At 59.0% G+C, this 51,964-nt stretch carries 51 protein-coding genes, 4 tRNA genes and 2 rRNA genes (1 of these 57 only partly in view); 28 read left to right on the forward strand and 29 right to left on the reverse strand.

Features of this window, described 5'->3' with window-relative positions:
• Positions 1–301: 301 nt before the first annotated feature.
• The gene (locus tag XMD517_RS06495) at positions 302–793 is read right to left on the reverse strand and encodes a GNAT family N-acetyltransferase (RefSeq protein WP_173487519.1); all 492 of its coding nucleotides are present in this window, start codon (positions 791–793) and stop codon (positions 302–304) included.
• Between the two features lie 83 nt (positions 794–876).
• Between XMD517_RS06495 and XMD517_RS06500 the strand changes: the two genes are divergently transcribed.
• Positions 877–1,482, forward strand: coding sequence for a flavin reductase family protein (locus tag XMD517_RS06500; RefSeq protein WP_173487520.1), 606 nt, complete (start codon positions 877–879; stop codon positions 1,480–1,482).
• 90 nt (positions 1,483–1,572) lie between these two features.
• On the opposite strand, the gene XMD517_RS06505 is transcribed toward XMD517_RS06500, so the two are convergent.
• Entirely contained in the window at positions 1,573–3,210 is a 1,638-nt protein-coding gene (locus XMD517_RS06505; RefSeq protein ID WP_173487521.1) for a SulP family inorganic anion transporter, read from the reverse strand.
• A gap of 313 nt (positions 3,211–3,523) precedes the next feature.
• Between XMD517_RS06505 and XMD517_RS06510 the strand changes: the two genes are divergently transcribed.
• From XMD517_RS06510 to XMD517_RS06520, 3 genes are read left to right on the forward strand one after another with little or no spacing between them, the layout of a single operon-like run.
• Positions 3,524–4,393 (forward strand): S-methyl-5'-thioadenosine phosphorylase, encoded by an 870-nt coding sequence (locus tag XMD517_RS06510; RefSeq protein WP_173487522.1) that lies wholly within the window; start codon positions 3,524–3,526, stop codon positions 4,391–4,393.
• A complete protein-coding gene (locus XMD517_RS06515; RefSeq protein WP_173487560.1) occupies positions 4,393–5,445 on the forward strand; it encodes a DUF418 domain-containing protein in 1,053 nt (350 codons plus the stop codon). The genes XMD517_RS06510 and XMD517_RS06515 overlap by 1 nt, the downstream gene beginning before the upstream one ends.
• On the forward strand, positions 5,442–5,972 hold the full coding sequence (locus XMD517_RS06520) for an adenine phosphoribosyltransferase (RefSeq protein WP_055189662.1): 531 nt from the start codon (positions 5,442–5,444) through the stop codon (positions 5,970–5,972). Before XMD517_RS06515 ends, XMD517_RS06520 begins: the two co-directional genes overlap by 4 nt.
• Before the next feature lie 467 nt (positions 5,973–6,439).
• Here XMD517_RS06520 and XMD517_RS06525 read toward each other — a convergent pair whose 3' ends face one another.
• From XMD517_RS06525 to coxB, 10 genes are all read right to left on the reverse strand, one after another.
• Positions 6,440–7,858 (reverse strand): FAD-binding oxidoreductase, encoded by a 1,419-nt coding sequence (locus XMD517_RS06525; protein WP_173487523.1) that lies wholly within the window; start codon positions 7,856–7,858, stop codon positions 6,440–6,442.
• Positions 7,859–7,968: 110 nt separating this feature from the next.
• Positions 7,969–8,571 (reverse strand): GNAT family N-acetyltransferase, encoded by a 603-nt coding sequence (locus XMD517_RS06530; protein ID WP_055189664.1) that lies wholly within the window; start codon positions 8,569–8,571, stop codon positions 7,969–7,971.
• The gene (locus XMD517_RS06535) at positions 8,568–9,836 is read right to left on the reverse strand and encodes a pitrilysin family protein (RefSeq protein WP_173487524.1); all 1,269 of its coding nucleotides are present in this window, start codon (positions 9,834–9,836) and stop codon (positions 8,568–8,570) included. Before XMD517_RS06535 ends, XMD517_RS06530 begins: the two co-directional genes overlap by 4 nt.
• Positions 9,837–9,841: 5 nt before the next feature.
• Positions 9,842–11,227: a threonine synthase gene (thrC, locus tag XMD517_RS06540; protein ID WP_173487525.1), complete on the reverse strand. Its 1,386-nt coding sequence runs from the start codon at positions 11,225–11,227 to the stop codon at positions 9,842–9,844.
• Positions 11,228–11,253: 26 nt separating this feature from the next.
• Entirely contained in the window at positions 11,254–11,928 is a 675-nt protein-coding gene (locus XMD517_RS06545; protein WP_173487526.1) for an SURF1 family protein, read from the reverse strand.
• A gap of 77 nt (positions 11,929–12,005) precedes the next feature.
• Positions 12,006–12,806, reverse strand: a complete 801-nt coding sequence (locus tag XMD517_RS06550) for a cytochrome c oxidase subunit 3 (protein ID WP_055189669.1) — start codon at positions 12,804–12,806, stop codon at positions 12,006–12,008.
• A gap of 68 nt (positions 12,807–12,874) precedes the next feature.
• Positions 12,875–13,447 carry a cytochrome c oxidase assembly protein gene (locus XMD517_RS06555; protein WP_173487527.1) on the reverse strand — a complete coding sequence of 191 codons (573 nt, stop codon included), beginning with the start codon at positions 13,445–13,447 and terminating at the stop codon, positions 12,875–12,877.
• A complete protein-coding gene (locus tag XMD517_RS06560) occupies positions 13,444–13,629 on the reverse strand; it encodes a cytochrome C oxidase assembly protein (RefSeq protein ID WP_173487528.1) in 186 nt (61 codons plus the stop codon). The genes XMD517_RS06555 and XMD517_RS06560 overlap by 4 nt, the downstream gene beginning before the upstream one ends.
• Positions 13,629–14,582, reverse strand: coding sequence for a heme o synthase (gene cyoE / locus XMD517_RS06565; protein WP_173487529.1), 954 nt, complete (start codon positions 14,580–14,582; stop codon positions 13,629–13,631). The genes XMD517_RS06560 and cyoE overlap by 1 nt, the downstream gene beginning before the upstream one ends.
• Before the next feature lie 140 nt (positions 14,583–14,722).
• Positions 14,723–15,619: a cytochrome c oxidase subunit II gene (gene coxB, locus XMD517_RS06570; RefSeq protein ID WP_173487530.1), complete on the reverse strand. Its 897-nt coding sequence runs from the start codon at positions 15,617–15,619 to the stop codon at positions 14,723–14,725.
• 255 nt (positions 15,620–15,874) lie between these two features.
• On the opposite strand from coxB, the gene tldD reads away from it, so the two are divergent.
• The 8 genes from tldD (at position 15,875) to XMD517_RS06610 (ending at position 24,148) form a co-directional block, all read left to right on the forward strand.
• On the forward strand, positions 15,875–17,299 hold the full coding sequence (gene tldD, locus XMD517_RS06575) for a metalloprotease TldD (protein ID WP_173487531.1): 1,425 nt from the start codon (positions 15,875–15,877) through the stop codon (positions 17,297–17,299).
• Positions 17,296–17,784: a GNAT family N-acetyltransferase gene (locus tag XMD517_RS15850; RefSeq protein WP_173487532.1), complete on the forward strand. Its 489-nt coding sequence runs from the start codon at positions 17,296–17,298 to the stop codon at positions 17,782–17,784. Before tldD ends, XMD517_RS15850 begins: the two co-directional genes overlap by 4 nt.
• A 133-nt stretch (positions 17,785–17,917) precedes the next feature.
• Positions 17,918–18,403 (forward strand): hypothetical protein, encoded by a 486-nt coding sequence (locus XMD517_RS06585; RefSeq protein ID WP_173487533.1) that lies wholly within the window; start codon positions 17,918–17,920, stop codon positions 18,401–18,403.
• A 133-nt stretch (positions 18,404–18,536) separates the two neighbouring features.
• Positions 18,537–19,694: a DNA-processing protein DprA gene (gene dprA, locus XMD517_RS06590; protein ID WP_368493380.1), complete on the forward strand. Its 1,158-nt coding sequence runs from the start codon at positions 18,537–18,539 to the stop codon at positions 19,692–19,694.
• 215 nt (positions 19,695–19,909) lie between these two features.
• Positions 19,910–23,350 (forward strand): pyruvate carboxylase, encoded by a 3,441-nt coding sequence (locus XMD517_RS06595; RefSeq protein WP_173487535.1) that lies wholly within the window; start codon positions 19,910–19,912, stop codon positions 23,348–23,350.
• A gap of 75 nt (positions 23,351–23,425) precedes the next feature.
• A complete protein-coding gene (locus XMD517_RS06600; RefSeq protein WP_173487536.1) occupies positions 23,426–23,815 on the forward strand; it encodes an MAPEG family protein in 390 nt (129 codons plus the stop codon).
• A gap of 107 nt (positions 23,816–23,922) precedes the next feature.
• Positions 23,923–23,997, forward strand: a tRNA-Gly gene (locus XMD517_RS06605).
• Positions 23,998–24,073: 76 nt separating this feature from the next.
• A tRNA-Gly gene (locus XMD517_RS06610) sits at positions 24,074–24,148 on the forward strand.
• 214 nt (positions 24,149–24,362) lie between these two features.
• Here XMD517_RS06610 and XMD517_RS06615 read toward each other — a convergent pair.
• Positions 24,363–24,725, reverse strand: coding sequence for a helix-turn-helix domain-containing protein (locus tag XMD517_RS06615; protein WP_173487537.1), 363 nt, complete (start codon positions 24,723–24,725; stop codon positions 24,363–24,365).
• A gap of 224 nt (positions 24,726–24,949) precedes the next feature.
• Here XMD517_RS06615 and XMD517_RS06620 point away from each other — a divergent pair, with 224 nt between their 5' ends.
• From XMD517_RS06620 to hisH, 4 genes are all read left to right on the forward strand, one after another.
• Positions 24,950–25,831, forward strand: coding sequence for a LysR family transcriptional regulator (locus tag XMD517_RS06620; RefSeq protein ID WP_173487538.1), 882 nt, complete (start codon positions 24,950–24,952; stop codon positions 25,829–25,831).
• A 106-nt stretch (positions 25,832–25,937) separates the two neighbouring features.
• The gene (gene hisB, locus XMD517_RS06625; protein WP_055190498.1) at positions 25,938–26,525 is read left to right on the forward strand and encodes an imidazoleglycerol-phosphate dehydratase HisB; all 588 of its coding nucleotides are present in this window, start codon (positions 25,938–25,940) and stop codon (positions 26,523–26,525) included.
• A 536-nt stretch (positions 26,526–27,061) separates the two neighbouring features.
• Positions 27,062–27,697 (forward strand): TetR/AcrR family transcriptional regulator, encoded by a 636-nt coding sequence (locus XMD517_RS06630; protein ID WP_173487539.1) that lies wholly within the window; start codon positions 27,062–27,064, stop codon positions 27,695–27,697.
• Between the two features lie 49 nt (positions 27,698–27,746).
• Positions 27,747–28,385 (forward strand): imidazole glycerol phosphate synthase subunit HisH, encoded by a 639-nt coding sequence (gene hisH, locus XMD517_RS06635; RefSeq protein ID WP_173487540.1) that lies wholly within the window; start codon positions 27,747–27,749, stop codon positions 28,383–28,385.
• Positions 28,386–28,485: 100 nt separating this feature from the next.
• Here the strand turns inward: hisH and XMD517_RS06640 are convergent, their stop codons facing one another.
• On the reverse strand, positions 28,486–28,872 hold the full coding sequence (locus XMD517_RS06640) for a DUF2147 domain-containing protein (protein WP_173487541.1): 387 nt from the start codon (positions 28,870–28,872) through the stop codon (positions 28,486–28,488).
• A gap of 179 nt (positions 28,873–29,051) precedes the next feature.
• Here XMD517_RS06640 and hisA point away from each other — a divergent pair, with 179 nt between their 5' ends.
• The 4 genes from hisA to XMD517_RS06660 are packed head-to-tail and all read left to right on the forward strand — an operon-like array spanning position 29,052 to position 31,396.
• A complete protein-coding gene (hisA, locus tag XMD517_RS06645; protein ID WP_173487542.1) occupies positions 29,052–29,777 on the forward strand; it encodes a 1-(5-phosphoribosyl)-5-[(5-phosphoribosylamino)methylideneamino]imidazole-4-carboxamide isomerase in 726 nt (241 codons plus the stop codon).
• A gap of 1 nt (position 29,778) precedes the next feature.
• Entirely contained in the window at positions 29,779–30,255 is a 477-nt protein-coding gene (locus XMD517_RS06650) for a DUF2867 domain-containing protein (protein ID WP_173487543.1), read from the forward strand.
• Positions 30,256–30,285: 30 nt separating this feature from the next.
• A complete protein-coding gene (hisF, locus tag XMD517_RS06655; RefSeq protein ID WP_173487544.1) occupies positions 30,286–31,083 on the forward strand; it encodes an imidazole glycerol phosphate synthase subunit HisF in 798 nt (265 codons plus the stop codon).
• 1 nt (position 31,084) lies between these two features.
• Positions 31,085–31,396, forward strand: a complete 312-nt coding sequence (locus tag XMD517_RS06660; protein ID WP_173487545.1) for a phosphoribosyl-ATP diphosphatase — start codon at positions 31,085–31,087, stop codon at positions 31,394–31,396.
• Between the two features lie 70 nt (positions 31,397–31,466).
• Here the strand turns inward: XMD517_RS06660 and XMD517_RS06665 are convergent, their stop codons facing one another.
• The 3 genes from XMD517_RS06665 to rlmB all read right to left on the reverse strand — a co-directional run bounded on the left by XMD517_RS06665 (position 31,467) and on the right by rlmB (position 33,626).
• Positions 31,467–31,928, reverse strand: a complete 462-nt coding sequence (locus tag XMD517_RS06665; RefSeq protein ID WP_173487546.1) for a CoA-binding protein — start codon at positions 31,926–31,928, stop codon at positions 31,467–31,469.
• Between the two features lie 295 nt (positions 31,929–32,223).
• The gene (locus tag XMD517_RS06670; RefSeq protein ID WP_173487547.1) at positions 32,224–32,709 is read right to left on the reverse strand and encodes a YHS domain-containing (seleno)protein; all 486 of its coding nucleotides are present in this window, start codon (positions 32,707–32,709) and stop codon (positions 32,224–32,226) included.
• A gap of 134 nt (positions 32,710–32,843) precedes the next feature.
• A complete protein-coding gene (rlmB, locus tag XMD517_RS06675) occupies positions 32,844–33,626 on the reverse strand; it encodes a 23S rRNA (guanosine(2251)-2'-O)-methyltransferase RlmB (protein ID WP_173487548.1) in 783 nt (260 codons plus the stop codon).
• A 157-nt stretch (positions 33,627–33,783) separates the two neighbouring features.
• Between rlmB and XMD517_RS06680 the strand changes: the two genes are divergently transcribed.
• Positions 33,784–33,867: transfer RNA gene (locus tag XMD517_RS06680), tRNA-Tyr, on the forward strand.
• Positions 33,868–33,920: 53 nt separating this feature from the next.
• Positions 33,921–35,156 (forward strand): DUF6538 domain-containing protein, encoded by a 1,236-nt coding sequence (locus XMD517_RS06685; RefSeq protein ID WP_173488215.1) that lies wholly within the window; start codon positions 33,921–33,923, stop codon positions 35,154–35,156.
• A gap of 105 nt (positions 35,157–35,261) precedes the next feature.
• Here the strand turns inward: XMD517_RS06685 and XMD517_RS06690 are convergent, their stop codons facing one another.
• Positions 35,262–35,678, reverse strand: coding sequence for a hypothetical protein (locus tag XMD517_RS06690; protein ID WP_173488216.1), 417 nt, complete (start codon positions 35,676–35,678; stop codon positions 35,262–35,264).
• 1,936 nt (positions 35,679–37,614) lie between these two features.
• Between XMD517_RS06690 and XMD517_RS15855 the strand changes: the two genes are divergently transcribed.
• The 4 genes from XMD517_RS15855 to XMD517_RS06710 all read left to right on the forward strand — a co-directional run bounded on the left by XMD517_RS15855 (position 37,615) and on the right by XMD517_RS06710 (position 40,296).
• Positions 37,615–37,986, forward strand: coding sequence for an HNH endonuclease signature motif containing protein (locus XMD517_RS15855; RefSeq protein WP_371734360.1), 372 nt, complete (start codon positions 37,615–37,617; stop codon positions 37,984–37,986).
• 337 nt (positions 37,987–38,323) lie between these two features.
• Complete coding sequence (locus XMD517_RS06700) at positions 38,324–39,250, forward strand: hypothetical protein (RefSeq protein ID WP_173488217.1); 927 nt, start codon at positions 38,324–38,326, stop codon at positions 39,248–39,250.
• Between the two features lie 11 nt (positions 39,251–39,261).
• Positions 39,262–40,038, forward strand: coding sequence for a hypothetical protein (locus XMD517_RS06705; RefSeq protein WP_173488218.1), 777 nt, complete (start codon positions 39,262–39,264; stop codon positions 40,036–40,038).
• A gap of 12 nt (positions 40,039–40,050) precedes the next feature.
• Positions 40,051–40,296 carry a hypothetical protein gene (locus tag XMD517_RS06710; protein ID WP_173488219.1) on the forward strand — a complete coding sequence of 82 codons (246 nt, stop codon included), beginning with the start codon at positions 40,051–40,053 and terminating at the stop codon, positions 40,294–40,296.
• 100 nt (positions 40,297–40,396) lie between these two features.
• Here XMD517_RS06710 and XMD517_RS06715 read toward each other — a convergent pair whose 3' ends face one another.
• Positions 40,397–41,128: a hypothetical protein gene (locus XMD517_RS06715; protein WP_173488220.1), complete on the reverse strand. Its 732-nt coding sequence runs from the start codon at positions 41,126–41,128 to the stop codon at positions 40,397–40,399.
• Between the two features lie 275 nt (positions 41,129–41,403).
• Between XMD517_RS06715 and XMD517_RS06720 the strand changes: the two genes are divergently transcribed.
• Positions 41,404–41,487: transfer RNA gene (locus tag XMD517_RS06720), tRNA-Tyr, on the forward strand.
• A gap of 194 nt (positions 41,488–41,681) precedes the next feature.
• The gene (locus tag XMD517_RS06725; protein WP_173487549.1) at positions 41,682–41,876 is read left to right on the forward strand and encodes a hypothetical protein; all 195 of its coding nucleotides are present in this window, start codon (positions 41,682–41,684) and stop codon (positions 41,874–41,876) included.
• An 88-nt stretch (positions 41,877–41,964) separates the two neighbouring features.
• Here XMD517_RS06725 and XMD517_RS06730 read toward each other — a convergent pair whose 3' ends face one another.
• The 10 genes from XMD517_RS06730 to XMD517_RS06775 form a co-directional block, all read right to left on the reverse strand.
• A complete protein-coding gene (locus XMD517_RS06730) occupies positions 41,965–42,474 on the reverse strand; it encodes a DUF2478 domain-containing protein (RefSeq protein ID WP_173487550.1) in 510 nt (169 codons plus the stop codon).
• A 249-nt stretch (positions 42,475–42,723) separates the two neighbouring features.
• A complete protein-coding gene (locus tag XMD517_RS06735) occupies positions 42,724–43,428 on the reverse strand; it encodes a NapC/NirT family cytochrome c (RefSeq protein WP_173487551.1) in 705 nt (234 codons plus the stop codon).
• Between the two features lie 32 nt (positions 43,429–43,460).
• Entirely contained in the window at positions 43,461–43,889 is a 429-nt protein-coding gene (locus XMD517_RS06740; RefSeq protein WP_173487552.1) for a nitrate reductase cytochrome c-type subunit, read from the reverse strand.
• 20 nt (positions 43,890–43,909) lie between these two features.
• The gene (napH, locus tag XMD517_RS06745; protein WP_173487553.1) at positions 43,910–44,833 is read right to left on the reverse strand and encodes a quinol dehydrogenase ferredoxin subunit NapH; all 924 of its coding nucleotides are present in this window, start codon (positions 44,831–44,833) and stop codon (positions 43,910–43,912) included.
• A complete protein-coding gene (gene napG / locus XMD517_RS06750) occupies positions 44,830–45,711 on the reverse strand; it encodes a ferredoxin-type protein NapG (RefSeq protein WP_173487554.1) in 882 nt (293 codons plus the stop codon). The genes napH and napG overlap by 4 nt, the downstream gene beginning before the upstream one ends.
• Before the next feature lie 29 nt (positions 45,712–45,740).
• Positions 45,741–48,236 (reverse strand): nitrate reductase catalytic subunit NapA, encoded by a 2,496-nt coding sequence (napA, locus tag XMD517_RS06755; RefSeq protein WP_173487555.1) that lies wholly within the window; start codon positions 48,234–48,236, stop codon positions 45,741–45,743.
• A 15-nt stretch (positions 48,237–48,251) separates the two neighbouring features.
• A complete protein-coding gene (locus XMD517_RS06760) occupies positions 48,252–48,521 on the reverse strand; it encodes a chaperone NapD (RefSeq protein WP_173487556.1) in 270 nt (89 codons plus the stop codon).
• On the reverse strand, positions 48,515–48,988 hold the full coding sequence (napF, locus tag XMD517_RS06765) for a ferredoxin-type protein NapF (RefSeq protein WP_235477354.1): 474 nt from the start codon (positions 48,986–48,988) through the stop codon (positions 48,515–48,517). Before napF ends, XMD517_RS06760 begins: the two co-directional genes overlap by 7 nt.
• 1,067 nt (positions 48,989–50,055) lie before the next feature.
• A 5S ribosomal RNA gene (gene rrf, locus XMD517_RS06770) occupies positions 50,056–50,170 on the reverse strand.
• A 133-nt stretch (positions 50,171–50,303) separates the two neighbouring features.
• Positions 50,304–51,964: ribosomal RNA gene (locus XMD517_RS06775) — 23S ribosomal RNA — on the reverse strand (it continues 1,170 nt past the right edge of the window).

Below are 51,964 nucleotides of genomic sequence, written 5' to 3' on the forward strand. Positions count from 1 at the left end.
CGGCACGGATTAACCACTTTTTCATGCACCGGTGGCAGGGTCACTCCAGAAAGGAGATGACGTGATGGTTGCCATGATGTTTGTGACGCTCTGCGGGGCGGGACTGCTGTTGTTATGGACGGCAAGACGTCAGCTCACACAGGGGAGAGGACTGGGGAGCAAACTGCGGGGCAAACGGGGTTTCAAATCGGGTCACACCGGGGGCGCTCGCTATGAGGTGCCCGTCAGCGCCTGCGCACGCGATCCGCGCCCTCAGCCATCTTACGTCCAAGCGCCGAAGGCGCAGAGCGGGCAAAAGACCTCATTCAGGGCCAAACTTCCGAACCGCTCCCTGAACCCCACGCCAGGCCCCGGGCTGCAATTCCAGCCCCAGAACCCGGTCGGGGTTGGTGGGCGGCGGCATCGTCACATGATCGAGCCGGGCAAAGCCAAACCGACGATAATAGGGCGCATCCCCAACCAGTAGAACCCGCGGCCAGCCTTCCTTGCGGGCCTGATCCAGACTGCCGCGCATCAACAACCCGCCCAGCCCTTCGCCCTGCCGGGTCGGGTGCACCGCAATCGGGCCCAGCAACAGGATCCGGTGCCCGTCGATCAGTGCCGGCCAGTAGCGGATCGCCCCGGCCAGAATGCCATCACCGTCGCGCGCAACCATCGACAGGCTGCGCACCGGAGCCACCCCGTGACGCAGACGGTAGGACGACAACGCCTCACGCCCCGGCGCAAAGCAGGTGTCATAGAGGGCTTCCACCTCCCACCAATCCTCATCCTGTTCTACGCTGAGCGTATACACTGCGGCCCCCTCTCCTCTGTCCCTTTCCTCTTTCCCTGCGATGCTGCTAACAAGATCGCAGCCTCGAGAAAAGAGAGAAGCGCATGTTTTACGAACCAAAAAACGGGCATGGCCTGCGCCATAACCCGTTCAATGCAGTAATCACCCCCCGCCCGATTGCCTGGATTGCCACCCGCGACGCGCAGGGCCGCGACAACCTTGCCCCCTATTCGTTTTTCAACGGGGTCGCCTATGATCCCCCGCAGGTGATGTTTGCGTCAACCGCGGGAAAGCCTGACCGCGATCTGGGCAAGGACAGCTTGGACAATATCAACAAAACCGGCGTGTTTTGCGTGCATCTTGTCCAGGAAGATATGACAAATGCGATGAATGTCAGCTCGGGCAGCTATGGCCGCGAGGTGGATGAATTTTCCCGCGCGGGGCTTGCGAAAACCGACTGCGAGGTGATCAGCTGCGCCCGGATTGCGGCCGCCCCTGCGGCGCTGGAATGCAAGCTGACCCAGATCACCCGCCTGCCCGGCGCCGAGAATTACGTCTGTTTCGGTGAGGTGGTCGGCGTGCACTTGAATGACGAGTGCATGGTCGATGGGATCTTTGACCCAACCGCAAAGGGGCTGCTCGCACGGATGGGATACCGCAATTACACATTGGTGCGGGATCAGTTTGAACTGAAGCGCCCGGATGATTGATCCAGCACCTGACCTGACAACCTGCCTGATCATGCAAAAGGGCGCCCAAAGGCGCCCTTTCCTGTTCCGCTCCGCGCTTTCGAAACGGCGTTAGTGCCCGCCGAGGATGCCGGTTTTGACCGAGTAATCCACGGCAATTTCGTAATCCGGGTCGTCATCGCTATCGACCATCAGGTGCCCCGCCTTGTTCAGCAATTTGTGACAGTCACGCGACAGGTGACGCAGCTGGATCGATTTTCCAGCGGCTTCATATTTCGCGGCAATCGCTTCGATCGCCTGCAGGGCGGACTGGTCCACGACGCGGCTTTCGGCAAATTCCAGCACCACGATCTCAGGGTCATTTTCCACGTCAAACAGCTCCAGGAACCCATCCACGGATCCGAAGAACAGCGGGCCTTCGATTTCATAGACCTTGCGATGGCCGTCTTCGTCCACACGGGTGCGGGCATGGATATGCGAGGCGTTCTGCCAGGCGAAGGCCAGCGCCGAAACGATCACCCCCACCACCACGGCCACCGCGAGGTCTTCGTAGACGGTCACGCCGGTCACCAGGATGATCACAAAGGCATCCAGACGCGGCACTTTGGTAAGGATCCGGACCGAGTTCCAGGCGAAGGTGCCGATCACCACCATGAACATCACACCCACGAGGGCTGCGAGCGGGATCATCTCGATCCAGCTGGAGGCGGCGACGATGAACAGCAGCAGGAACAGGGCTGCGGCGATGCCGGCAATGCGCGTGCGCCCGCCCGATTTCACGTTGATCATCGACTGGCCGATCATCGCACAGCCGCCCATGCCGCCGAAAAATCCGGTCACCACATTCGACGTGCCCTGCGCGATACATTCCTGCGACGCGCCCCCACGCTGGCCAGTCATCTCGCCCACAAGGTTCAGGGTCAGAAGGCTTTCAATCAGGCCGATGGCCGCGAGGATCACGGCGTAAGGCAGGATGATCCAGAGCGTTTCCAGCGTGAAAGGCGCAAGCATCGTGCCGTAAAGCCCCTCCCCCTCGCCAAACATCCAGTGAAAGCTGGGCAGCCCGCCTTTGATCGAGGCCATATCCCCGACAGTGGGCACGTTGATGCCAAAGGCAATCACCACCCCGGCGACAATACCAATCCCGGCCAGCGGCGCGGGGATGATGCTGGTGATTTTGGGCAGGCCCCAGATGATCAACATGGTCAGGCCAACAAGGCCCAGCATCATGTAAAGCTGGGTGCCGGCAAGCCACGCGTCGGGATTGCCCGGCTGTTTGAACTGCGTCAGCTGGGCCAGGAAAATCACGATGGCCAGCCCGTTCACAAAGCCCAGCATCACCGGATGCGGCACCAGCCGGATGAACTTGCCCCAATGCATCACACCGGCAAAGATCTGCAAAAGCCCCATCAGCACCACGGTGGCAAACAGGTATTCCACCCCATGATCCGCGACCAGAGCCACCATCACCACCGCGAGCGCGCCGGTCGCACCCGAGATCATCCCCGGACGGCCGCCGATCAGAGCGGTGATCAGCCCCACCATGAAAGCTGCATACAGACCCACAAGCGGGTGCACACCCGCCACAAAGGCAAAGGCCACCGCCTCGGGCACCAGCGCCAGCGCCACGGTCAGGCCCGACAGGATTTCGGTTTTCAGCCGCGACGGTGTCAGCGCGACGCTGGGCGACAGGCGCAGGTCGGGGCGTTCTATACGGGCGGCATAACGGGCCAGAAGAGCTCGGGGCATGGGGTCACCTGATTGGGGCGTTTCGAGGCAAACCTGACACACAGATTTCTCTTGAAACGTCGACATTATGATATTTCTTGCCGCGGTTCGATGTCTTGCCTGTGTCAGGTTGAAATCGAAACGCGTTAAGGGGTTGTTCGCGTTTGGGCGTTCCTAACGGGGATTGGCGCAAATTGAAACCCCGACGCGCGCCCCTGTCCCCCTGGATTTACGCAAAAAGTGGTGCGGGAGTTGCTGCATCTGCGCTGATTCTCTCTTGCACCGCGACACCCCTCGGCCCAGAGTCGCGCCAGACGGATATGAGGAGGGCAGAATGGACAGGATGATCGGCGTGATCGGCGGCTCAGGCGTCTATGAGATCGACGGGCTGCAAGACGCGACATGGCAGGCGGTGGACACCCCATGGGGGCCGCCTTCGGACGAGATTCTGACCGGGCAGCTTGACGGTGTTTCGATGGCCTTTCTGCCCCGCCATGGGCGCGGCCATGTGCATGCCCCCACCGAAGTGCCCTATCGCGCCAATATCGACGCGCTGAAGCGGTTGGGGGTCACGGATGTGGTTGCGATCTCGGCCTGCGGGTCGTTCCGCGAAGACATGCCGCCGGGGGATTTTGTCATTGTGGATCAGTTCATTGACCGGACCTTCGCGCGGGAAAAAAGCTTTTTCGGCACCGGCTGCGTGGCCCATGTTCCGCTGGCCCACCCGACCTGCGACCCGCTGGGGCAGGCCTGTTTCGAAGCGGCGCGGGCGGCGGGGATCTCCGTGCATCGGGGGGGCACCTATCTGGCGATGGAGGGGCCACAGTTTTCGACGCTTGCGGAAAGCCGGATGTATCGTGAGCAATGGCGCTGTGACGTCATTGGCATGACCAATATGCCCGAGGCGAAACTCGCCCGTGAGGCCGAGCTGTGCTACGCCTCGATTGCGATGGTCACCGATTTCGATTGCTGGCATCCCGACCATGAGAATGTGGATGTGGCGCAGGTGATTGCCACGGTGGGCGACAATGCGGCCAAGGCGCGGGACCTCGTGGCGCGCCTGCCGAAATTGCTGGGGGCCACCCATGCGCCCTGCCCGCAGGGCTGCGATCACGCGTTGGATTTCGCCATCATGACCGCACCGGACAAACGCGACCCCACGCTGCTGGCCAAACTGGATGCGGTGGCGGGTCGCGTGCTTTGATGCGCAATCAGGGCATTGATATCGCACGGTTTCTGGCCTTTGCCGGCATGGTTCTGGTCAATTTCCGCATCGCGGCCGAGCTGGCCACGGGTGGCGGCTGGGGCGGGGCGGATATCGCGCTTGGCTGGGCCGAGGACTGGCCCGCCACGATCACCATGTTGATCGAAGGGCGCGCCGCCGCGCTGTTCGTGATCCTTGCGGGGGTGAGCCTCGCTCTGGGATCGGCGCGCTGGCATCTGGTTTTGCGTCGAGCCCTGTTCCTGTTTGCGATCGGCATGGGCAATATGCTGATTTTCGATGCGGATATTCTGCATTTCTATGGGCTGTATTTCGCGGGGGCCGCCCTGTTTCTGGGCGCAACCAACCGCAGCCTTCTGTTCGGGGCCGCCCTGTTGGTGGGGCTTGGGACGCTGGCGCAGATCACGCTGGATTACAATGCCGGATGGGACTGGGACCGGCTGGCTTATGCGGATTTCTGGACCCTCACGGGCTTTCTGCGCCATTCCCTTTTCAACGGCTGGCATCCGCTGTTCCCGTGGCTGGCTTTCTTGCTGTTTGGCCTGTGGCTTGGCCGGCTGAAGCTTGATCACCTGCCGGTCCAGCTGTCCCTTCTGATCGGTGGCACCCTTGTGGCCTATCTGGGTGAGCGCCTGTCGCAACGCCTGATTGAACTGCCTGAATTGGGGGAGGTTCTGGGCACCGCCCCCCTGCCCCCCGGTCCGCTTTACATGCTGGTCGCGGGGGCTGCGGCCACCGCGCTGCTGGGTGCAACCCTGCTGATCACCCCGCTGATCCGACTGCTTCGTGTTGAGCTTCTGTTTGTGGCCCCCGGTCGCATGACGCTGACACTTTACGTCGCCCATATCGTGATCGGCATGGGCCTGTTGGAGGCGATGGGACTGCTGGACGGGCAGATGTCGTCCCCCGGAATATTTGCCTATTCCATTGGATTTGTGACGATAAGCGCATTGTTTGCGCTTTTCTGGTTGCGTAAGTTCCGCCGGGGACCGCTTGAGGCCCTGATGCGCATCACCACCGAGGGAAAGCTATGAAAACCGTCAAAGATTACATCCGCACCATTGTCGATTTCCCGCATGAAGGGATCCTGTTTCGCGATGTGACCACGCTGTTTGCCGATCCGCGCGGGATGCGCATGGCGATCGACCAGATGCTGCACCCCTATGCGGGGCAGCCGATTGACAAGGTGGTCGGGCTTGAGGCGCGCGGTTTCATCATTGGCGGCGCGATTGCGCATCAGCTGGGCACCGGGTTTGTGCCGATCCGCAAGAAGGGCAAACTGCCCGGTGAGACCCATTCCCAGGCCTATACGCTGGAATATGGCGAAGCGGTGGTCGAGATGCACACCGATGCAATCCAGCCCGGCGAGCGGGTCTTGCTGGTGGATGACCTTCTCGCCACCGGGGGCACGGCGGGGGCGGGGATCAAGCTGCTCGAACGTGTCGGTGCCGACATCGTGGGCTGCGCCTTCATCGTGGACCTGCCGGAACTGGGCGGGCGCAAGATTTTGCAGGATATGGGAATGGATGTGCATATCCTGTGCGAGTTTGAGGGGCTGTAATCCGAAAAACCCAAACATCGTGAACGGGTTGTTAAGGTTTGATCATTAGAGAAGGACCTGTCTGTTGGAGCAACAGACGCTGCTTGTGCACGACGATATTCATCGACCCCGTGCGATGCCCTGCCTTCACCCAAAGGCAGGGCATCACTGTTTTGACCGATTGGTTCGGGCGGACAGTGCCCGAAGTCAGGTTTCTGCCGCCTGTGTCTGACCGATGGAGGAGAAACAGGTGTCTGAGGGGTCCTCCGAGAGGCTTTGCACGGGTTGGGAAAAGGGGCGCTGCCCCTTGGCCTAAAGCGTTTCGACTTATCATTGTGTCTCAAGCTCATCTCGAAACGCTTTAACGGCCTCACCCCGGGATATTTGACACCAGAAAAAAAAGCCTATCCCGGTGGTGTTAGATCACAGCAATACCTGAAAACGCCCATCACCCTTGCAAGGCGCGCGGCACAGACCGCGCCCGGCCGTCAGCCAAGGGGAAACATCACGCCTGGGTTCATGATCCCTTTGGGGTCGAGCGCCTGTTTGATCGCATGCAAGGTGGCGAGCCGCGTCGGATCCGCGTAGCGGGCGAGCTCTTCCGGTTTAAGCCGGCCAACCCCATGTTCGGCGGAGAAGGATCCGCCCATTTGCTGGACAAGATCGTAGACTGCGGCGCGAATGTCGGCGGCCTGTGCGGCGTGGTCGTGCTTCTGCTGCCCCTTTGGCGGAAAGACATTGTAGTGCAGGTTGCCATCCCCCAGATGGCCAAATGCGTTGATGCGAAACGGGCCGAGCTGGGTGATGGCGGCGTCCGCGCGCCGCAGAAAGGCGGGGATTTCCGAAAGTGGCAGCGAGATGTCGTGAGAAGACACGGCCCCCACATGGCGGTTTGCCAGGGGGATTTCTTCACGCAGTTTCCACAGGGCCGCGCGCTGCGCTTCAGACTGAGAGATGACCCCGTCACTCACCAAGCCTTTTTCCTGTGCCAGCTCAAACAGGTGCAACAGCGCCGATCCGGCCTCCTGCCCGCCGCCCAGACCAAGATCTATCAGCACCGACCAGGCCGGTGCCTGTGCAAAGGGGGGCGGGCCGCCAAGGCCGGCCTCGGTCAGAAACGCAAACCCGGTGCCGGAGATCAGTTCAAATGCCGAAATCCCCTCACCGATCAGGTCCTGTGCAAGGGACAGGAGGGACAGCGCCTGCACCGGCCCCGGCACCACCAGAAGCGCCGTTGCCTGCGCGCGGGGGCGCGGCGCAAGGCGCAGGCTGGCGGCGGTAATCACCCCCAATGTGCCCTCGGCCCCACACAGCAGATTGGTCAGGTCATAGCCGGTATTGTCCTTGCGCAGCCGTTTCAGCCCATACCAGATCCGCCCGTCCGGCAACACCGCTTCCAGCCCGAGGCAGAGCGCGCGCGCAGTGCCATAGCGCAGCACGTTCACCCCGCCGGCATTGGTCGAGAGGCAGCCGCCGATCCGGCAGGACCCTTCCGAGGCAAGCGACAGCGGGAACAGCCGTCCTTCCCCTTCGGCCGCAGCTTGCACATCAGCAAGGATCGCACCCGCCTCGGCCACCAACACGTTTTCCTCGGGGTAAATGGCACGGATCCGGGTCATGCGTTCGAGCGACAAGATCACCGGGCGCGCGCAGTGCCCGGCAGGCATCACCTGCCCCCCAACCAGCCCGGTGCCACCGCCATAGGGCACCACCGGCACCGATGCGTCATGGCACGCCCGGATGATGAGCGAGACCTCTTCCACGCAACCGGGCGCAAGCACCAGCCCGCCGCCACCGTGAAACAGCCCGCGCGGCTCTTCCAGGTAATGGGGGGCCAGCGGGCGAAACACCGCCTCAGGGAGCTGCGCACGCAACCGCGCCTCAAACACCTTATCCGCGTCTCGCATCACACCCTCTTTCTTCTTGGTCCCAATACTCCCGCCGGAGGCACCGAGCGCAGCGAGGCCCCCAAAAGCGCGCCTGAGCGTGAGCGAAAGCGCCCCCAGCCCGGCGGGTCTTATCCCACCTGGGTGCGCCCGCGCCGATCCGACCTCAGATTGGCATAAAGGACGTGATTGCGCCAACGCCCGTTGATCTGCAGATAACTCTGCGCCACACCTTCATATTTGAAGCCGGTTTTTTCCAGCACCCCGCGCGAGGCGAGGTTTTCCGGCAGGCAGCCTGCCTCGAGCCGGCTGAGGTCAAGATCGTTGAACGCGTAATGCACCACCGCATTCAGCGCCTCACGCATATACCCTTCGCGCGCATAACATTCGCCCACCCAATAGCCCGCAGTGGCGGCCTGTGCCGGGCCTCGGCGGATATTGTCCAGGGTGATGGCACCCACCAGCACCTGATCAGCGCGCCGGATCAGGAACAACGGAAGCGCGGTGCCGCTGGCAATCGAGCGACCCGCCCAATAGACCCGGTTGGTAAAGCTTTTGCGTGACAGGTGATCCGCCGCCCAGCTTGGCTCCCACGGGGTCAGGAAATCCTGGCTTGAGGCACGCAAAGCCGCCCAGGCGCGGTAATCGCCATGGGTCGGCAGGCGCAGCGTCAGGCGCTCGGTTTCGATCCGAACTTTCTTTCGAGAGCGGGTCGAAAGCGCGCCAAACATCATGCGGCCTTCCTGCGTTCGCTCAACGCGGACAGAGGCAGCGCCTTGGCCGCCGGGCCGTAGACCGCCATGGCCATCGGGGCGTCAAACGCCATCTTGCGCCCGACCCGCTGGATATCCGCCAGCGTGACCGCGTCGATCTTGGCCACGGTTTCCTCCAGCCCCGGCACCCGGTCCCAGATCCCCAGCAGCCGCGCCATGCGTTCCACCCGCGCCGAGGGGCTTTCCAGCCCCATCAACAGCCCGGCCTTGAGCTGGGTGCGGGCGCGCTCCATCTCGCGCTCGGACATATCCTGCGCCGCCCGTGTCAGTTCCTGCACCGTCAGACCAGCAAGATCGGCGATATCGTCAGACGAGGTGCCGGCATAGATGGTCATCATGCCGGTATCATCATAGCTGCCCGCCTGCGCATAGATCGAATAGCACAGGCCGCGTTTTTCACGCACCTCCTGAAACAGGCGCGAGGACATGCCGCCGCCAAGGGCCGAGCTGAACAGCTGGGCGGCGTAAAACGCCTCATCCCGATAGCTCGGCGCCTCCAGCCCGAGGGTAAAATGGACCTGCTCCAGCCCGTCACGAATTTCGTGCCGTTCGCCCGCAGCCCAGCCTGCCGCAACCTGCGCAGGCGGGGTGCCACGGGTCAGCCCGCCAAAGGTGGCCTCGGCCAGGCGCATGATCTCGTCATGGTCCACCGCGCCCGCTGCGGACAGGATCAGCTGTTCGGGGCCGTAATGCTGGGCCACGAACCCGGCCAGATCGTCGCGGGTAAAGCTCTGCACCCGTTCAACCGGTCCCAGGATGGTGCGGCCCAGCGGCTGATCGGGGAAGGCAACCTCCTGCAGCCAGTCAAAGACCACGTCATCCGGCGTATCCAGCGCCTGACCGATTTCCTGCAAGATCACGCCGCGTTCGGTTTCGATCTCATTCGCGTCGAACACCGGGTTCAGCACGATGTCGGAAATCACGTCAAAGGCCAGCGCCACATCCTGTTTCAGAACGCGCGCGTAATAGGCGGTCACCTCGCGCGAGGTATAGGCGTTCAGATAGCCGCCCACATCCTCGATCGCCTCGGCAATCTCCAGCGCCGAGCGGCGCTTGGTGCCCTTGAAGGCCATATGTTCCAGAAAATGCGCAATGCCATTCTGGGCCTCGGTTTCATGGCGCCCACCGGCCATGACCCAGATCCCGAGCGAAGCACTTTCCAGCCCCGGCATGTTTTCTGTCACAACGCGAAAGCCGTTTGCCAGCCGTCCGATTTCAATTGCCATCTAGGTCAGTGTCCAATCTTTTCGCGGATCACGGTTTTCAGCGCGTCCAGGTCGCCCGCGACGCGGGTGACGCGTTCGTCACGCTCAAACAGGTCGCTCATACGGGGGGGAAGCGGGGCATCCTGCCCGCAGGCCTCTTTCACAGCCGCCGGGAATTTCGCCGGGTGGGCGGTGGCCAGCGTGATCATCACCGTATCAGACATATGTTCACGCGCCACTTTCACGCCCACGGCGGAATGCGGGCAAAGAACCTCACCGGTGGCAGCAAAGCTGCGCATGATCTCAGCCGAAGTTTCCGGTTCCGAGGCGCGCCCCGAGGTGAAATGGTCCTTCAAATATTCCATCGCGCCCTGCGAGATGGTGAAGCCGCCGGTGGCAAGATCCGCCATCTGGCTTTGCACCGCTTTTCCATCGCGCCCATAAGCGTCAAACAGCGCACGTTCAAAGTTGGAGCTGACCTGAATATCCATCGAGGGCGAAATCGACGGGGTCACCTCGCCTTTCGTATAGGCGCCGGTTTCCATCGTGCGGTGCAGAATGTCGTTCTGGTTGGTGGCAATCACCAGCTGGTCAATCGGCAGGCCCATCTGCTTGGCAATGTAGCCTGCAAAGATGTCGCCGAAATTGCCGGTCGGCACGGTAAAGCTGACGCGGCGATGCGGCGCGCCCACGGCCACGGCGGCGGTGAAATAGTACACCACCTGCGCCAGCACCCGGCCCCAGTTGATCGAGTTCACACCGGCGAGTTTCACCTCGTCGCGGAAATCGAAATCATTGAACATGTCCTTGAGCCGCGCCTGACAGTCGTCGAAATCCCCGTCCACGGCAAGCGCGTGGACATTGGCCTCAACCGGGGTGGTCATCTGGCGGCGCTGCACCTCCGAGACGCGCCCATGCGGGTAGAGGATGCAGACATTGACATTCTCAAGCCCGCGGAACGCTTCGATCGCGGCGGAGCCGGTGTCCCCCGACGTGGCCCCGACGATGGTGATCGTCTCACCTCGTTTGGCCAGCGCCACCTGAAACAGCTGGCCGATCAGCTGCATGGCAAAATCTTTGAACGCCAGCGTCGGGCCGTGGAACAGTTCGAGCAGGAAATGACCCGACTCCAGCTGCACCAGCGGCGCGCGGGCCTCATGACCGAAACCGGCATAGGCCTTGGCGATAATCTCGCGGAACTCCTCGTCCGAGAAGCTGCCCTCGACAAAGGGGCGCATCACGCGAAAGGCGGCCTCTTCGTAAGAGACACCGGCAAGTGCTGCAATTTCATCCGTGGTCATGGTCGGGACAGTTTCGGGCACATAAAGGCCACCGTCGCGGGCAAGCCCGGTCAGCATGGCGTCTTCGAAACTCAGAACCGGGGCCTCTCCTCGGGTCGAAACATAGCGCATCTTGATCTTCCTTTAAGCGTGACGCATCAGGCGTTCCGGCGCTTCATACGCCAAAGCGCAAAGCCTGTCATCACCGACCATGTGATTGCCAGCAAAAACCATGTGCCGACATATTCCAGATGGCGGTTGGGGATACCTGCGGCGGTGACGGGCATGGGGATGATCGCCGGATTGGTCTGCTCCCGTGCAATGATCAGGATCGGATCGGTGCCCAGATGGGCGGCGAGCTTGTCCACGTCGCGGGCAAACCATATGTTGCCAGCGATGTCATCCTCGGGCGTATAGGCGTCGCGCTCCTCGGGCCAGTGCAGGTTGCCGGTGAGGGTCATGGGGGCGCTGGCTTCAAGATCAGGCCGCCCGACACGCACCGGCACAAACCCACGATCCACAAGAAGGCGCCGCCCGTCCGGCAGTGCAAAGGCTGAGATCACCCGATGCCCGGCCCCGAAATCGCGGTTGGAGCCAAGGACAAACACCCCGCCCGCATCAAACGCGCCACTGACCAGAACCGGCAGGTATTTGTCCTGGTCCGGGTCAACGGTTTTCGGCAGGTCGGTGGGGGCTGCACCGATCTTCGCCTCAATCTCGGCAATCAACGCCTCTTTCCATTGCAGACGTTGTAACTGCCATGTGCCCAAGGAGAGGAATATCCCAAGGACAACAAGGCTGAGCACAGCCGCCAATATGAATTTCCAACGCATGGTCAGACCTTTGACTGGGAACGGAAAAGGGCGCGGGATTGCTCCCACGCCCAATTAGGACCGAATTGGGGTCAGGTTCAACCGCCCCAGATGTAGACGGCGGCGAAGAGGAACAGCCAGACAACGTCGACGAAGTGCCAGTACCAGGCGGCAGCCTCGAACCCAACGTGGCTTTCGGGGGTGAAGTGGCCCTTCATTGCGCGCAGACAGCAGATCGCGAGGAAGATGGTGCCGACAATCACGTGGAAGCCGTGGAAGCCGGTCGCCATGAAGAAGTTCACGCCGTAGATATTGCCCGAGAAGCCAAAGGCCGCATGGCTGTATTCATAGGCCTGGAACATGGTGAAGATCGCGCCCAAGAGCACCGCAATGGCCAGACCGTTGACCAGGTCTTTGCGGTTGTTTTCATGGGCAATCGCGTGGTGTGCCCAGGTCACGGCGGCGCCTGACAGAAGCAAGATCAGCGTGTTGATCAGCGGCAGGTGCCACGGGTCAAAGGTCTCGATGCCTGCGGGCGGCCAGACGCCATCGACCTTGGGGGACCCTTCGGTCATCGGGTAAAGCGCATGTTTGAAGAAGGACCAGAACCAGGCCGAGAAGAACATCACCTCTGACATGATGAAAAGGATCACGCCGTAACGAAGCCCGATTTTCACCACCGGGGTGTGGTCGCCGGTCTGCCCTTCATGCACCACGTCCGACCACCAGGCGAACATGACATAAAGCACGCCGAGGAACCCCACGGCAAACAGCATCCAACTGCCCTCTGCCATCCATTTCACCGCGCCAAACAGCATGACAAACGCTGCCACCGCACCGAGGAACGGATTCACCGAGGGCGGCAGAATGTGATAATCGTGGTTCTTTGCATGTGCCATTTTTCGTTCAGGTCCCTATTGCTCCGGGCATGTATCAGCCCCGTTTTGTCCGGTCTGTTGTCCAGACCCTAATTGCCTGCGCCCGCGTCGGTTGCCAGTCTCGCAACCTCTTCCGGCAGGTCGGTTTCGTGAAAGGTGTAGGAAAGCGTGATCGCCTTGACGAACTTGCCCTCGCGGTCCTTGGTGAGTTCGGGGTCGACATAGAAGGTGACCGGCATGGTCACGCGTTCGCCCGGTTGCAGCACCTGCTGCTCAAAGCAGAAACAGTCGATCTTGGTGAAAAAGCCCCCGGCCGCATATGGCGCGACATTATAGCTGGCGGTGCCGGCGATGGGGCGGTCGGTCGGGTTATAGGCCTCGTAAAAGGCCAGTCCCGTCTCGCCGATCCTGATCCGCATGTCATGCTGGACCGGCTTGAATTCCCACGGCATCCCGCGTTCCAGAGAGGCATCAAAGCGCACCAGGATCTCCTGATCCAGCACCACGTCCGATCCCTGTTCTGCCACGCTGGTGGCGCCGCCAAACCCCGTGACCCGGCAGAACCAGTCGTAAAACGGCACCGATGCCCAGGCGAGTGATCCCATCACGATCACCACACCGACCATCTTGGCTGCTGTTTTCTGGGGCGCGGTCAGGCTCATTCAGATGCCTCCGCGGTGGAAGATTTTGCGGCAGCGTTTGCGGGCGCAGGTTTGTAAAGCTCCGAGGTTTTCACCACGGTGATCCCATAGACCAGCACGACAAAACCGATCAGCACGGCGCCCAGCCCCATATTGCGGCCAAAGCGGCGTTTGTGCAGATCGTGGTCAGGTTTGAACGTCATCAGCCCCAGCCTCCCAATCCGTAAGGTTTCAGCCCAGCTTCGATCAGAAGGGCGCCGTAATGGGCAAAAAGGTAAAGCAGCGACAGTTTGAACAGGCCACGCTCGGCTTTGTGTTTATCCGCATCCGATGCGGTGTCGTCGCGGCGGAACACCTCCCAGGCGCCCTTGATGAACATGGCGTTCAGCACCACGGCCACCGCCATGTAAACCGGCCCGCCGATTGAGGTCAGGCCCAGCGCGATGGCGACGATCGCCAGCACCAGCGTGTAGCCAAGGATATGGGCGCGGGTGGTCTTGCGCCCGTGGGTCACGGTCAGCATCGGCACGCCCGCATTGGCGTAATCACCTTTGGTAAACAGCGCCAGCGCCCAGAAATGCGGCGGGGTCCAGGCAAAGGTCAGGGCAAACATCAGCACGCTTTCAACCGACACGCCCCCGGTGGCCACTGCCCAGCCGATCATCGGAGGGAAGGCACCCGCCGCGCCGCCGATCACGATGTTCTGCGGCGTCCAGCGCTTGAGCCACATCGTATAGATCGCCACGTAGAAAAAGATCGTGAAGGCCAGCAGGAACCCGGCCATGAAATTGGCCGTGAGCGCCAGAAAGACGCAGGCAAAGACCGACAGCGTCATGCCCAGCGCAAAAGCCTCGCCTTCGCTCACACGCCCTGCAGGGATCGGGCGCGACTGGGTCCGGCGCATTTTGCGGTCGATATCGGCATCCCACCACATGTTCAGCGCACCCGACGCGCCGCCGCCGACGGCAATGAACAGGATCGAGGCAAAGGCAATCAGCGGATGCACCCCGTTCGGGGCCACCACAAGACCTACGAAGGCGGTGAACACCACCAGCGACATGACCCGCGGCTTCAAAAGCGCAAAATAGTCGCCGAACCCCGCATCACCGATCTGGGAAGGGGCCTGAAGGTTGCTGTTGATACTTGCGTCGCTCATCTGTCCTCACTCTTGGCGGGCCGTCCCTCTGCGCTTGCCTTTGGTCACGGGTGGTCCCGGAGGGTCAGGCGGGCGGGGCGGCGGGCGGATCGGGTAAAAGGGGGCAAGCGGCATCCATTGCCGCCCGCCCGCGCAATGTCTTACTCGGCTGACGCCACCTGCACACCGGATTGGGCGGCGGGCAGGCTGTCGGGATTGCCCGCATATTCCGCCACGGCGCCTTTCAGCCAGGCGTCATATTCCTCGGCGGTGACGGCTTTCACGGTGATCGGCATATAGGCGTGATCCTTGCCGCAAAGTTCCGAACACTGGCCGAAATAGATGCCTTCATTGCCCGGTTCCACTTCGAACCACAGTTCAGCCAGACGGCCCGGAACCGCATCCTGTTTCACGCCAAAGGCGGGGATGGTCCAGCTGTGGATCACATCAGCCCCGGTCACCTGCATCACAACCTTCTTGCCGGTCGGCACCACGACGGCGGTGTCGGTGGCCAGCAGGTAATCGCTTTGCTTGTAGCCATGTTCCTCAAGCGCGGATTTATCGAGCAGGAAGCTGTCAAAGCCAAACTCATGCTCGGGATATTCATACCCCCAATACCACTGATACCCGGTCACCTTGATCACCACGTCACCTTCGGGAATCACCTGCTGCTTGAACAGCACCGGCAGCGAAAAGGCCCCGATGAAGACCAGGATGATCACCGGAATGATGGTCCAGGCGATTTCGATCGGGGTGTTATGGGTAAAGGTTGCGGGCTCCGGGTTGGCGCGGCGGTTGAAGCGCAGGATGCACCAGATCAGCAGGGCCGTGACGAAAAGGGCAATGGCAACAATGATGTAAAGCAGCATCGCGTCCAGACCCTGAGTGGCCTGAGCGATATTGGTGGCGGCGGGCTGGAACCCCGTGGCGCCATCCACCGGCTTGCCGATCACTTCCAGATTGTCCGGCAGAACGTCCTGGGCCGATGCCCCGGTTGCGGTCAAGGTGGCGGCCAGAACGGCAGTTGCAGTGGCCTTCATGCTGCTGAAACGCTTCATATGTCTTTTCATCCCTGTTCGGGGGTTTGCCGCACGTCACCTCGGCCCCACCCGGATCGTTTTCTGGACAATGGCTCTCCCTCGGTGCTCTCGCTGACAGGTCGCCCGTTCACAGGCGAAAATGACAAGCAGAGGAATTTCGCGGGATTCCATTGTTTCTCTTTGGTTTGAAACCATATTACAACGGATGGGACAAGGAAAACCTTCGCAGGTTAAGCATTGATCCATGTCAAATCGCCGTTTTTTGAGGACCCGATGACCAAAGCCACCGATTTTCGCCCTTTCGACACCCATATCGACCGATCCCGCGCCACATCCCAGCTGGCCGCGGCCACCGATGGGGCCGATGATGGCGAATTGTTTTTCGAGCGCCGCCGCTCCGAATCCCTGATCTTCGATGACGGGCGCCTGAAGAACGCCAGCTATGATGCCTCGGAAGGGTTCGGGCTGCGCGCCGTGAAGGGTGAAACCACCGGATATGCCCATTCGACCGAGCTGTCAGAGGCCGCCATTGCCCGCGCCGCGCGTACCGCACGGCTGGCGGTGGGCGACGGGGGCGGCCACTGGGCTGACGCCCCAACCCCCACCAACCGCAGGCTTTATACCGATGCAAACCCGATGGAAGATGCGGAATTTGCAGTGAAAGTGGACACACTGCGCGAAATCGATGCTTTCACCCGCGATCTGGACGCCCGCGTGGTGCAGGTCTCTGCCTCGATGGGGGCCTCATTGCAGGAGGTGCAGATCCTGCGCCCGGACGGGCAGCTTGTGACCGACACGCGCCCGATGACCCGGCTGAATGTCTCGGTGATCGTGGAACAGGACGGGCGGCGCGAAAGTGGGAGTTCCGGCGGCGGCGGGCGGATTGGCCTGTCCGGCCTGTTGGAGCCTGCCAGCTGGCAGGCCCACGCCCGCGAGGCGCTGCGCATCGCGCTGGTCAACCTCGACGCGATCCCTGCCCCCGCCGGGATGATGGATGTGGTGCTGGGCAATGGCTGGCCCGGTATCCTGCTGCACGAGGCGGTGGGCCATGGGCTTGAAGGGGATTTCAACCGCAAGGGCACCTCTGCGTTTTCCGGCCTCGTGGGTCAGCAGGTCGCCGCAAAAGGCGTGACGGTGGTCGATGACGGCACCCTGCCCGACCGGCGCGGATCGCTGTCGGTGGATGACGAGGGCACCCCGACGGGCCGCGCGGTGCTGATCGAAGACGGGATCTTGCTGGGCTATATGCAGGACCGCCAGAACGCGCGGCTGATGGGGGTGGCCCCCACCGGCAACGGGCGGCGTGAAAGCTATGCCCATGCGCCCATGCCACGCATGACCAACACGATCATGGAAGGCGGCAACGCCACCCCGGACGAGGTGCTGAGCGAACTGAAAGACGGCATCCATGCGGTTGGGTTCGGCGGCGGTCAGGTGGACATCACCAATGGCAAATTCGTCTTCTCCTGCACCGAGGCCTATCTGGTGAAAGACGGCAAACGCGTGGCCCCGGTGAAAGGTGCGACGCTGATCGGTGACGGACCGCAGGCGATGAAGCAGATCCGGGCCATCGGCAATGACATGTCGCTTGATCCCGGCGTCGGCACCTGCGGCAAGGCCGGCCAGTCCGTGCCCGTGGGCGTGGGCCAGCCCACCCTGCTGATCGGCGGGCTGACGGTGGGGGGCGCTGCCGCGTGACAAAGGCTCTGATCCGACATGTTCTGCCGGAGGATATCCTCCCGCTTGCCCATCTCTGGCGCGCACAATGGATCAGAGCGCACAGCCATTACGTCCCGAAGGCGCTGACGCTTCTGCGCACGGACGAGGATTTTCAACGCCGACTGACGGCATTTGGGCAAAACGCCAGAACCGCGGGACCAATAGGCGCCCCACTTGGCTTTTGCGCGATCCTGGGCGCGGAGATCGACCAGATCTATGTTGATGAAACCGCCCAGGGCACGGGGCTTGCCGATCTGCTCCTGACAGATGGAGAGCGCCGCATCGCCGCAGCCGGGCACAGGCGGGCTCGCCTTGCCTGTGTGAAAGAAAACCTGAGGGCGCAGCGGTTTTACATACGCAATGGCTGGGCGCGCCGCGAGGTTGCCATTGCCCAGCTGGACACATCAGACGGGCCGTTCCCTTTGGAAGTGATGTATTTTGACAAAGACCTCGCTAGGGGTTAGGGTCACCCCCCCGTTTTGCCCCGATTTTGCAGCCGCCGCGTAGGTAGAACCGCAACGCGCAGACATAAGCCGCGCACGCCCGGCCATGCGGCAATCCCTTGCGTCTGTGTCGCCCCGATGATCAAAAGACAGTATGACCGATACACCCACAGCTTTCCGGATTTACCTCATCTCCACCCTCTGGACGCTCGCCGCGCTCTTTGCCATTGGCGTGGCTTGCTGGGCTGCGTTTTTCCTGATCGAAGGCATGGTCGCCTTTGGTGGCGGCAGCCTGCTTGAATACGAGTTGGTGGCCCTGCCATTCACCTTTCTGCTGTTCATCGCTGCAAGCTTCACCTTTGGCCTGATCTATGTGGCCCCGCTCACGGTATTGGCGGTGGCGCTGTTTTGGGGGATCGGACGCCGCACCGGTGCTCCGCGTTCCGTTGCCCTCACCCTTGGAGTTCTGAGCGCCTGGGGGGCGGGTCTCTTTATTTATGTCACCGACATTCAGGGCACACCGGGGCAGAGCCCGCTGCCCGCCCTGTTCCTGTTCACCGGGATGGGCCTGCTGGCCGGGGCGGTCTTCTGGGCGGTATTTTCAGCCCAGCGCGAGAAATCGGCCCTTCCCCCGGAATGATCCCCCTGAGTAAACCGCCTGCGTGAGGCGATTTCTCGCAATTTTCCCAAATTTTCTGCAATCTGTTAGGGTCGCGTTAACCATTTGCCCGCCATCCTGATCCCGCAAGAGACGGAACAACAGGTTGAGGCCCGTGGATTTATTCCCTTCCCCCCACCCCACCCCCTCACCCCACAGTGCGGAAGATGAGCTCGCCTGGCTCCGCCTCTTGCGCTCCCACCGCGTAGGCATCTCCACCTTTTACAAATTGATCGACGCGCATGGGTCGGCGCAAAACGCGCTGGAAGCCCTGCCAGAGATCGCGCGCAGCGCCGGTGTGAAAACCTATCACCCCTGCCCGATGGCCAAAGCTGAAGAGGAGATCCGCCAAGGTGCCGCGGCGGGGGCACAGCTTATTTTCCGCGGACAGGCGGACTACCCCGATACCCTCTCGCAGATCCCCGATGCACCGCCGTTTTTCTGGGCGATGGGCGACCGCGCGGCCCTGTCACGGCCGATGGTGGCGCTGGCGGGCGCGCGCAATGCCTCATCCCTGGGGCTGCGCATGGCACGCAAACTGGCCGCAGACCTGACCAAAGCGGGGTATGTTGTGGTATCGGGACTGGCCCGGGGCATTGACAGCGCCGCCCATATGGCCGCGTTGGAGCACGGCGCCACGATTGCGGTGATGCCGGGCGGGGTCGACCTGATCTACCCGTCCGAGAACACTGATCTGGCCCACAGGATTGCCCACCACGGCCTGCGGATCTCTGAACAACCGATCGGGCGCAGCCCTCAGGCCCGGCATTTTCCGCTGCGCAACCGGATCATCTCTGGCCTGTCCCAGGCCGTTATCGTGGTCGAGGCCGCCGCCAAGTCCGGCACGCTGATCACCGCACGCAATGCGCTGGATCAGGGGCGAGAGGTTCTGGCCGTTCCGGGGCACCCGTTTGATGCGCGCGTGGCGGGGTGCAACATGCTGATCCGGGATGGGGCTGTTCTGGTGCGGCACAGTGATGACGTATTCGACGCGCTGCGCGGCGTATTTGCGCAGCCACCCCGCCCTGATTCCCGCCAAGATGCAGCCAGCGAGCAGGGGGATCCCCCTGCCCCGAAACCGGCGCGCAGCCTGGCGGACACCACCAAGCTGCACGACCAAATCTTGGCGCGTCTGGGCCCGTGCCCCCTGGCAGAAGACCAACTGATCCGGGAGCTGGGCCATCCGGCGCAAGAGCTTTCAGCGGAGATCCTGACGCTGGAAGTGGAGGGACGAATCACCCGTGCGGCTGGCGGATTGCTGGCGCGCAGCTGACCGGTCTGGGCCACCACGGGGAAACCTCCGGGCTATCGCTGGTAAATAAAATTGACCAATTTCGGCAAAAATCTTGCCAGATTGTAACAAAACAGTTGCGCTGCAGTGCAGCATTCCCTACCAATCCGCGCATATCTTGGCTCTGCCCCCCTTTGTCACCCGGGGGATCCAGCAGCGCCTCAGACACCACTCATCGACACCGGGGAGAGATGCCGATGCGCGAGTTTCAAAAAATTCTGATTGCCAACCGAGGCGAAATTGCGATCCGCGTGATGCGGGCTGCCAACGAGATGGGCAAGAAAACCGTTGCCGTCTATGCCGAGGAAGACAAGCTGGGCCTGCACCGTTTCAAGGCGGATGAAGCCTATAAGATCGGCGAAGGGATGGGGCCTGTGGCCGCTTACCTCTCGATCAACGAGATCATTCGCGTCGCGCGCGAAAGCGGCGCCGATGCGATCCACCCCGGCTATGGCCTTTTGTCGGAAAACCCGGATTTCGTGGATGCCTGCGAAGCCAACGGCATCACCTTCATCGGGCCGAAAGCCGCGACCATGCGTGCCTTGGGCGACAAGGCGTCAGCCCGCAAAGTGGCGATCGAGGCCGGTGTTCCGGTCATTCCCGCCACCGAGGTTCTGGGCGATGACATGGTGGCGATTGCCAAGGAAGCTGAAGAGATCGGCTATCCGCTGATGCTCAAGGCGTCCTGGGGCGGCGGCGGGCGTGGCATGCGCCCGATCCACGGGCCGGATGAGCTGGAAGAAAAGGTTCTGGAAGGGCGCCGCGAAGCGGAAGCCGCCTTTGGCAATGGCGAAGGGTATCTTGAAAAGATGATCACCCGCGCGCGTCACGTCGAGGTGCAGATCCTTGGTGACAGCCACGGCGAGATCTATCACCTGTGGGAACGCGACTGTTCGGTGCAGCGCCGCAACCAGAAAGTGGTCGAACGCGCCCCTGCCCCCTATTTGACCGAAGAACAGCGTAACGAGATTTGCGAGCTGGGCCGCAAGATCTGTGCCCATGTGAATTACGAATGCGCTGGCACCGTTGAATTCCTGATGGATATGAACAGCGGCAAGTTCTACTTCATCGAAGTGAACCCGCGCGTTCAGGTGGAACACACCGTGACCGAGGAAGTGACCGGCATCGACATCGTGCAGGCGCAGATCCGCATCGCCGAGGGCAAAACGCTGGCAGAGGCCACCGGGAAAGCCTCGCAGGATGAGATCCGCCTGAACGGGCACGCGCTGCAGACCCGGATCACAACGGAAGACCCGCAAAACAACTTTATCCCGGATTATGGCCGCATCACCGCCTATCGCTCGGCGACCGGGATGGGCATTCGTCTGGATGGTGGCACCGCCTATGCGGGCGGGGTGATCACGCGCTATTACGACAGTCTGCTGGTGAAAATCACCGCCCATGCGCAGACGCCGCAGGCGGCGATTGCGCGGATGGACCGCGCGCTGCGCGAGTTTCGTATTCGCGGCGTGTCGACCAACATTGCCTTTGTCGAAAACCTGCTGAAGCACCCGACCTTCCTGTCGAATGAATACACCACCAAGTTCATCGACGAGACGCCGGACCTGTTTAACTTCAAGAAACGGCGTGACCGCGGCACCAAGGTCCTGACCTATATCGCGGATATCACCGTGAACGGACACCCGGAAACCGAAGGCCGCGCGGCCCCGGCGGATGGGTTGAAGGCACCCAAAGCCCCGGCCCATGGCACCGAGATCCCGGCGGGCACGCGCAACCTTCTGGAAGAGAAAGGTGCCAAAGCCGTTGCCGACTGGATGCTGGATCAGAAGAAACTGCTTCTGACCGACACCACGATGCGCGACGGGCACCAGTCGCTTCTGGCGACCCGGATGCGCTCAATCGACATGATCAAGGCGGCGCCCGCTTATGCATCGAACCTGTCCGACCTCTTCTCGGTCGAATGCTGGGGCGGCGCGACCTTTGACGTGGCCTACCGCTTCTTGCAGGAATGCCCGTGGCAACGGCTGCGCGACCTGCGCGCGGCGATGCCGAACGTGCTGACCCAGATGCTGCTGCGCGCCTCCAACGGCGTGGGCTACACCAACTACCCGGACAATGTGGTGCGCGAATTTGTGCGACAGGCGGCCGAAACCGGCGTCGACGTGTTCCGCGTGTTCGACAGCCTCAACTGGGTTGAAAACATGCGCGTCGCGATGGATGCGGTGAATGAAAGCGGCAAGATTGTCGAAGGCACCGTCTGTTATACCGGCGACATCCTGAACCCGGACCGCGCCAAATACGACCTGAAATATTACGTCGGCATGGCGAAAGAGCTGGAAGCGGCGGGCGCGCATATCCTTGGCCTCAAGGACATGGCGGGCCTGTTGAAACCGGCTTCGGCCACCGCGCTGGTGAAGGCGCTGAAGGACGAGATTTCGATCCCGGTGCATTTCCACACCCATGACACGTCGGGCATTGCGGGGGCCACCATCCTGGCGGCCTCGGCGGCGGGCGTCGATGCGGTGGATGCGGCGATGGACAGCTTCTCGGGCGGCACCTCTCAGCCTTGTCTTGGCTCGATTGTCGAAGCTCTGCGCCACACGGATCGCGACACCGGCTTGTCGATCGAAGCGATCCGCGAGATCAATGATTACTGGGAGCATGTGCGCGGGCAATATGTGGCGTTTGAAAGCGGCCTCGCCTCGCCCGCTTCCGAGGTTTACCTGCATGAGATGCCTGGCGGCCAGTTCACCAACCTCAAGGCGCAGGCGCGCTCGCTTGGGCTGGAAGAACGCTGGCCCGAAGTGGCGCAGTCCTATGCGGATGTGAACCAGATGTTTGGCGATATCGTGAAGGTGACACCCTCGTCGAAAGTGGTCGGGGACATGGCGCTGATGATGGTCAGCCAGGGGCTGAGCCGGGCCGAGGTCGAAGACCCGGATCATGACATGGCCTTCCCGGATTCTGTCGTTGACATGATGCGCGGTAATCTGGGCCAGCCGCCCGGCGGTTTCCCGGATGGGATCGTGAAAAAGGTGCTGAAAGACGAAGCGCCGAACCTTGAGCGCCCCGGCGCGCATCTGGAACCAATTGATCTGGAAGCAACCCGTGCGGAGCTGTCGAAAGAACTTGAAGGCTTCAAGGTCGATGACGAGGATCTGAACGGATATCTGATGTATCCCAAGGTGTTCCTGGACTATATGGGGCGTCACCGCACCTATGGCCCGGTGCGCACCCTGCCCACCAAGACCTTCTTCTACGGCATGGAACCGGGCGAGGAGATCGAGGCGGAAATCGATCCGGGCAAGACGCTGGAAATCCTGTTGCAGGCGGTTGGTGAGACCGACGAGAACGGCGAAGTGAAGGTGTTCTTTGAACTGAACGGCCAGCCGCGGGTCATTCGCGTGCCGAACCGTCTGGTCAAGGCCACCACCGCCAGCCGTCCGAAGGCCGAAGAGGGCAACGCCAACCATGTGGGCGCGCCGATGCCCGGTGTGGTCGCATCGGTGGCCGTGTCCGCGGGCCAGGAGGTGCATGAGGGCGACCTGCTGCTGACCATCGAAGCGATGAAGATGGAAACCGGCATCCACGCCGAACGCGACGCCACGGTCAAAGCGGTGCATGTCAGCGCCGGTGGCCAGATCGACGCCAAGGACCTGCTGGTGGAACTGGAGTAATTCCCCCAACGTAACCCTATGCAAACGCCCGGTCAGCCCACATGCTGGCCGGGCGTTTCTTTTCAGGAGAGCCTTATGAGCGTCACCGTCACCCCGATCTATCTGGGCCTGCTGGCCCTTCTGTTCCTATTTCTGAGCGCACGTGTGATCCGCACCCGCCAGAGCGAGCGTATCTCGGTTGGGGATGCGGATAACAAGCGGATGATCAAGGCGATGCGCACCCAGGCCAATTGCATGGAATATGTGCCGATTGGCGGTCTGCTTCTGCTTACAAGCGAATTGCAGGGGGCGCCGCTCTGGGCTGTGCATCTTCTGGGGGGAATGCTGGTGGCAGGCCGGGTGATGCACGCGGTGGGCTTTGGCCGCACGCCACAGATCATCCCGCTGCGCAAGACCGGCATGGTGCTGACGCTCGCGATGATTGGCATCACCGCGCTTGCCAATATCCTGCACGCACTGATCTGACGGGATTTTCGCAGCAATCGGAGTTTTCTTGAAAAAAGACCGGGGAAAGTGCATTTTCCTCTTGCAGCCTTCGGCGGGATTTCATACATCACGCCTCACCGAAGGACGCGGGTGTAGCTCAGGGGTAGAGCGTTACCTTGCCAAGGTAAATGTCGTGAGTTCGAATCTCATCACCCGCTCCAATCGGCCATAACATCGGACCCCACCCCGGGTCCTTCCGGGCGAACCCAGCCACAGGAAATTCGATGTGTTCAGGATGCGGGTGTAGCTCAGGGGTAGAGCGTTACCTTGCCAAGGTAAATGTCGTGAGTTCGAATCTCATCACCCGCTCCAATCAAAAGCGCCTCCGATTTTCGGGGGCGTTTTTGTTTGCGCGCGCCATGTTTCCCGACACAGGCCCCGACTTGCGGGCTCAATGACAGGCTCACGGACTGGACACCAATCACAGCCCCCCACTCACACGACAATAAAAAACGGACGGGTCGCCCCATCCGTTCTTCAACAAGCATCTGATAACACCGCACGGTCTGGACCGGACGGAAGGGCCTCAGGATCCCTCTTTCTCGCGTTCAGCCAGTTCCATGATCATGGTCTGGATCTGTGCGCGCACCGCGTCATCCGTGATGGATGACAGCGCCTTTGCGGCCCGCGCTGTGCGTTCGTCCAGCTGGTTGGGTTTGACCGCCGCGTTTTCTTCATACCCCTCGAAGAAATACGCGGGCTCGACCCCCAGCAATTTGGCAATTTCATACATACGGCTTGCGGACACGCGATTATGTCCGGTTTCATATTTCTGCAACTGCTGAAACGACAGGCCCAGCTGCTCGGCCACATTGGCCTGGGTCAACCCGCGCAGCAGGCGGATTTCCCGCACCTTTCGTCCAACATGGGCGTCCACTGGATGCACCATAGCCTCACTCTCCTCTTTCTACCCGCTTAGCGAGAGTGGCAGAAATCCCCGCAGAAGCAATTGCAAAGAGACGGGCAAACTTGTGGAGTAGATAGATATGTGATGGATGATTTATTGACCATCAAGAGCATTCTGCCTATAAAAATCAAGGTGTTCCTTTTGCCGATTTAGCAAACCTGCGTTGTTCCAAACCCCAACAAACACAACCCTAGGGTTAGTAATCCATGCAAACTGATCCCCCACCCGGCCTGCTTTATGAAATGATGCGCTCATTTGTGACACTGGCACGCACCCTGAACCTGTCGCAGGCTGTTCGGGAACTGAACTGCACGCGACAGACCCTGCGCCGCCATATTGGCCTGCTGGAAGAGTATAAAGGTGGGCCGTTATTCGAGTTGACCGAGCGGCAATACCAGCTGACGCCCCTGGGGAAAAACAGCCTTGGCGAAGCAAGGCGCCTGCTCAGCCGCACCGAGGCCTGGCTGAACAGCCTGACCTCCGAGCAGGACGGGCTTTACCGCATGACCCTGCAAAGCGGGCCGGAAACCTTCATGTTGCAACAACACCAGATGTCAGAGGTCTGGAAAAGCGGTGCTGCGCTGATCCAGTCCGGGGTCAGGATCTGGGCCGGGGCGAAGGGGCAGCTGGAATGCCCCCATTTCGCCCCCCTGCGCCCCTATCTGCGCATTTTTCGCCCGTCGCAGGACGGGTGGATCTGCACCGATGTCGGCGCCAAATCCTCCTTCGCGACGTTTTTCGGCTGGACCTGGGAACGGTCCTCCATCGGGCGGGATCTGTGCGAATTGCCCGGCGGTGAGGCCATGGCGCGCCTGATGGATGAGGCCTATGGCGATATTCGCGACACCCACGGGCTGCGCTTTGATCACGTCTTCACCCGGATCTGCCGCAGCGCAGGCGCGCCCCCCACCGCCATGTCTTATCATCAGCTTCTGATGGGATGCCGTTTCCCGGATGACAGTTTTGCGCTGGCCTGCCTGGAAAGTCGCACCCATGACGTGAAGATCGACAGCCTTCCTGCGGATATGGGGCAGGAAATGACGGAGGATCTGGTCATGCGGGTCAACCTGCCCCAGCCGCAGCCCTGATCACCACACCGGAAAGACACAAACTGCGGGGAAGTTGGATTTGCCCGCTTTTCCCGCCGCCCGACCCCGCTTATAACACTGGCAAACCGGAATAAAGGATACGGCGATGCGCACCGCAAAGGTCAGCCGCAGCACAGCGGAAACCGAGATCAGCGTCGAGATCAACCTCGACGGCACAGGCAAATATGACAACCAGACCGGCGTGGGTTTTTTCGACCACATGCTGGATCAACTGTCACGCCATTCGCTGATCGACATGACAATCCGCGCCAAGGGCGATTATCACATTGATGATCACCATACGGTTGAGGATACCGGCATCGCATTGGGACAGGCCCTGGCCCAGGCACTTGGCGACAAGAAGGGGATCCGGCGCTATGGCGAATGCCACCTGCCGATGGATGACGCACAGGTGCGCGCCGCGCTTGATCTTTCGGCCCGCCCTTTCCTGATCTGGAATGTCGAGTTCACCGCCCCCAAGATCGGCAATTTCGACACCGAACTGGTGCGCGAGTTTTTCCAGGCCCTGTCGACCCATGGTGGGATCACCCTGCATGTGGACCAACTGCACGGCTTCAACGCCCACCACGTTGCCGAAGCGGCCTTCAAGGCCGTGGCCCGCGCGCTGCGCATGGCGGTGGAAAGTGATCCGCGCATGGCAGATGCCCTGCCCTCGACCAAAGGCGCGCTGTAACGCCCAGCGCCACTGAGAACAGACAAGCAAACCGCGCCCCTTCGGCGCGGTTTTTTGCATAAAGGCCGAGATATCCCTGTGGAAAGGTCGTCCCGAAATCTGGGGCTCAGGCGCAAAACGGGGCGCGCAAAACGGGGCGGGCAGGACGAGGTGGGCAGAACGGGGCCCAACGCATCGACACGATCCCCGCAGCGGAGTTTTCCCCATTTCAGTTTCAAGGTGGGAGGGGTCAGGAGAGCGTCCGGCTGGCCCGTCTACTCATTAATCTTGGGGATATGACCGGTCGTGACCGGAAAGAGCCTCACAGGCCAGCCAAACTCCCTCGACACAACTACCTGACTTAAAAATGCAAAACCAGATAACACTCGCTGGCTTACCGTCAGGCGTGTCGAGGGTCATAAAGATCAGGAATTGATCATTAACTCATTACCAGCCTGACGCCAATTCACGCGCCAACTGTGAAACAGAAACCATAGCCAGCCTGACAGTGTCAAGTTGCGAGTTGACTTCGCCCCGCTGCGCAATATCGTTAACCTATGCAAGCAACTGGAACGGATAAGGCACCGCTCAGACGGGGGGATGTGCGCGAGGCGCTGATTGCGGCCGGGCTGGCCTTGATGAGCGAACAGGGATCCTCTGGGCTGACCTTGCGAAAATGTGCCGCCCGTGCAGGGGTTTCCCATGCCGCCCCCGCCCACCATTTTGCCGGGCTCGCCGGGTTGAAACACGCGGTTGTTCTTGAGGGATTTCGCCAGTTCACCGCCGAATTGCACAAGGATCTGCAGGATGTGGACGAGGATCCGCTCCACCGCCTCAAGACCATATGCCGCACCTATGTCTCGTTCTGCCTCGCCCGCCCGGCGCTGTTCAAAGAAATGTTTGCCCTTTACGTCCCGGACGTGATGGAGGGCAAGATGGACAGGGTCGTGCGCGACGCCTGGGACATCTTTCGCACCCAGTGCCAGCCTTTTGTGCGCGAAGACCTGCCGCTTGAAATTGTCGAGCTGCGGGTGCGTTCGTTCCTGCATGGCTATACCCGCGTGGCCCTGACCGGACAATTCGGCAAAGCGGGAGAAAGCGGCTTTCCCATCGGGCCGCTGGAAGAGGTGATGGCGATGCTGGATCATCTGACCCAGCCCAACGAGCCGTTCTCCCCTCCAACACAGGCTTGACCTTGCCCCGGTTCTGCGCGAGATCAGGGGCACCAACCGGAGGATCCCCATGCGCACCGTGATCATCGACTACGACAGCGGAAACCTGCATTCGGCCGAAAAGGCGTTTCAGCGCATGGCCCGGGAACATGAGGCCGGTGAGGTGATTGTCACCTCGTCCCCCGAAGATGTGGCCCGCGCCGACCGGATTGTCCTGCCGGGCGACGGGGCCTTTCCCGCCTGCAAGCAGCAGCTTGACGATCATCGCGGCATTTTCGAAGCCATTGATGAGGCAGTGATGCGCCAGGGGCGCCCGTTCATGGGGATCTGCGTCGGCATGCAGATGCTGGCCAGTGTCAGTCGCGAATATCAAGATACCGACGGGTTTGGATGGATCCCCGGTGAAGTGGTGAAAATCACCCCGTCTGAGCCCAGCTACAAGGTGCCGCATATGGGCTGGAATGATCTGGTGATCGACACTCCGCACCCGCTGCTGGACGGGATCGAAACCGGCGCCCATGTCTATTTCGTGCATTCCTATCACATGAAAGTGGACAATCCGGCCCAGCGCCTGGCCCATTGCGATTATGCCGGGGACATCACCGCCATTGTCGGGCGCGACAATATTGTCGGCACCCAGTTTCACCCGGAGAAAAGCCAGGCCACCGGCCTGCGCATGATTGCCAATTTCCTGACCTGGAAACCCTAAGGGCGCAGCCTCTCTTTTCCCATGAAAAAGCGCCGGAGCAATTGCCCCGGCGCCCGTTCTCGTGAGTGTTGTCCCTGAGTGGCAGCTTTGCCTGCGTGTGTTACTTCACACGCGTCCAGGTCTGCGCCTTGCAAATGATCAAGACACAGCCCTCGACCTCCAGCTTGCTCCCCGCAAGCGTCATCTTGGATTTGTATTCCTTGCCGGTGGACGGTTGCCAGATCGTGCCGTTCTTATACGCGCCACCGCCCTGGGCCTGCATGCCCCAGACAAGGCGTTTGCCGATATTTGGCGTGGTGATTTCACCCGTGGCATCAAAGGCCTTGTCGATCACACCACAGATCTTGCCACCATCACATTTCGACATCTTGATATGCGCGTAATGGCCATCATCCACCTGCGTTTTCCAGGTGCCCAGCACAGGATCCGCCAGCGCGGGTGCGCCCAGCGCAAGCCCCATCGCCGCTGCCACCAGAAGTTTCTTCATTTCTCTCTCCCTGAAACACATCTGCATTGGTTAACACGTGTTGTTTTTTCACCATCCTGACCGCGCATTTTCGCTGTGGCAACCGTGACGTGACGGGAAGCCGCGCTTGGCAAAACCGCGCGCACATGGCAAAAGCGCGGGGACATCAACCGCCAGACTGTGAATCTCAGGAGCCCGCCATGATCCTCTACCCCGCCATCGACCTGAAAGACGGCCAATGCGTGCGCCTGCTGCGCGGCGAGATGGAGGCGGCCACCGTTTTCAACGACGACCCGGCAGCCCAGGCCAAGGCCTTTGCCGACGCGGGGTGTGACTGGATCCATCTGGTGGACCTGAACGGTGCTTTTGCAGGGGAACCGGTGAACGCGAGCGCCGTGGAAAGCATTCTGGCCGCCATCGACGTCCCCGCCCAGCTGGGCGGCGGTATCCGCGATATGGCAACGATCTCGACCTGGATCGAGAAGGGGCTGTCGCGCGTGATCCTTGGCACCGTTGCCGTCGAAAACCCCGATCTGGTGCGCGAAGCCGCACGCGAATTCCCCGGCAAGGTTGCCGTGGGCATTGACGCGCGCAATGGCCGCGTGGCGACCAAAGGCTGGGCGGAAGAGACCGACGTGATGGTCACCGACCTTGCCAAATCCTTTGAAGACGCAGGCGTGGCCGCCATCATCTATACCGACATCAACCGCGACGGCGCGATGCAGGGCCCGAATGTTGAGGCCACCGCCGATCTCGCCCGCGCCGTGCAGATCCCGGTGATCGCGTCAGGTGGGGTCAGCTCACTCGACGACCTGCGCGCCTTGAAAAACTGCGGCGCGCCGTTGAACGGGGCCATCTCGGGCCGCGCGCTCTATGACGGCGCAATTGACTTGAAAGAGGCCCTGGGCGTCTTGAGAAGCGCATAATTTGGAACAGGTTCGCCTCACCCCCCTGCCCCGGACCTCAAAGCTCTGGGAGAAATTCGCGAAGGGCGACTTCATCGACGGCTATGCCGTAACCAGCCCCCTTTCCGCGCAAGAGGCGCTGCAAGTTGGGCTGGCCCTGCCCGCATGGGCCATGACACTTCTGAACATCCGCAATCTCATCCTGTCCCCCTTCGGGTTCAAGACACGGATCGACGACGGCTATGTGGACAGCATCTTCCCGCTCGAATTTCAGGATGAAAACGAGGTGATCGTGGGCACGGATGACTGGCATCAGGATTTCCGCATCTCGGTCTATAAGTCCAAAGGCACAATCCACATGTCGACCTGGGTGCATCGCCATAACCTGGCCGGCTATATCTACCTGGCTGCGGTCATGCCATTTCACATCCTGATCGTTCGCGATGCCATGCGCCGCATCGCGCGCACGACAATTGCACCTGCGGCACAAGCACAGTAGACACGAACCCGTCAAACAACCGAGGGCACCATGCTCAAGACCCGTATCATCCCCTGTCTCGACGTGGCCGAGGGCCGCACAGTGAAAGGTGTCAACTTCGTCGACCTGATCGACGCGGGCGACCCGGTGGAACAGGCGCGCGCCTATGATGCCGCCGGCGCAGACGAGCTCTGCTTTCTCGACATCAAGGCCACCCATGAAAATCGCGGCACCATGTATGACCTGGCCACCCGCACGGCCGAGCAGTGCTTCATGCCGCTGACCATCGGCGGCGGTGTGCGCAGCCCGGGGGATGTGCGTGACCTGCTTCTGGCCGGCGCAGACAAGGTGTCGTTCAACTCCGCCGCCGTGGCCGACCCGGATGTGGTGGCCCGCTCGGCCGACCGTTTCGGGTCGCAATGTATCGTGGTGGCGATCGACGCCAAGACCATCGGTCATGATGCGAACGGCGTGCCGAACAAATGGGGCATCTTCACCCATGGCGGGCGTAAACCCGCATTGGATTCCGACGGCAACCCGATTGACGCGGTGGAATTTGCCCTGCTGATGGAGGCCAAGGGCGCGGGGGAAATCCTGCTCACCTCGATGGATCGCGATGGCACCAAAGCGGGCTTCAACCTGCCGCTCACCCGCGCCGTGTCAGACGCGGTGCATGTGCCGGTGATTGCATCCGGTGGCGTGGGCAATCTCGACCACCTGGTCGAAGGCGTAACCGAAGGCGGGGCCTCGGCCGTGCTTGCCGCCTCCATCTTCCATTTCGGCGAATACACCATCCGCGAGGCCAAAGAACACATGCAGGCCGCCGGCATCGACATGAGGCTTGACTGACATGGACATTCTCAAAACACTCGAAGCCACGATCGCAGCCCGCAAATCCGCCGACCCGGACAGCTCCTGGACCGCCCGCCTCCTGTCCAAAGGCCCGGAAAAATGCGCTGAGAAGTTTGGCGAAGAAGCCATCGAGGCCATCATCGCCGCCGCCAGGAACGACCGCGAAAACCTCACCTATGAGGCCGCCGACGTCCTTTATCACCTGCTGGTCATGCTCGCCGCCCGTGATGTGTCTCTGGACGACGTGCTCCAAGAACTCGCCCGTCGTCAGGGCCTCTCCGGGATCGAGGAAAAAGCGTCGCGATCCTAACCCGCGCCCCCTTCTTCTTGGCCCAAATACTCCGGGGTGAGCGAGATTGCCTCGCGAGGGGCAGCGCCCCTTACACGCTCACCTTTTGCACCTCTGCCAAGGACCGGTCGCCAAACAGGCGTGGATATTCGATCTTCGGACAGCGATCCTCGATCACCGCAATGCCCTTTGCCTCACCGGCTGCCCGCGCCCCGGCATTGAAAATCTCCAGCTGCATCCAGACCGTGCGCAGGCCGGGCAGCGCCTCCAGCGCCGCGTCGACAATCGGCCCCACCGCCTCAGACGCACGGAAAAGATCAATCATGTCGGTCTCGGGCGGCAGGCTGCGCACATCTGCAACCACCTCTTCGCCAAACATTTCCTGTCCGGCCAGCCCGGGATTGACCCCGATCACGCGATAACCCTTCCCGGCCAGAAACGCCGCCACCCGATGGCTGGCACGGTCCGGCTTGTTGGACAGGCCAACCAGCCCGATCACGCGGGTCGTTGCAAGAATCTGTCGAAGGCGGGCATCGGTGTCTGTCTGTGTCATGAGGCAGAGATAACATCCGCCCCCTCATATTCAACAAGCAAGATGAAAGAACGTGGCGTCGTGCGGCTCCAACCACGCGCGCCTTCCAATTCCGCCCCCGCCCAGACAGGAAACGGACAAAAAAAGCGCCCACAGCTCACGGTGCGGGCGCAGTTCTCGGAACGAGGGACAGTGTGATCGAAAGCAGGGTTCCGTCCCGCTTTCTGTTCAAGACATAAGGTCTGTCGCGGCGGGTTAAAGCCTTTCACACGCGGCTGTGATCCGATGCGAGCGCGGGCTTTCCGAAAACAAGGCCTCAGCCATCCAGAATGCCCGGCCAGTTGGCATTGCCCTTGGCCACATTCCCCGGCACATCCTGGAGCCACAGCTCCCGCGCGCGCAGGCTGAAATTCAGGTAAAGCTTGTCTTCAAACACGGTCCAGGCTTCGGGCACGGTCGGGGCAAGATACCCCTTGCTGGCCGCATAGGCGCAGTAGCCCCCGAATTGCGGGGCGTATGTCTCGGGGCTGGTGACAAACATATCGCGGGTTTCAGCCGACGAAAACAGCACCCTGGCCCCTTTATACTCGGCCGAAAACGCCTCGTTGCCCGGTGTGGGGGCGCCTTTGGTAAAATAGGCAACGGGGTCGTGCCCATCCCAGGCAATGCCCGCTTCGTTATAAACAGGATCGCTTGCGGCCAGCGCAGGGCGGGTGAGGACAAGACCGGCAAAGGGGGCGGTTGCAAAACCTGCCAGAACAGCGCGGCGCGAGAGGGCGCGAGAGAGGGGGAATGTGGACATGAGGGTCTCCTTTCGCCTCATAACCTGCCCTCTCGCGATCCGTTTTGCACCCCACCTCACCGGAATGTCAGGACAAGTTGATCCGCAGACTGTCACCCGCCTGCGGCGACGCCGCCCTCAGGCAACCGCCTGTCTCAGCGCGAGCTGCGGGTGGCGTAAAGCGCCACCGCTGCGGCGTTGGAAACATTGAGCGAGCCAAACTCGCGCGCAAAGGGGATCTTGACCAGCTGGTCACAGGTCGCCTTGGTTTTCTCGCGCAGACCCGGCCCTTCGGCCCCTAGCACCAACGCCACGGGACGGTTGGGGAAATTGCCCAGCGCGGTCTCGATCGTGTCCTCGGCCTCACCATCCAGGCCCAGCACCACATAACCCATCGCCCTGAGCTCCTCCATCGCCTCGGCAAGGTTGCGAATGCGCAGGTAGGGCTGACGCTCCAGCGCGCCTGAGGCGGTTTTCGCCAGCGCCCCGGTTTCCGGCGCAGAGCCGCGGGCCGTGCCCACAACCGCATTGGCCCCGAATACTTCGGCAGAGCGCAAGATAGCCCCCACATTATGCGGATCTGTCACCCGGTCGAGCAGCACCATGATCGGCTGCCCCTCGCCCGCATCCACGGCACGATCCGCGAGGCTGCCCCATTTCAGGGGTTTCACCTCAAGCGCTGCCCCTTGGTGCACCGATTGCGGGTCAAGCACATTGGGAAACTTGCGCGGATCCACCATTTCCGGTGTGATTCCACTTTCCCCAATCGCCTCGGCCAGCTTGTCATGGGCGTTTTTGGTCACGATCAGGCGCAGTTTCTCACGCTTCGGGTTCACCAGAGCATCACGCACCGCATGCAGGCCAAACAGCCAGACGGTTTCCGCCTCGGCCACGCGCTTGGCTTTCTCTTTCTGAACCACCCATTTTGGTTTTTTCATGACCTGTTTGTCCCTGATCGCCCTTAAAAACAACGAGACCCGGACAATGCGTCCAATGGCGCGCAGAGACAAGTCAATTTCCTTTGTTTTTCCGCTTGACCCCCGCAGTGTGGCGGTTTAATCAGCCCCCATTCCAGCGCTCTGGCGCAAAGGAAGTGGGCGACAGGCCGCAAGGTGTGGCAGGGGACTGTAACTCCCTCGCGGAGACGCACGCTTGGTTCGATTCCAAGGTCGCCCACCATTTTCCAACGTTTTCAAGGGTTTGCTCTCTCCAATGTAAGGGAGAATTGAGCTATGACCCGCACACTTCCCAAGGGCATCTTCAAGCGTGGCAGCGTTTACTCGTTGCGGTACTCTGTACCCACCGAAATCCAATCTGTTGTCGGCAAGAAAGAGATCATTCGATCACTCGGAACGACCGACTTAGCAGAAGCCTTAGCAAACCGATCAGAAGTGCTTGCAGAAATCAAAGCGAACCTCTTTGGGGAACATCAAGTTCGCCCAGCGCCAACTAAAAGACAACAGACAGGAACAACTGTAAGAGAGACAGCCCAACGCTGGTTGTCCGAAAGCGATGGCATCAAGAATGCAACGCGTCACAGATACCGCCGCATCCTAGAGCGATTTGAAGAATTCTCGGGCAACACCGATGTAACCAAGATCAACCGCGCGATGGCGCTGCAGTACATTGATCACCTCAAGGTCACTCCCTCAGAACGCACCGGGAAACCTCTATCTCACCGAAGCTTGTCTACACATCAAATCTGTCTCGCCTCATATTGGCGCGTCTTGGAACATTGGGGACTTGTCGATCAGGATATGAAGAACCCGTTTTCTTCCCTGCTGCGTCGATTGGCAGGTCAAAGTAAAAAAGTGGATCCCCGGCGAAAGAACCTTAGGCCAGTTACCAGAGACGAAGCGGAAGCCCTGCTTAGCTACATCGCCAGCAACAACCGCCTCAAATACCAATTCGAAATGTATGTCACTGTCAGGTTGCTTTGGGTGACCGGATGCAGACTTGGGGAAATCGCGGGGCTTCACCTCCATGACATAGACGATCACGGTGATCATATTCGCTTGTCGATCCGTGAGGCAAAGACTGAGGCCGGAAACCGTCTAGTGATGATCGTTGGTGAAGACGACTGCGAGTTGCTTAGAGGAGCTATAGGACGAGCTAAGATCACTGAGCCTTCATGCCCCGAGAACAAAGGTATCCTTTTCCCTCGCCTACTACGCGGCGGTTATGACAGGTATCTCAGTCACTATCTCGGCAAAGCACTAGAGAAGGCCCGTAAGACCCTCCCTGATAATGATCAGTGGGATATGCACTCATTCCGCCGATCTGCTGTTTCAGCTTTGGTAAATGCAGGTGTTGCCAAAGAGGCCAGAAACTTAGCTGTAGGGCATTCTAACAGCGACGACATTGGCTTGTCTGTCTACGCCAAGCGAGGCGACCTCAGTGAGATCGTCAAGATCACCTTCGAGGCGCTTAATGTTGAGCTTGGTGGAGGTCTGAATGCGTCCTTCTGACTCGCAATCTGAGTTGTTTTGAGTTGGGCGTAGAACAGTTCCTGAGAGGGCTAGCCGAACCGCTGGCCCTCCCTTCCCAACCATCAAGAATGTCGAAGTTCCGGTTTAGCTCGCAACTGTATACTCCCGAGCTACTTCCTCATCCATCTGGTAGAGCCAAATACCTGCTGTTCGAAGCTTTTCATAGAATTCAGAATCGTACATTGCCGCATCTAAAAGGTTGTCGGGTGTTGAGTTTTTGACTGCATTCCAAATCAGACGCATCACAAAGAAACCTAGGATGAACCACCACCACCTATCGGTAAAGCTGTAATAGATAGATACGACGAATACTCCCAATGCCAGCCAAGTGAAGAAGTTTGTCGCTGCATTCGCGCCTCCTTTCTTTGGCCCGTGACCCGCAGCTACGAGCTTCATTGCCATTTCATTATTCATGCCAAGCTGTAGTTTGCCCTGCTCTCTTAATACCAGCAAATTGGCGTGGTCGATGGACACCTCATCGGTCGAATATGTTTTAGTCACAGTATCTTGCCCTTATTATTTATACTCGAACAGTATTTACCGCTTTTGTTGTATCGCTCAACCGAAAAGGGACGAGTTCTTGGGAGAAAGTCTGCAACTGTATATCGGTGTGTCGCCTCGGCATCTTCCCCCGGCACCCCCATGGGCAAACCTAGGACAAACAACCCATCTTCCTGCCCTGAATACCGCTTTCGAACAGAGTCATACGCAGGTGGTTCGATGAGAAATACTCGCAGTCATTCCTTATAAAACAGATAGTTAAATAGGTGCTTGTCAGGGTTTTGTGCGATTCAGTGAGAAAAGTTACCCTATGGAGACACGCACCAACACTGCCTTAGCCAATAAACCAGCACTATGGAGATGTAGATTCAACGAACCTTCAATTGGTCGCTACTAATTAAGACGTCATATTGAACACAGCACACTCATTGATCGGCTCTGCCTATCCGGCTGAAGTGAATTAACACCTACTACAGAGATGCCGCTTTGACGCCTCTTCAATCAGGCGCGGCAATAAACACCTCATATGAAGAGCGCAAAACTCGCCATTGCCGATCCACTCAGCGAGATCTGAATTTACCCGCCATATGGAGAGACAGCGCATTGCAGCTCCGCTTTCCCATGCGGAATCGCTCTTTTCCTGACCGCTACCCAACGGTCTCTATCCCCTTTTTCAACACCAACTACTTGGAGGCAAGACAACCATGTCCTTATACGAAGCCAGTTTGAAAACCACCGACCCCAAAACAGGGTCCACCCATCTAAACCGACTATTGACCATGCGAGCATCAAATCCTGCTCAGGTCGCACTGAAGGTAGCTGGGTTGGGTCTAACCAAAGACTCCCAAGGTGAACTGATCATCTACCAGTTCTGATCTCACCCAAACCAAACAACGACACGAAGCACATTGAATGCACTGATAGAAACTCTGACGGGGGAGAATGCTTCTCCGCCCTCCCACTCCCTTTGTCCATCTTGCGGAAACCTGTTTCCTTACAGGTCCAATAAGACATACTGCTCTCCCCGTTGTCGCGACCGAGAAAAGAAGCGCAAAGCTAGAGAAATCCAGCCCGTCAACGCTGCTAACAGCATTTCTAAGGCGCAAGATCAGGCAAGAAAGTTTGAGCTAGCGATGAGGATGGCTGAGCGCCTTTACACCATGCCCCCCGGAGAACGGCTGGGTTACCTTGAGACGATCATTCGATTGGCACGAGACGGACACTCGCCTCTCGTTCGAGATATTCTGACAACGCCAAAGCTCATCAAACCAAATCCCAACGATCGATGGCTTTTCTTTAGAAGTTCACCCGGCGTCTACTGCACCATTTCGCAAGCGGCAAATCGCTATACCCTCTGGTCACCTTGGGCTGCACCTATTGCCCTTGTCGTCCGTGGTGAAGTCCCTGAGCCACCCACTGGCGTGATTGAGGAGGATGGGACTACAGATAATGGCCGAGGCTTCCTAAAAAGAAAAAGCGGGGACACCCTAAATAAAGGGGACTTCTCGGACAGGCCCAATGTTCACCCTTGGTATAATTCTGGTGACGAATACCCAAACAAGATCCGCCCCACCACGCCTACACAAGAACTCGCAGTCTGACCCTCTGCGTCACGAGGAAAAGCGGGGACACCCTATATAAAGGGAACCTCACTACCTCCTAAATCCAACTTGAAAAATCCTATCAACTCACCGAGCAAATCGGTGGGACGCTTATCGCTTTGAACGAAAAGGAAATTATTTTGACAAAAACCCAACAACTTCTTCAGTCAGGAAACCTAGCCTTCCTCCATGATTGCTTCGACACATCGCACATAGAGCAAGGCTATCTGACGTGGAAAGAACGTCCCCGACACCACTTCCAGAGTGAAGGAAGATGGAATGCATGGAACGATCAACACGCGGGACGAAAGGTCGGTAAAAACCCGTGCCCTAAGATGCCTCATATCATCGCCGGGATCACTCATCCAGAACTAGGGCGGGTCAGGTTTCTCGTGCACCGCTTGATTTGGCTCTTGGTACATCATGAAGAACCACCAAGGGTCATTGATCACATCAACCGCATTCCATTTGACAATCGCCCATCTAATCTCCGCTCCGTCTCTCACGCTGAAAACATGGCGAACCGCCTCGTTAGCAAAGACTCAAGAAACTCAGGATCAGTTACCAAAACGGAAAAAGGTGATTTCCTTGTCACTTTTGAAGATCCCTCCTCGCCCCCATGGAAACTCAGGTTTCCTGAACGTCTGCTAGCTACATCCGCTCTGAACTACCTGTCATGGCTTCATGATGGACGCGAGGTTTCCTGAGGTGGACCTGATGATGCTGAACGCAGCCATGATCAATTGGATTTTGGTTCGCTCAAAACTTCTTTCGATCCATGCCATTTGTGGGTCCAAGCACAAACAACAAAAGTAACCATGCACCATAAATATACGACAGCAGCACTCTGCTCTTATTTCGCTGAAAAGCCTGACGGTGATTATCTTCCTTCAAATGTCCGACACGAACTTGGTATGAACAACTGCGATTGGCGAACCTATGCCAAACAAGCGTTATACCCCGAGAATTCATACGCCAGACACCAACTTGAGAGGGTTGGAGTTACGATTAGAAGCGGTGGACCCAATCGAAAGACACCAAGTGATGGTGTTCTTCGTCTTTCTGTTTTCACGAAATGTGATGACAAAAAAGCCTAATCTTCCTGTCACCTTTGGTGGTCGCAGTGCAGCCTCTAGGGAGTACCGAAATCAAAAACGGGAAGCCTATGCAGCAGAGAACAAACGTAAGGTTTGCTCGATTTCAAATTGCGACCGTCAACGCTATAACCTTTCAACCTATTGCCTTGATCACAACAAGCGATATCGACGCTATGGTCGGGCAATTGGGAATTTGCCCACCCAAAGTCAACTTCAAGCAATTGAGGGTGCCATTCGAGATTGGTTCGAGGGTGATTATCTAACAACTGATTTTGATCGAAAAAAATTCAAAGCGTCTTGGGGGTCGGCTCAGAGAACCATCCGAAACCACCCTTCCTTTGCTCTCCCTTTCTATCGGCTTGAAGGCCACGAAGGTTTTACACAACAGGCCAAAGGCTGGGTCATTCTGAGCCACTACTACCATCGTCAGAACAATTCCCTCTCTGACGCCATGGTTCGCTACATGGCTTGCCGCCTTTGGTCCGAGTTCCTCTGGGAGATGCCTGAGGGGAAACGAAAGTTCAAACGCGAGAAAGACCATTTCGTGAATACCTGGGCGGGGTATTTCGTCCTGAGGAACTCAGGTTTCTCGAAGACGAAAACCGAGGAAACTATCATTGGCTGGAAGAAGCCGTGGTATATCTCTGACGATCCCCGCCAAAACCTACCAATCCCAATTACCAAGAAAACCGAGAAGAAGGTTTACATCTCGGATTTCAAAGCCGGACCAATTGTCCGAGCCATAGGAAAAGAACTCAATCAAGCCGTTGAACATGCAATCGGCAAGAACTGGGTATCTGATCACCGTCTTCTTTCACGGACGGTAGAGGCGCTGGGCCTCACCCACCTAACCCCCAGCAATCAAAAAAAATGAAAGAAATGAAAATGACACAAGAAATTAATGCAATTCAGAACCCTAACACCTCCCCTGAATCCAACTTCGCCACCGATAACGAACTGGTTTCTTCCGCAAGGAACATCACTGGTGAAAAGATTGCCAAAGGCCATTTCCACAAGCACGACAACTGGATCAGTGACGAGGAGATGGGTAACGATCTCGACGTAGTCGTGCGCGGCGGTTCTCGCCAGTATGTCAACGGCGAACACCGTCCCAACGATATCATCATGATTGAAGGCATCGAAGTCGAATACGAGACAGCAGTTTCTTTGGGATTGGTGACCAACCTAGAAGGGCAAAGAGTAACTCCTCAGGAGGTCTTTGAGGCAGCCGCAGAGAACGCTGAGCGGCCCTCAGACGCCCCTCTAGAGGGTACTGATCTTCTTGCCGCCCAAATCGACATGGCCACTGATGGCAACGCGGAGAACGTCCTGAACACCTTTGCAAGCGATATCGTCGAAAACGGTGAAATCGGTGAAGCTGGATTAGACTATGCAGCGCGGCATTTGGGAATGAATGAACAGGTTGTCCACGAGCAATATGAAGCCATGCGGGAAGTTGGGGGCGACAACATCCTAGAAGCCTTAGAAGTTGGGGATGGCCTTGGTCATGATCGGGTCGATTTCCTTGTAGATCGCTTTGAAAATGGCAATCCCGCTGAACAAAAGTTGGTGCGTCAGATGTGGACCGCTGCCGCCCTCGGGAAGATGGATGCCAGCGAACTACAACAGCACTTTGATCAGCTTTACAGTCCGTATGCGTGACAAGGGGCAAGCATGACAGAAACGAAAACTGACCAAGTGGAACCCAACGCATCTCGTGAGGAACTCGAGCAACTCAATGGCCTTCTCGTTCGTGCGTTGATCGACAAACTTGAAAGTGGTTCTGCGACAGCAACAGACATTGGAAACGCCGTGAAAGTCGTGGTTCATAATCGGGTGTCACCTAAGGAACCTGAGGGTTACGTGGACTACAGTGGGAATATTCCAGAAAGCGCTCTGGATTTCCCTGTAAAAATTTAACTGGCACCACCAACCATCCCCCTCTCGGGTTTAGGCTCGAGCGGGGTTTCCGAAGGACTTAAATCGCAGGTTAGCTTCTGCTTGATGCCGCTTCCTGCTTTCAAACATCAATTCTTTTTAACTTAAATTTTGGATACTTGTCCCCAAACCTCTCACTTGCCACCTGATTGAACTCACTAAGTACTCTCCAAGATTCAGGAATATCTTGCTCCAAATTCTCCATTATTTGACCAAGTAAGTTATTCATTGCCGAAATGCGCATCTCTGCTCGCGTTGCATCCGCACCTTCAAGAGAAGTCGACATACGAGTCCCAGCACTCAAGTCAGCATTCTTAAAGCTTTCTTCGAGGAATTTTTGGAACTCTAATCTCAATTCATTGTAGGTGCTGATTACAGCATAGGTGTTAGCTATACGCCGCTGGATTAGGTGCACATCATTTAAAAGCTCAGCATTTTTTTCACCAATCAGAAACGCCACTTCTGATGCATGAATTTGCTCAGGAGGCATCTCTGCTCCCACAATTGCCATTACCTTGGCACTAGGTTCCATGTCTTCATCACCATCTTCAGAGGCGTTGTCAAACATCTGATCAATTTCTCTATTGAGGTGGCCAATGAAATTATAACCATCCAAAAGCTTAAAGAATGCCTCATAGGCCTTCCCCGCTAGAAGTTCCTCTCGCTCATTTTCACGTTCGATCCGAGCATGTCGATTAGTCCTCCACACAGCTACAACGGAACCGGCCATAGAAAGAGATCCACCAAACAAGGCTGCCAAGAGAGGCACAACGATGTTTTGGTCCTGTAGATAGTCTAGTATTTCTGTATGCAAATCCGGTTCCCTGCAATCGGTCCACTCAAATCATGAGTTACAAATGTTCCCCCTTATGAAGAAGTTGGGGGTAACCCTACGCAGAAACAACCCCGACTGACGAAAGACTTCAAGAGAGATCCGGGCGTCTAAAGCTAGAGAAAACGCACCACCAAAAGCTGTAAGGGTTGACACACGATTCACCCGTACATTACCAACTGTAATCGAAGCAACCGAGAGTAAGCCTTCTCGGAAACTTGGACAGACGCGGTTTTACCTTGTCCTTTCAAGGAAGTGGGCGACAGGCCGCAAGGTGTGGCAGGGGACTGTAACTCCCTCGCGGAGACGCACGCTTGGTTCGATTCCAAGGTCGCCCACCACTTCCACCATTCACCCAATCAAATTAGCGCCTAGGTTTCCCGCAGCAGCGGAAAATCCTCCGATACATATCAATAGGTTAGCGGTAGGGTGTCCCGCAGTTTTGTGAGCTGTTGTAGTTGCCAAAACACAAAAAAGCCCTCCGATTGACTTTTGATCAGCCACAGGTCTGAATTTTCCCATAAGGAGATTTGACATGCCTGTTTTGAGACTGATTGCTTATTTGCTGTGGACATTTAGCGCTCTGGTGTTTGCGGACGCCGCTCTTGAATGGAACACTCTGATGATGTGGGCTGCGGTTTCCAGCGCCCTTTTCGGTGTCCTGCTGTTTGCATTGGAGAGGATTATTGCACTCTTATCCTCAGTGAAAGCATTGCTGGAACAGGGCTAGGCGAGCCCTATGAGCAAGGGACGTCACACGCCCACAACTTTCGCAAAAGATAACCTGCCATATGCGCGCGCCAAGGGGACTCGCCCCTCTACGCCCCTTTGGTGGCCTGGTTGAGCCAATTCATGATCACATCGGCCTCTGCGGTCAGTTCCTGCGCCTCGCGTCCGCAAAAGGCCTCAAAGGCGTCACGGTTGAGCTTGTTGACCCCGACCAGCACCGGGATGTCCTGGGCAAGCGCCGTGGCGATGGCGGAGCGAAAACCGCGCCCTTCCGCCTCATGTTTGCCGAATTTGTTGACCAGCAACAGATCCGCCCCCTGCGCCAGCGCGGCCTCGGTATCGGCAACTGCCCCCTCAAGCGCATCCGTGTCCAGTCGGCAGCCGCGCGCGCCCACACCGCGATCTTCCGAAATGCGGATCAGCGGTCCGTTGGGCAGCACTTTCACATCCATGTCGCATTTGCGATCTTCGCCCCGGTCCGTATCAATTTGCACGGTGCCGATCACCCGCAGCCTGCGGGCAATCAGCGCCTCGGCGATCTCGGCAAGCAGGGCGTTTGTTTCGCCGCGTCCCGGTGCGATGGTGAAGGCAAGTTTCATCTCGGTCTCCTGATCCGGTCCTGATCTGGTTCTGGCATGTTTCTGGCCGCTTGTAGGCGAGGCAGCGACCCACGGCCTTGAGCGGTGTCAAGAGCGCGTGGTTTTTCCACCCCGGCCTTCCCCCCCTCATCTGAAAGCGTTTCCACATCGCGCTGTTTCAACAGAATATGGAAACACTTTCACGAAAAAGGGCCAGGCAAAAGCCCGGCCCAGTGTCTGCTCGTTTTAGCGAAACCGCAGGTGAAATGCTCAGTTCCCTGAGGTCAGGTAGCCCTCGATCTCACCTTTTGCGTCGGCCACGGTGCGCCCGGAAGGCAGCGGCAATTCACCAGCAGCGGCCATCTGATCGACCACTTGCTCATAGCGTTCCTGCCAGCCTTCGGGCAGCTCATGCGCGATGCCCTGGTGACAGTCGATGCAGGTCTTGCCTTCGTCCAGCGCAACCTGGTGGTTGTCGGCGGCGCGGTTTTCCTGAACCGTGAAGTCCATGTAGTCGAAATTGTGACAGTTGCGGCATTCCTGCGAGTCGGTGGATTTCATCCGGCGCCATTCATTGGCGGCCAGTTCAATCCGGTGATCCTCGAATTTCTCGCGGGTCCAGATCGATTTCGAGATGAAGTGACCGTAGAGCTCTTTGGTGGCCTTGATCTTGCGGATGATCTTCGGACCCCAATCCTTGGGCACGTGACAATCCGGGCAGGTGGCCCGAACGCCCGAGCGGTTGGACTGGTGGATCGAGCCCTGATATTCGGCGAAGGCGTTGTTTTCCATCTCGTGACACGAGATACAGAACTCTTCCTTGTTGGTCATCTCAAGCGCCCAGTGGAAGCCCCCCCAGAACACCACCCCGGCGATAAAGCCAGAGACCAGAAGCGCCCCCAGAGAGATCGCGCCGGTCGGCGTCCAGAACCAGTTCCAAAGGCGGCGGATGAAGCCGGGATTTGCATCAGACATATCTGTTATCCTTTCCCTTGCACATCTCCGCCTCAGTTAGAGGCTTCAAAGGTGTTTTCCACCAGCGCAGGCGCATCCACCTGCGGCACGTGGCACTGGTTGCAGAACCAGCGGGTACCGGCCACGACATCCAGCTGGTTGCCAGCGCGGTCCTGATAGTGGGTCATCGACAGGGTTGGTGCGTTGCGCTCGCCTGCATTGGTCCAGTCATGGCAGGACAGGCAGCGGTTCGCCTTCAGGTCGATCTGGTATTTCTCGATCGAATGCGGAATGAGCGGCGGCTGCTGGCGATAGTTCCGGGTGAACCGGTCCTTGTCCTGGTGGAAGACGTCTTCAACGGCCACAGGCTCGTCGACGCCGGCACCACGCAGGGTCTGAACGCCACCCGCGTTCTGTGCCCAGACGGCACTGGCCAAAAGCGTCGGGACGACGATGGCGCTGATCAAAAGTTGCTTTCTCATTGGGCTACTCCCGTGTTTAGTCAGGCCGCGCGACTGGCCTCGGGTTGACGTTTGGTATTCCGGCGTACCGCGCGGGCTGGCGCGGGGGTTTCATCGAACCGGGTGGTGAACTTGAAGACATCCGGTGCGCAGACGTCGATGCAACGTCCACAATTGGTGCAGTCGGATGACAGGATGATCGGGGTGTCCTCCTCGGCGCCGCGCAGCGCCGGGGTGATAACATGCATTTCCGGGCAGACGGCAAAACAATCCATGCAATCGTCGCATTCGGCCCGTTTGGTGGCGCTGACCCGCAGCACGGATCCCTTGCCCAGAAGCCCGTAAAAGGCCCCCACCGGGCACAGATGCCCACACCAGCCCCGCCGTGACACGGCGAAGTCGAAGATGAAGACCGCAAGAACAAAGGTCCAGGCAAAGCCCATGCCGAAGATCAGGCCGCGATGCAGCATCGAGATCGGGTTGACGAATTCCCACGCAATGGTGCCGGTCAGGGCGGACACGGCCAAAACCATGCCCAGAACCCAGTAACGGGTGTTGCGCTTGGGCTGCCAGCCTTTGGCAAAGCCCAGTTTGTCGTGCAGCCAATGGGCGCCATCGGTCACCGGGTTGATCGGGCAGACCCAGCTGCAATAGACCCGCCCGCCGATCAGCGCATAGGCCACGGCGACAATCACCGCGCCGATGATGGCGGTCATCTCTGGCCAGTGCAGCGCCACCAGGCCCTGCAACAGCACAAAGGGGTCGGTCAGCGGCAGGATATCAAAGGTCAGCGATCCGGCCAGATTGCCTTTCACCCACCAGATGCCAGCCCAGGGGCCAAGCAGGAAAATCCCAAGGAAAAACAACTGGCTGAGGCGGCGCAGGATCAGGAACTGATGTGCTTTCCACCAGCCCTTTTCGTCGATGGCTTCGCGGCCGACAGGAAGTGCGGTCTTGTCGCTCATTGCCCTGCCCCCCCAGTTCCGGGAAGCGAGAAGGACGGGGTAAAGCCCCCATCCATATTCGGGTCCGGCATGCCTTCAAACAGGCTGGCCTCGGGCAGGTATCCCCCCGGCGCCACAAGGTTGTCCGTGCCCGGTCCGGGCAGGCGGTCCGGCAGGTCGATCAACTCGTCCACCAGCGGGTTGCGATCTTCCCAACCCAGCTTGTAATGGTCTGCGGCCTCGGCGGTGGCAACCCGGATCGGCAGCACCTTGATCGCGCTTTCCCCCGGCAGCACACAGGATTTTTCGCATTTGCCACAGCCGGTGCAATGATCGGAATGCACCACGGGCATGAAGATCGCATGGTGGCCGGAGCGTTCATTGTGGCGGCGTTCCAGCGTGATCGCTTCGTCAATCACCGGGCAGACGCGGTAGCAGACGTCGCAACGCAGGCCGAGCGCATTGAGGCACCGCTCTTCGTCGATCAGGACGGCCAGGCCCATACGGGCGTCGTCAATATTGGTCAGGGAGTGGTCCAGCGCGCCGGTTGGGCAGGCGACCACACAGGGAATATCATCACACATTTCGCAGGGCACATCCCGCGCGGTGAAAAACGGTGTGCCGGTCGCCGGGCCATCAATACCCAGTTCGGCAAGCACCAGCGTGTCATAGGGGCAATCGCGCACGCAAAGCCCACAGCGGATGCAGGCCGCCAGAAAATCCTCTTCAGGCAGCGCCCCCGGCGGGCGAATGGCCTGTGCAGGCAAAGCCCGCGCATCCGTGGCCAGTTTGGTGATGGCCATGCCCGCCACAGCGCACGCCCCCGCCGCCCGTGCCGCATCCTGAAGGAAGCGGCGCCGGTTCGGCGATTTGGGGTTGCGGTTGGAGGCGGCGGACATGGGTTTGGTTTCCGTAGTATCGTTACAGGTTAAGCGCGTTCGACTTTACAGGCGCATTTCTTGAAGTCGGTTTCTTTCGAAATCGGGCAAGTTGCGTCCAGGGTCAGCTTGTTGATCAGCTGGCTTTCATCGAACCACGGCACGAAGACCGAGCCGCGCGGCGGTTTGTTCCGACCACGGGTTTCGACCCGCGAGGTCATCTCGCCGCGTTTCGAAGAGATCACGATCTCCTGTCCGCGCCGCAGACCACGTTCCTTGGCGTCTTCCGGGTGCATGAACACCACGGCGGACGGGAAGGAGCGGTGCAGCTCGGGCACGCGACGGGTCATCGAACCGGAGTGCCAGTGTTCCAGCACACGGCCGGTGATCAGCCACAGGTCGAACTCTTCATTCGGGCTTTCCGCAGGCGCTTCATAGGGGGCGAAGATGATGTTCGCCTTGCCATCGGGCTTGCCGTAGAATTCCACGCCGGCGCCTTCTTTCACGTAAGGGTCATAGCCTTCGCGGAAGCGGTAGAGCGTTTCCTTGCCGTCAACCACCGGCCAGCGCAGGCCACGGGCCTGGTGGTAGGTGTCGAAATCAGCCAGGTCATGCGCCTTGCCGCGCCCGAAATCGGCATATTCCTCGAACAGACCTTTCTGGACGTAGAAGCCGAATTCCTTCGATTCCTGGTTGTTGAACCCATCAGCGGTTTGCGACACGGGGTATTTGTTGACCTTGCCGTTTTCATAAAGGATCTCAAACAGGGTCTTGCCACGATATTCCGGCATCTGGGCGAGCAGCTCTTCCGGCCAGACTTCTTCGGCCTTGAAGCGTTTCGAGAATTCCATCACCTGCCAGACATCCGAGCGGGCTTCGCCCGGCGCATCCACCTGCTGACGCCAGAATTGGGTGCGGCGTTCGGCGTTGCCATAGGCGCCTTCCTTCTCAACCCACATGGCGGTGGGCAGAATGAGGTCGGCGGCCAGCGCGGTCACGGTCGGGTACGGGTCGGACACGGTGATGAAGTTTTCCGGGTTGCGATAGCCCGGATAGCCTTCTTCATTCATGTTCGGGGCCGCTTGCAGGTTGTTCGTGCACTGCACCCAGTGACAGTTCAGATCGCCATCTTTCAGTTTGCGGTGCTGCAGCACGGCGTGAAAGCCCGGTTTGGCGGGAATGGTGCCTTTCGGCAGTTTCCATTTCTCTTCGGCCAGATCGCGGTGCTTTTCGTTCATGACCACCATGTCGGCGGGCAGACGGTGGGCAAAGGTGCCAACCTCACGCGCGGTGCCACAGGCAGAGGGCTGACCGGTCAGCGAGAAGGGCGAGTTGCCCGGCTCTGCGATTTTGCCCACCAGAAGGTGCACGTTATACATCAGCGAGTTCACCCAGGAACCGCGGGTATGCTGGTTGAAGCCCATGGTCCAGAGCGACATCACCTTGCGGTTCGGATCGGCATATTGCTTGGCCAGCTGTTCCAGCTTGGCGGCCGGCACACCGGACAGTTTCGACGTATATTCAAGGGTATAAGGGGCAACGGCCTCTTTATACTCTTCAAAGGTCATATCCGACAGTTTGCCGTGCTTACCGTCATGGGCCGGGTTGGCAGCCGCCTGTTCCAGTTCGTGGGTCGGGCGCAGGCCATAACCGATATCCGTGGCGGTGCGTTTGAAATGGGTGTGCTTTTCAACAAAGTCCCAGTTCACCGCATCATTCTGGATGATGTAGTTGGCGATGTAGTTCAGGATCGCCAGATCGGTTTGCGGCTCGAAGACCATGCCATTGTCGGCCAGCTCGAACGAGCGGTGCTCAAACGTCGACAGAACATGCACCTCAGCGCCCGGCTTGGTCAGGCGGGTGTCGGTCAGACGCGACCACAGGATCGGGTGCATCTCGGCCATGTTCGAGCCCCAGAGCACGAAGGTATCGGCGTGTTCAAGGTCGTCATAGCAACCCATCGGCTCGTCGATGCCGAAGGTGCGCATGAAGGCAGCCACGGCCGAAGCCATACAGTGACGGGCGTTCGGGTCGATGTTGTTCGAGCGCAGGCCAGCCTTCATGAACTTGGCGGCGGCATAACCTTCCCAGACGGTCCATTGGCCCGAGCCGAACATGGACACAGCGGTCGGGCCTTTCTTGGCCAGCGCGTCTTTCCATTTCTCGGCCATCACGTCAAAGGCTTCGTCCCAGCTGACCGGTTCGAACTCACCTTCCTTGTCGAAAACGCCGTTCGACTTGCGCAGAAGCGGCGTGGTCAGGCGGTCTTTGCCGTACATGATCTTGGACAGGAAGTAGCCTTTGATGCAGTTCAACCCGCGGTTCACCGGGGCTTCCGGGTCACCTTGGGTGGCGACAACTTTGCCGTCTTTCACACCGACCAGAACCGAGCAGCCCGTGCCGCAGAAGCGGCAGGCAGCTTTGTCCCAACGGATGTCGGGCTTGCGCACCTGGGCGGCGGCCGTTTCCGGCAGGGTGATACCAGCGGCCGACGCGGTTGCGGCAGCGGCACTGGCTTTAAGGAATGTGCGGCGGGACGTGGTCATGATGGGTCTCCCGTTTCAGTGTTTGGTCGGCGAAGAACCCTCGACATCCTCGTCGAGCTCTTCGAAGTGATGATAGGTGAGCGTGACAGTGATCACGCCCGGGATCTGGTGCATCTCCATGATCTGGTCTGATGCGCGCATCTCGGATGTATCTTCGACGGTCACAACAATGCGTCCGTCTTCATGGGCATGAACTTCGCCGCCCTCTGTGGCATCAATGGCCGCCATGACCTCTTGGGTCTTGTCGGGCATCGTATGCACCAGGCAGCCGCAGATATTCAGCATGGGCGGGCCTCCGGTTGGGGTTGGATTTGGATGAATTCAATGGCGCCTACCGGGCATGGGGCGACACAGCCGCCACAGCCGTTGCAGGCATCAAGATCAAACTGTGGCTGGGCGGATCCACCCAGTTGCAGTTGGAAACGAATGGCGCCCTGATCGCAATGATCCTGACAGGCGCGACACATCACGCCATTCATCGACATGCAGGACTGAGACGCGCTGACCCGCCAGGGAAATGCGCGATCCGCGCTCAGTGCAGCCGGTTCACAGGCATCGATACAGGCATTGCAGAAGGTGCAGGCCCCGCGCGAGAAATCCAGGGCAGGCAGCCCCTGCTTGTCGCGCAGGATGATCCCCTCGGGGCAGGCGCGCGCGCAATCACCGCACTGGGTGCAGCTGTCATGAAAGGCGATTTCACCCGCAGCCCCCGGCGGGCGCTGGTGTTGGATCTCGTGGATCTTGCCTCTCAAAAGGGCGCGTCTTGAAGGGGTTGCGTTCAACGGAGTGCTCGCTGTTTCTGGCTGGCTGTTCAACTGATAACGCGGTCGTGAGCACGACCAATTGACCTAAATCAAAGTTTTTTGACGTCGCCTTTGAACTGAGGGCTCTCCAGATAAAGCTAAAGTTTTGAATGTGTTACGCATCTATTTGTAACATCATGCAAAGAAACGATAAAAACTGTCATGACCTGTCACATATTGTCGCGCCCCCTTGCCAGAGGGGGTGTTAAATATTTTTTCCAAGGCGACGTTTTCTTGGGGATATCCGGGTGAGGCAACCGGTTTTTCCGGCATGCAAAAGCATGCATTTGCACAAATCTACTTTGAGCGGCCTCGAATCCCGTTTGCCACCCCATGGCACAGATTTTCCAAAGCACTGCAGGCCGTTACAGCACCAAGCCGAACAGGCGGGGCGAAAGGTCTCAATTTCGCCCCCCCAGATGCGATTGCAGCTTTGGGCCCAGGAACCGATGTCGACGCCACCCCCCGATCGTTCAGGTGATGCATTGAACACGCAGTCCGCATGATGTCATCCGCCATCACTTTCGGGCGCCGCTCACACAGCTGGCGACGGGCACTCTCTCCCCTGCCCCAGTCTATTTCCTTGATTATGTCGGCCGATGCCCTGCGCCCGGCAATCCCGTCACTTTTACGCGTCAACGCCGACACCGATCAACCATCCGCACCGATCCCGTTCTCATTCACAGCACTCCCCCAGACCGTTTACGTTACGAGGCGGCGGCGCGGTTTTTTGACAGGCCGCATCTGGTGGAGTTTGCCAGGGAGCGGGTGGAGATTGTGGTTGGCGTGGTGGAGGAGAGCGCGAGTGGGCAGCCGGTAGGAGTTCTAGCACGATTCAACGAACACTTCTCTCGTCCAACTTCAGCAATAACTGCCTCGGGGACTGCGCCTACGCTCTTCCCATATATATTTTGTATTTTTTGTGTTTTAGACATCAAAACGCCCCTCGCTTTTGTGCGAAGGGCGTTTTTTGATTTATGTGATCGTATTGAGAGGATAGGTTGGATTTTTACTAGGTTTGGCGGTGACCTACTCTCCCACGTCTTAAGACGCAGTACCATTGGCGCGACAGTGCTTAACGGCCGGGTTCGGGATGGGACCGGGTGTTTCACTTGTGCTATGACCACCAAACCGAGTAAAAATCCAATTTTATTTGGGCTACCGCCTTCGGCTACTTGAGCCCGAATTTGGTTTTCCAAATATCCAAGTTGGTACACTTTTGTGTATGCTTTTGATTTATCAGTAGATTTGTCTTCTACTGGATCAAATCAAGCCTATCGGACCATTAGTACCGGTCAACTGAGCATGTTACCATGCTTACATCTCCGGCCTATCGACGTGGTAGTCTTCCACGGTCCTCAGGGATACCTTGTTTTGAGGGGGGCTTCCCGCTTAGATGCCTTCAGCGGTTATCCTTTCCGATCATAGCTACCCAGCACTGCCGTTGGCACGACAACTGGTCCACCAGTGGATCGTTCACCCCGGTCCTCTCGTACTAGGGGCAACTCCTCTCAAGTATCCTACACCCACGGCAGATAGGGACCGAACTGTCTCACGACGTTCTAAACCCAGCTCACGTACCTCTTTAAATGGCGAACAGCCATACCCTTGGGACCTGCTCCAGCCCCAGGATGAGATGAGCCGACATCGAGGTGCCAAACACTGCCGTCGATATGGACTCTTGGGCAGTATCAGCCTGTTATCCCCGGCGTACCTTTTATCCGTTGAGCGATGGCCCTTCCACTCGGGACCACCGGATCACTATGGCCGTCTTTCGACTCTGCTCGACTTGTCAGTCTCGCAGTCAGGCTGGCTTCTGCCATTGCACTCAACGAGCGATTTCCGACCGCTCTGAGCCAACCTTCGCGCGCCTCCGTTACGCTTTAGGAGGCGACCGCCCCAGTCAAACTACCCACCACGCAGGGTCCCGGATCCGGATAACGGACCGCGGTTAGACATCAAGCAGAACAAGGGTGGTATCTCAAAGGAGGCTCCACAGGAACTGGCGTCCCTGCTTCGAAGCCCACCACCTATTCTGCACATGTTGTGCCTGATGCCAGTGCGAAGCTGTAGTAAAGGTGCACGGGGTCTTTCCGTCTAACCGCGGGAAGCCTGCATCTTGACAGGCAATTCAATTTCGCTGAGTCGATGTTGGAGACAGCGGGGAAGTCGTTACGCCATTCGTGCAGGTCGGAACTTACCCGACAAGGAATTTCGCTACCTTAGGACCGTTATAGTTACGGCCGCCGTTTACCGGGGCTTCAATTCGGTGCTTGCACACCTCCTTTTAACCTTCCGGCACCGGGCAGGCGTCAGACCCTATACGTCGTCTTGCGACTTCGCAGAGCCCTGTGTTTTTAGTAAACAGTCGCCACCCCCTGGTTTGTGCCCCCAGTCAATACTTGCGTAGAAACTGGGCCTCCTTCTCGCGAACTTACGGAGGTATTTTGCCGAGTTCCTTCAACATCGTTCTCTCAAGCGCCTTGGTATACTCTACCTATCCACCTGTGTCGGTTTAGGGTACGGTCTCATGAAGGGCTATTTCCAGGAACCTCTAAGCTGCCCATTCAATCCGATAAGGATGAACAACCTTCGAGATCCGTCACTTCCTTCTGGCCCAGGAATATTAACCTGGTTCCCATCGGCTACGCCTTTCGGCCTCGCCTTAGGGGCCGGCTTACCCTGCTCAGATTAGCTTTAAGCAGGAACCCTTGGATTTTCGGCGAGGGGGTCTCTCACCCCCTTTGTCGCTACTCATGTCATCATTCTCACTAGTGATCTCTCCACCGGATCCCTCACAGGCCGGCTTCACAGAAAGCTCCGATCCTCCAATGACCCCGAAGGATCTAAGGAGGAATGGAACTATGTCACACTACGCTCTGCTACCGCGTGCATAAATGCACACCCTAAGCTTCGGCTCATGGC

The sequence above is a fragment of the Aliiroseovarius sp. xm-d-517 genome (assembly GCF_013283135.1).
Classification (GTDB): domain Bacteria; phylum Pseudomonadota; class Alphaproteobacteria; order Rhodobacterales; family Rhodobacteraceae; genus Aliiroseovarius; species Aliiroseovarius crassostreae.

Excerpts from the sequence above, each read along its gene's own strand:
- XMD517_RS06500 (WP_173487520.1), top strand. The coding sequence starts at position 877 with ATGTTTTACGAACCAAAAAACGGGCATGGCCTGCGCCATAACCCGTTC.
- XMD517_RS06505 (WP_173487521.1), bottom strand. The coding sequence starts at position 3,210 with ATGCCCCGAGCTCTTCTGGCCCGTTATGCCGCCCGTATAGAACGCCCC.
- XMD517_RS06510 (WP_173487522.1), top strand. The coding sequence starts at position 3,524 with ATGGACAGGATGATCGGCGTGATCGGCGGCTCAGGCGTCTATGAGATC.
- XMD517_RS06515 (WP_173487560.1), top strand. The coding sequence starts at position 4,393 with ATGCGCAATCAGGGCATTGATATCGCACGGTTTCTGGCCTTTGCCGGC.
- XMD517_RS06520 (WP_055189662.1), top strand. The coding sequence starts at position 5,442 with ATGAAAACCGTCAAAGATTACATCCGCACCATTGTCGATTTCCCGCAT.
- XMD517_RS06525 (WP_173487523.1), bottom strand. The coding sequence starts at position 7,858 with ATGCGAGACGCGGATAAGGTGTTTGAGGCGCGGTTGCGTGCGCAGCTC.
- XMD517_RS06530 (WP_055189664.1), bottom strand. The coding sequence starts at position 8,571 with ATGATGTTTGGCGCGCTTTCGACCCGCTCTCGAAAGAAAGTTCGGATC.
- XMD517_RS06535 (WP_173487524.1), bottom strand. The coding sequence starts at position 9,836 with ATGGCAATTGAAATCGGACGGCTGGCAAACGGCTTTCGCGTTGTGACA.
- thrC (WP_173487525.1), bottom strand. The coding sequence starts at position 11,227 with ATGCGCTATGTTTCGACCCGAGGAGAGGCCCCGGTTCTGAGTTTCGAA.
- XMD517_RS06545 (WP_173487526.1), bottom strand. The coding sequence starts at position 11,928 with ATGCGTTGGAAATTCATATTGGCGGCTGTGCTCAGCCTTGTTGTCCTT.
- XMD517_RS06550 (WP_055189669.1), bottom strand. The coding sequence starts at position 12,806 with ATGGCACATGCAAAGAACCACGATTATCACATTCTGCCGCCCTCGGTG.
- XMD517_RS06555 (WP_173487527.1), bottom strand. The coding sequence starts at position 13,447 with ATGAGCCTGACCGCGCCCCAGAAAACAGCAGCCAAGATGGTCGGTGTG.
- XMD517_RS06560 (WP_173487528.1), bottom strand. The coding sequence starts at position 13,629 with ATGACGTTCAAACCTGACCACGATCTGCACAAACGCCGCTTTGGCCGC.
- cyoE (WP_173487529.1), bottom strand. The coding sequence starts at position 14,582 with ATGAGCGACGCAAGTATCAACAGCAACCTTCAGGCCCCTTCCCAGATC.
- coxB (WP_173487530.1), bottom strand. The coding sequence starts at position 15,619 with ATGAAGCGTTTCAGCAGCATGAAGGCCACTGCAACTGCCGTTCTGGCC.
- tldD (WP_173487531.1), top strand. The coding sequence starts at position 15,875 with ATGACCAAAGCCACCGATTTTCGCCCTTTCGACACCCATATCGACCGA.
- XMD517_RS06585 (WP_173487533.1), top strand. The coding sequence starts at position 17,918 with ATGACCGATACACCCACAGCTTTCCGGATTTACCTCATCTCCACCCTC.
- XMD517_RS06595 (WP_173487535.1), top strand. The coding sequence starts at position 19,910 with ATGCGCGAGTTTCAAAAAATTCTGATTGCCAACCGAGGCGAAATTGCG.
- XMD517_RS06600 (WP_173487536.1), top strand. The coding sequence starts at position 23,426 with ATGAGCGTCACCGTCACCCCGATCTATCTGGGCCTGCTGGCCCTTCTG.
- XMD517_RS06615 (WP_173487537.1), bottom strand. The coding sequence starts at position 24,725 with ATGGTGCATCCAGTGGACGCCCATGTTGGACGAAAGGTGCGGGAAATC.
- XMD517_RS06620 (WP_173487538.1), top strand. The coding sequence starts at position 24,950 with ATGCAAACTGATCCCCCACCCGGCCTGCTTTATGAAATGATGCGCTCA.
- hisB (WP_055190498.1), top strand. The coding sequence starts at position 25,938 with ATGCGCACCGCAAAGGTCAGCCGCAGCACAGCGGAAACCGAGATCAGC.
- XMD517_RS06630 (WP_173487539.1), top strand. The coding sequence starts at position 27,062 with ATGCAAGCAACTGGAACGGATAAGGCACCGCTCAGACGGGGGGATGTG.
- hisH (WP_173487540.1), top strand. The coding sequence starts at position 27,747 with ATGCGCACCGTGATCATCGACTACGACAGCGGAAACCTGCATTCGGCC.
- XMD517_RS06640 (WP_173487541.1), bottom strand. The coding sequence starts at position 28,872 with ATGAAGAAACTTCTGGTGGCAGCGGCGATGGGGCTTGCGCTGGGCGCA.
- hisA (WP_173487542.1), top strand. The coding sequence starts at position 29,052 with ATGATCCTCTACCCCGCCATCGACCTGAAAGACGGCCAATGCGTGCGC.
- hisF (WP_173487544.1), top strand. The coding sequence starts at position 30,286 with ATGCTCAAGACCCGTATCATCCCCTGTCTCGACGTGGCCGAGGGCCGC.
- XMD517_RS06660 (WP_173487545.1), top strand. The coding sequence starts at position 31,085 with ATGGACATTCTCAAAACACTCGAAGCCACGATCGCAGCCCGCAAATCC.
- XMD517_RS06665 (WP_173487546.1), bottom strand. The coding sequence starts at position 31,928 with ATGACACAGACAGACACCGATGCCCGCCTTCGACAGATTCTTGCAACG.
- XMD517_RS06670 (WP_173487547.1), bottom strand. The coding sequence starts at position 32,709 with ATGTCCACATTCCCCCTCTCTCGCGCCCTCTCGCGCCGCGCTGTTCTG.
- rlmB (WP_173487548.1), bottom strand. The coding sequence starts at position 33,626 with ATGAAAAAACCAAAATGGGTGGTTCAGAAAGAGAAAGCCAAGCGCGTG.
- XMD517_RS06685 (WP_173488215.1), top strand. The coding sequence starts at position 33,921 with ATGACCCGCACACTTCCCAAGGGCATCTTCAAGCGTGGCAGCGTTTAC.
- XMD517_RS15855 (WP_371734360.1), top strand. The coding sequence starts at position 37,615 with ATGCCTCATATCATCGCCGGGATCACTCATCCAGAACTAGGGCGGGTC.
- XMD517_RS06700 (WP_173488217.1), top strand. The coding sequence starts at position 38,324 with ATGGTGTTCTTCGTCTTTCTGTTTTCACGAAATGTGATGACAAAAAAG.
- XMD517_RS06705 (WP_173488218.1), top strand. The coding sequence starts at position 39,262 with ATGACACAAGAAATTAATGCAATTCAGAACCCTAACACCTCCCCTGAA.
- XMD517_RS06710 (WP_173488219.1), top strand. The coding sequence starts at position 40,051 with ATGACAGAAACGAAAACTGACCAAGTGGAACCCAACGCATCTCGTGAG.
- XMD517_RS06725 (WP_173487549.1), top strand. The coding sequence starts at position 41,682 with ATGCCTGTTTTGAGACTGATTGCTTATTTGCTGTGGACATTTAGCGCT.
- XMD517_RS06730 (WP_173487550.1), bottom strand. The coding sequence starts at position 42,474 with ATGAAACTTGCCTTCACCATCGCACCGGGACGCGGCGAAACAAACGCC.
- XMD517_RS06735 (WP_173487551.1), bottom strand. The coding sequence starts at position 43,428 with ATGTCTGATGCAAATCCCGGCTTCATCCGCCGCCTTTGGAACTGGTTC.
- XMD517_RS06740 (WP_173487552.1), bottom strand. The coding sequence starts at position 43,889 with ATGAGAAAGCAACTTTTGATCAGCGCCATCGTCGTCCCGACGCTTTTG.
- napH (WP_173487553.1), bottom strand. The coding sequence starts at position 44,833 with ATGAGCGACAAGACCGCACTTCCTGTCGGCCGCGAAGCCATCGACGAA.
- napG (WP_173487554.1), bottom strand. The coding sequence starts at position 45,711 with ATGTCCGCCGCCTCCAACCGCAACCCCAAATCGCCGAACCGGCGCCGC.
- napA (WP_173487555.1), bottom strand. The coding sequence starts at position 48,236 with ATGACCACGTCCCGCCGCACATTCCTTAAAGCCAGTGCCGCTGCCGCA.
- XMD517_RS06760 (WP_173487556.1), bottom strand. The coding sequence starts at position 48,521 with ATGCTGAATATCTGCGGCTGCCTGGTGCATACGATGCCCGACAAGACC.